This is a genomic window from Mesorhizobium carmichaelinearum (genome assembly GCF_900199455.1).
Lineage (GTDB): Bacteria > Pseudomonadota > Alphaproteobacteria > Rhizobiales > Rhizobiaceae > Mesorhizobium > Mesorhizobium carmichaelinearum.
The window spans coordinates 1-55,668 of record NZ_FZQR01000030.1 but is presented as its reverse complement, the minus strand read 5'-3'; the positions used below and the strand labels follow the sequence as shown (position 1 = coordinate 55,668).

Sequence of the window (55,668 nt, the reverse complement as noted above, 5' to 3'; positions counted from 1 at the left end):
GTCCGGCGCGAAGACGCGGCCAATCTGCGTGGGCTCGATGTCGACATGGATGAATTTCTTGCCCTTGGTGTAGACGTCGACCGAACCGGTGTGGCGGTTAGCCCAGCGGTTGCCGATGCCGAAGACGAAGTCGGCCTCCAGCATCGTCGCATTGCCATAGCGGTGCGAGGTCTGCAGCCCGCACATGCCGGCCATCAGCCGGTGGTCGTCAGGGATCGCGCCCCAGCCCATCAGCGTCGGAATGACCGGCACACCGGTGATTTCAGCGAATTCGATCAGCAGGTCGGATGCATCGGCATTGATGATGCCGCCACCGGCGACGATCAGGGGCTTGTCGGCCGCATTGAGCATCGCCAGGGCCTTTTCGGCCTGGGCGCGGGTCATCGCCGGCTTGAAAGGCGTCAACGGCTCATAGGCATCGATGTCGAACTCGATCTCAGCCAGTTGCACGTCGACCGGCAGGTCGATCAGCACCGGGCCGGGCCGCGACGAGCGCATGAGGTGAAACGCCTTCTGCAGCGCCATCGGGACGAGATAAGGTTCCATGACGGTGACCGCCCATTTGGCGACGGGTGCGGCGATGGCGGCGATGTCGACAGCCTGGAAATCCTCCTTGTTCAGCCGCGCGCGCGGTGCCTGGCCGGTGATGCAGAGGATCGGGATGGAATCGGCTGCCGCCGAGTAGAGCCCGGTGATCATGTCGGTTCCGGCCGGCCCAGACGTGCCGATGCACAGGCCGATATTGCCCGCTTTGGCCCTGGTATAGCCTTCGGCCATATGTGAGGCGCCCTCGACGTGGCGGGCCAGCACGTGGCGGATCGTGCCCCTCGCCTTTAGCGCCGAATAGAGCGGATTGATCGCCGCGCCCGGTACGCCGAAGGCGCAGGAGATACCTTCCTTTTCGAGAACAAGAACCGCGGCATCGACAGCGCGCATCCTGGCCATTTTCCGGCCCTCCACTGGGGTTGTCATTGTTGGATGGCCGATAATCTCAGCAAGCCGGCTATTTTTCAATTTTTTCAGAATATTTTTTCATTTCTAGAAAGCGGTGGTTTCTTGCTGATTTTATTGGGTTTTCCGTTTTCCAGGAATTTCTCGCGCTGCCAGAGTGAAAAACTTTTTCATTGCGTGTTTGGGGAAATCGGCGAAACTGGCGTCATGGAAACCACCGAAAAACGCCAACGCGGCCGGCCGCGCGCTTTCAACGGGCCTGCCGAAGCCAGTTCGGTGCAGTCGCTGGACAGAGCCTTGCGCATCCTGGCCATTGTCGCGGAGGGCAGCGGCCTGTCGCTGAGCGAGATATCGGCGCAGAGCGGCCTTGCCGCCTCTACAGCCTACCGCATGCTGACGACGCTCGAAAACCACGGCATGGTCGAGTTCGATACATCAGACCAACTGTGGTCGATCGGCGTCGAGACCTACCGCATGGGTGCTGCGTTCCTGCGCCGCCGCAAGCTGGTCGACCGCGCCCGCATTGTCATGCAGGAGCTGATGGAAAGAACCGGCGAGACCGCCAATCTCGGTGTCGCCGAGGACGATTGCGTGGTCTTCGTCAGCCAGGTCGAGACGCACCAGGCGATCCGCGCCTTCTTCCGGCCGGGCACGCGCAGTCCCTTCCATGCCTCCGGCATCGGCAAGGCGGTGCTGGCGCATCTTGAACCGGAGCGCGTCGGCACCATCTTGCGCAAGGCCGGCCTGCAGCGCTTCACCGACAAGACGCTGTCGGAGATCCCTGCCCTTGCCCATGATCTGGCTGTGATCAAGCAGCGCGGCTGGTCGGTCGATGACGAAGAACGGCACCCCGGCATGCGCTGCGTGGCCGCCGCCATCTTCAACGAATTCGGCGAGCCGATCGGCGGCGTCTCGGTGTCGGGGCCGACCGTGCGGGTGACGCCGGAGCGGCTGGCCGAGATCGGGCCGATGGTGCGCGGCGCCGCGGCCGAGGTGACAAGGATGATCGGCGGCGTGCAGACCGGCTGATCAACCTGCCCCGGGCAGCGCGCTCCTGGTCGCAGTCAGGTCTCCCCTCTGTTGGCGTGCGAATGGCAGACAGGACGTTCGCAAAATTGCTGGACACCGCCGGCGGCATGACGCCGCCTTGCGGCAGCGTTCGAATGCATGCGAAAGGGCACGGATGCGGAAAACGGTTCAGCTTTTGCTTGTCGCTTCACTTTGCGGATGCGTGGCGGCGGCACCTCGACCTGATTCCGGCGGCCAGCGCGTCGATCCCATTCCGATCCCGCTTGCCCTGGAGGAGATCATCACCACCGGCATCCGTCAACGCTTGCCGGATCCTGCTTCCGCCCGGTTCGGGAAGATGCTTGCCGGCGAGCGGACGCTGAACGGCCGCAAAGAGATCGTCGTCTGCGGCTTCGTCAACGGCAGGGATTCCTCCGGCAGCTATGGCGGCGACCAAGCCTTCATTGCCAAGGTCTACCCGGATTCAGGAAGCAGCTTCGAACTCGTCGCCATGGGCGGCGCTTCAGAAACGAGGCGTCTCGTCGACAGCAGCTGCGGCGCAGCCGGATTGACGATCTCCGTTTCCAGCCCGAAAACGCAACTGTAAGTACTTGTCATACAACGGAAAAAGGGGCTCGTGCGAACCCCCTTTCCGTTGCTGAAACAGTCCTCCTCTTAGAGCCGGCAGTAGTGGCGATAGCCGTCGTAGCCGATGTAGGTGTCGGAGTCCGGATCGTAGCTCGAGTAGCGATCGAAGCAGCGACGGACGTGCCAGGAACCGCCATCTTCGTCGACATAGACGGTACGCGGCGGCTGCTGGGCAAGCAGGCTGCCAAGGACGAACCCGCCGACGCCGGCGGCGATGCCGATGCCGAGGTCGTGGTGATGCGAATGAGCCGCCGAAGGCTGAACGGTGCCGACCAGCGTGGTGGCGGCGACAGTGGTGGCGATGAGGCCGGAAACGAGTGTGCGCTTGAACATGATGATCTCCTTGCTTCGTTGACCGAGGCGATCCATCCGCCTCTTGATCATCTGTCGTTGCGGTAACGAAAAAGGTTCGAAGCTTTTTTGATCTTTTTTACGGAGATGCTGTCGGTTCCTGCCTGTGGGGCTACGAAAAATGCAAAAGGGCGGCCGAAGCCGCCCTTCGAACGCGACAGGCCTTGGCATCAAAAGATGATGACCACCCCGCCATGGTGATGATGATGATGATGGTGGTGATGGTGGTACCACCAGTAGTCGCCATAGTCGTCGTCGTAGTGATGATGGTGATGATGCATACCATGAGCCGACGACGTCTGAACCGTGGCGGCCAGTGCGCCCGTGGCGACGAAAACGGCTACGAGGGCGGAAGTGAGCATGCGCTTGAACATGATGATCTCCTGGATCCTTGACCGAGGCGACCACTCGCCTCTGGAGATCAGTCGGCGCGGCCGGTCAAAAGGTTCGAAAGGTCGAGGAGATTTCTCGCAGTGAGTAGTGAGTAGTGAGTAGTGAGTAGTGAAAGGCGGATCACACGGGATCTCGGCTCGCTACCGACTACTGACTATTCGCTACTCACTCCCATTCACCCCATGCCCGTGAGATGGCGCAGCCAGAAAGCCAGCGCGATGAAGCCGATGATCGTGGTTACGCCGGTCCAGTCGACATTGGCCTTCTTCACGTCGCTGACGAGCTTCACCAGAAGCATCCAGGCGATGACGACGATGGGGAGAATGATGACAAGCCTGATCATGCGACACTCCAGTCCGAAGCGATTGCACCTTCCCAATATGTAGGAAGCGCGCCAGTGGATTTCAGCATAGGCGTCCGCCGCGTCATCCACCGCTGGAGGTAACCGAAAACGGAGTTTTGTCTTTACTGGCGCACGAAATATGCTACCGGAGCGCCGTGCCCTTGTAGCTCAGCTGGTAGAGCAGCGGTTTTGTAAACCGAAGGTCGGCGGTTCGATCCCGTCCGGGGGCACCAGGTTTCTCCAGACATAAGCCACGCCGAGATAATCGATGTCCTAGTTCGGGCATTTCTCGAAAAAAGCTGACCGTTGGATTTCCGGCAGGCCTTCGAACTGGACTCGAACCACCTCGATCCTTGCTCCAACCTTTTGAAAGACAAGATGCATATTGTCGTAGTCGTGCTGGGATGTTTTGCCGTCTGATCGGGTGACCGTTACGGGGTGGAGGCCGATCCCGATTTCATCGCCGGCAATGAGTGCCGATTCAGTGACTTGATCGACAGTGGTCACCAGCACGCCGCCGTGCTTGTCGAGGATGGTCGCCGTCGCCCCTCCGCCAGACGGTGCCGCGAACGTAACCCTATCCATCTTCGGCTGAGAAGATTCCCTGCTGCAATCCGACGACCACGCTCCGATGAGGCCAAATTGCTTCATAGGCCCGCCGATGTCAGCGCCAAAGGCTGGAGCGGAAACCATACCGGATGCCAAGAGAACCCCGAAAAAGCTGCGCATTGCCCCTCCTACACACGATTCCATGCCGCATGCGTAAGCTGGGCACTGAACTTAGGCACCTCTATGACCGGCTCTCGAGTGGCTTCGTACAGGCTGCGCCAAAGACACACCCACACCGCTCAGCCGATTGGGCCCATCGCTAGCCGCAATCCCGTCACACCCCGATTGCCGCCACCAATATCCGGTTCTGCCGGCGTATTGCCGCGCGCAGTTCCGGTATCCTGGCCTCGTCGCGCTTCACGAATTCGATGAACATCATGTTCATGTTGTTGAAGATCAGTTCGCCGAGCGCTGCCCCGTCTATGTCCTGCCGTACCAGGCCAATCTCCTGCAGCCGGGCGATCAGCGCGCGGATCTGTTCGGTGAGTGAGCGGTCGAGCGCGGTGTAGGCCTGGCCGAACGGGCTGTCGGGCAATTGCGTCGAGATCGCCATCGCCTGCCGCCACATCTCCTTGCTGAGATAGTGCAGCGAATGCTCGATATAGATGCCGATCAGCGTGTCCAGCGCATCGCCGACATTGGCCGGCGGCCTGGCGACCACGCCGCGCCCGGCATTGAGCACCTCGTTGACCTCCAGCGAGACGATGGCGCCGAGGATGTCGCCCTTGTTCTCATAGTAATTGTAGATCGTGCCGATCGACACTTCCGCCTGGCTGGCGATGGTTTCGATCTTGGCGCCCTCATAGCCGGCCTCGCGGAAAAGTGCTGCCGCCGCGTCGATGATGCGCCTGTGCCGGTCCGCCTTTTGCCTTGCCCGCAATCCGCTCATAGCAGCCTCTTGCCACAAAAACAGAATTGACTCAATTTTAGAATTGGTTCAACTTTTTGCAAGAAGCCACAAAGGCAAGGGAGAACACTCGATGTCCGTCAAATCCGCATCCGGGAATCCGCTTTCCGTCTTGAAGCGTCATCTGCACGCCGCCTGCGCCGCCACGGCCCTGCTGCTCGGCGCTGGCAGCCTCGCCGAGGCCGCCGATCTCAACGCGCTGATCTGGTGCGACCATTCCGATCCGGCGCTTCTGCAGCCCTTCGAGGAGGCCAACAACGTCAAGGTCAACGTCAAGGAGTTCGAAGGCACGGGTGCCGGCCTCGCCATCGTCGAGCAATCGCAGCCAGGCGACTGGGACGTGATGGTGATCGACTCGATCGACGTGCCGCGCGGCGTCGAAAAGGGCCTGTTCGAGCCGCTGCCGGAAGACAAGCTGCCCTTCGCCGACCTGTTTCCGCAGGTGAAGATGGACGGTTCCACCGTCGTCGGCGGCAAGCGCTACGGCATCACCGAAAAGTTCGGCTACAACACGATCGGCTTCAACAAGACCAAGGTCGATCCGGCCGACATGCAGTCCCTGGCGTCGCTGACCAGCGACAAGTACAAGGGCAAGGTCGCCATCTACGACTATTATCTGCCGGTCATCGGCATGGCGGCCCTTGCCATCGGCAAGAAGACGGCGGATCTGACCGAAGCCGACCTGCCTGCCCTCAAGGACGAGCTGCTCAAGATGAAGGCCAATGCCAAGCTGGTCGGCGAAGTCACCGCCAGCCAGACCGCGCTTGCCACCGGCGAGGTCGACATTCTGGTCGGCGGCGGCGAGTGGGTGACGGCGGGGTTGGCCAAGGAAAACCCGGCGCTGGACTTCTCCATCCCCAAGGAAGGCGCGGTGCTGTGGTCGCAGTCGCTGGCCATGTTCAAGGATTCCAAGAACAAGGATTTGGCGCTGAAATTCATCCAGTACATTATGAGCCCTGAAGGCCAGGCGCGGCTTGCCACCTCGTCCTGCTACTGGGGCATGCCGGCCAACACCAAGGCGGCACTGACCGACGACCAGAAGAAGGTCCTGCGTTTCGACGAGCAGCCGGGCTTCCTCGCTCGTGCGCAAGCCTATCCGGCGCCGAACGCCGATCTCGACAAGAAGATGCAGGACATGTGGACCGAAATGCTGCAGGCGAAGTGATCGGCTGTCGCTCGTGAGCTCAACCGCAAACAGCGGGCGGGCGGGCCGCGCCCTGCCCTGGGCGCTGGTCACGCCGGCGCTCGGCTGGACGTTGCTGTTCTTCGTCCTGCCGTTCATCGCCATGGGGTTTTCGAGCCTCACGGCGCATGAGGGCGGCGGCTTCACGCTGACCAACTACAGTCAGTTCTTCACCAACCCCTCCTATTGGCAGGCGATGGTGAATTCGCTGCAGGTGACGGCAATCGTGACCGTGGTTTCGGTGCTGCTCGCCTATCCCTTCGCCTGGATCCTCGCCGAACAAGTGCCGGAACGCTGGCAGCGGCTGGCGCTGATGCTGGCCGTGCTGCCGTTCTGGACGTCCTATGTCGTGCGCTCCTATTCCTGGCTGCTGGTGCTGGCGCAGAACGGCGTCATCAACCGCGCGTTGACCGGTTCAGGCCTGATCGCCGAGCCGCTGCAGCTCGCCAACACGCGCCTGGCCACGGTCACCGGCTTCGTGCATTTCTTCGTCATGCTGCTGACGCTGACGATTTTCGCCAATTTGAAGCAGCTCAGTCCGAGCTACCGCAAGGCGGCCGCCGATCTCGGCGCCGGGCCGGTGCGCACCTTCCTGCATGTCGTCCTGCCGCTGACCTTGCCGGGCATCATGGTCGGCGCCTTCCTCACCTTCGTTCTGTGCATCGGCGACTACATCACGCCGCAGATCCTGGGCGGCAACAACGAGCTCTTGATGCCGCAGCTGGTGATGATGCAGATCGGCCGGCGCGGCGATTTTCCACTGGCCTCGGCACTGTCGATCATCCTGATGGCGGTCGTCACAATCGCCTACCTCGCCTGCGCCCGCTGGCTGAAGATCGAGCGGGCCTGAGATGCGCAGGATTGTCCGCGTCGCGTCCTGGGTCTATGCGCTTGCCGTCTACGGCTTCATCTTCCTGCCGGTGGTGGTGCTGGTGCTGTTCTCGCTGCAGGCGACCTCGTTCCCGATCCCGCCCTTCACCGGGCCGTCGCTGCGCTGGTACGACGCGGTTCTCAGCGACACGCGGCTGACTTCGGCGCTGGTCAACTCGCTGCTAGTGGCGTCGATCTCCTCCGCCACCGCCGTCACGCTCGGCTTCCTCTCCGCCTGGGGCTTTGCGCGCTTCGTGCTGCCGGGCTCGGGCCTGCTGCGCGGGCTGATCACGCTGCCGCTGACGGTCAGCTATCTCATCATCGGCATGGGATTGCTGGTGCTGTTCAACTGGGCCGGGGTGCCGAAATCACTGCTTGCTGCCGGCATTGGCCATGTCGTGATCAACCTGCCGCTGTGCTTCGCCATCATCTACAGCCAGATGGGCGACCATCAGATCAACATCGAGCGCGCCGCGCGCGATCTCGGCGCGCCGGAATGGAAGGTGCTATTGCTGATCACCGTGCCGGTCATGGCGCCCGCCATCTTCGCCGGCTTCTTCCTTTCGATGACCTTCTCCTGGGACGAATTCGTGATCTCCTTCCTGCTGACCCGCTTCGACACCACGCTGCCTGTGGAGATCTGGAACCTGCTGCGCTCCGGCCTCAACCCGAAAACCAACGCGGTCGGTTCGCTGGTCTTCGCCGTCTCCATCGTGCTGGTCGTGCTGTTCGAACTGACATTGCTGCGCCGGAGAAAAGCATGACCGCGCCCCTGGTCGACATCCGCGCTGTCTCGCACCGTTTCGGGCAGCTGGCGGTGCTGAAAGACGTCTCGCTGCGGATCGAGCCGGGCAGCTACACGATCCTGCTTGGGCCATCGGGTTCCGGCAAGACGACGCTCCTGTCCATCCTGGGCGGCTTCGTCACGCCCAGTGAAGGCAAGGTGTTCATTCGCGGCGAGGACTGCACCGCGGTGCCGCCGGCCAGGCGGCCGACGACGACCGTGTTCCAGGACTATGCGCTGTTCCCGCATATGAGTGTTGGCGGCAATGTCGGCTTTGGGCTGCGCATGCAAGGCGTCGACGGCACAACACGGGCCGCCCGGGCGCGCGAGGCGCTGGCGCTGGTTGGCCTCGCCTCCGCCTTCGACAAGAAGCCGCACCAGCTCTCCGGCGGCCAGCGGCAGCGCGTGGCGCTGGCGCGTGCGCTGGTCATCGAGCCGGCGGTGCTTCTGCTCGACGAGCCGCTCGGCGCGCTGGACCTCAAATTGCGCCGGCAGATGCAGGATGAATTGAAGGCGATCCAGAAGCGCGTCGGCACCGCCTTCATCCATGTCACGCACGATCAGGAAGAAGCGATGGCATTGGCCGATCATTGCGTGGTGATGAATGACGGCCGCATCGAGGACGAAGGCCCGCCCGAGCGCGTCTATGCCAGGCCGGCGACACGCTTTTCGGCGACCTTCATGGGCGAAAGCACGATCCTGGCCGGCACGGTCGCGGAGGCCAGGGACAGGACAAGTACTGTCACGACGCCGGCCGGACCGGTTCTGGTGCGCAGCGCCTTGCCTGTGGGTTCGGCTATTGCACTGGCTGTACGGCCGGAGCATCTCCTCCTCGGTGGGGCTGCGGGCACCGCAAGTCTCGGCATGGCGAGAGTGAGCGACGTCGTCTTCCAGGGCAGTTTCAAGCGCGTGCTCGCGATTTCCATCGAAGACCCCTCGCTGCAGTTCATCGCCAAGCTGCCCGCTTCAGCCACCGTCCAGCCCGGCGACACGGTTGCCGTTTCGTGCGATACCGACCAGATCATCGTTTTGACGGACTGAAATGGCATCCCTTCCGGTCATCGGCGCAGCAGACTGGTACGAGACCATCCGCATGGCCGATGGCGTCACGCTGATCCACGAGCCGTGGATCAAACCCTTCTTCCGCTGCAACATCTGGCATGTGCGCGGCCGCGACCGCGACCTTCTGTTCGACACCGGCCTCGGCCATTTCAGCCTGCGCACACACGTGCCCTTGGTCAGCGAGCGCAAGCTGACCTGCGTCGCCAGCCACACGCATTTCGATCATATCGGCTGCCATCACGAATTTCCCGACCGCTGCGTGCACCGGGCCGAAGCAAAAATCCTCGCCGATCCGCGCAACGAATGGACGGTGGCCGATCGCTATGCGACCGACGATATGTTCGATCGATTGCCGCAAGGCTGGGAGTCCTCCCGCTACCGGATCCTGCCTGCCCCGGCCGGCCGCCTGCTCGACCATGGCGATATCGTCGATCTTGGCGACCGCGCCTTCGAGGTGATCCACACGCCTGGCCATTCACCGGGCGGCATCGCGCTCTACGAGAGAAAGACCGGCATCCTGCTGTCCGGCGACATCATCTATGACGGCCCGCTGATCGACGACGTCTACCATTCGGATATGTCGGCCTATATCGAGACGCTGCTCGCCATGCGCGATCTCGACGTCTCGGTCGTGCATGGCGGCCATTTTCCGAGCTTCGGCAAGGTGCGCTACCGCCAGCTGATCGATGAGTACCTGGCGCAGAGACGGCAGGCCGGCTGCCATTTGAGCCAGCGCCCCTGAGAAACAGCTACGGCATCAATTCGAAGTGCCGTGGAAATGCCTGATGCAGCAGGAGCAACATGGTCTTGCGCAACACATTGGTGTCACGGCTCGAAGGGTTGAGATGGTCCCAATACCAGGCGCCGTGAACCAGATAGTTCAGGCTCTCCGACAAGGTGTCGATGTCGACGCCGGTATAGCCGCCGCCGCGCGAAATCTCGACCAGCAGCTCGCGCGCTTCGGCGGTGTAGGCGAGATCGCTCGGCAGGCCGATTTCATTGTAGATCTGCATGCTCTTGCGGTCGCTGGAGAACACGACAAAGACTGACACCCATTGCGGATGCTGCCGGGCGAAACGCTGTGCACAATCGACGGCACCCAGCAGCCTTTCGACCGGCGACAGGCCGGGCGCCCGCACCAGGGTGATCCACAGCGCGTCATACTGATCGCTGAGATATTGCAGCACGGCCCGGAACAAATTTTCCTTGCTGCGGAAATGAAAGACCACCAGCGCGTTGGACGAGCCGACATGTTCAGCAATGCGCTGCATGGTGAGGCTCGCCAGGCCTTCCTCGGCGATGAGCTCGATGGTGGCGTCGATGATGCGCTGGACGCTGGCTTCGCCGCGCTCGCGCCGGCGGTCCTTGGGCGGCGCGGCATCGTTTGCCGCACCCTTCGTCGTCGCGACCTTGCGTTTCTCCGGCTTTGCGGTGGCCTTGCGTTGCGCCATTTTCGTCAGGACTTTCGGACCCGCGGCGGACATATCCCGCCGCATAAGCTATTTCATGGCACGCGCCTCATCCGGAAACCGATCAGAGCGACGGACGTGTGCCGGTGTTTCCATACCATTGCCCCCGAGCCGTTTCATAGGCCAGCCCGGCCCGGAAGACATCGGCATCGCTATAGGTGCGGCCGACGATCTGGATGCCTGTCGGCACGCCGCTGGCCGCACGACCCGACGGGATGGACAAAACCGGGCAACGGCTCAGCATGTTGAACGGCGTCGTCATCACCCAGCCCAGCGAGGGGTTCACCTCCCTGCCGTTGATCTCGACCTTATCCCTGGTCTGGTCGAACTCCGCCGGCACCGCGGGCAGCGCGTTTGTCGGGCAGATCAGCACATCATGGGTTTCCAGCAGCGGACCGAGCGTCTGATACATCCTGGCCGCCACATCGAGCGTCGCGACAAAGTCGGTGGCTTTGGACCTTTGCCCGTCCTCGGCAAACCGCCTGGCATAGCTGGTCATGTCGCTGCTGTGCTCCGCAAGCAGTTGCGACAGCGACGCGCCGAAAAGGTGCTCGAGATAGGCCATTCCGGCCTTGAGCACTCCGTCATCCCAGCCAAGTTCGACTTCCTCAACCGTGGCGCCAAGCGAACGAAACACATCGCAGGCGGCGAGCGTGTTCTTCCGCACGTCGGGGTCGACCTCGAACGAACCGAGATCCATGGAAAAGGCTACTCTCCAGCCCTTGATCGGCTTGTAATCGAGCGGCAGGCGCAGTTTGGGACGCAGCGTGGCGATGTCGAGCGGGCTCGGCCCCGCCATGACATTCTGCAGCAGGATCGCGTCCCTGACGTTTCGCGCCAGCGGTCCGGTGTGGCAATAGAAGTCGAGGTTGAAGGGCGGCTCGTCGGGATTGCGGCCGTAAGGCGGCTTGAAGCCGACAAGACCGCAGGCCGAAGCGGGAATGCGGATCGATCCGGCAATGTCCGAACCGGTGGCGATCGATGATGTTCCGGAAGCGAGCGTTGCCGCCGCACCGCCCGACGAACCGCCCGGCGTGAAATCCGGATTCCAGGGATTGCGGGTGACGCCCCACCGCTTCGACCAGGTGTAGCCGGCGCAGCTGAACTCAGGCGTCGCCGTGCGGGCATGCACAATGCCGCCGGCCTTCATGATGCGCTCGTTCATCGTCGAAGTGTGGCCGCCTATGGCATCCCTGGACAGCAGCGAGCCATGCGAGGTCGGCTTGCCCTTGATGTAGCTCTCATCCTTGATGCCGATCGGCAGCCCTTCGAGCGCGCCGGTCCTGGCGCCCCTGGCGTATTTCGCCTCGGCCTTGGCGGCCAGCCTCATCGCCTCTTCGAAATGCGTGAAGGTGAAGCAGTTGATCGCCGATCTGGTGGCTTCGGCGCGGCGAATGGTGGCCTGCATCAATTCGACGGGCGAGAGTTTCTTCGCCTTGAACAGCCGCAACGCCTCATGAGCCGGCATGTAGCAAAGGTCGAGATCGGACATCGGAAATCTCCTGCGATCGCGAGATCGCATCTGGCATGAAGGGTTGCCGGACCGCGCGTCGCGGTCCGGATGCTGTTCGTTGGGTTCGAACGGCATCGCTATTTCTGGAGGTCGGTCCAGATTTTCGTGTAGAGCGCCTGCACATCCGACGGACAGGCCGGCATGAACTGGCCCTTGGCGGCGAATTCCGCCGGTACCACCACCTCGGGCGCGGTCTTCATGTCGTCCGGCAGGAAAGCCTCGGAGCCCTTGATGCCGTTGGCGTAGCGGGCGAAAGCCGAGATCAACGCGGCGTTCTTGGGATCCATGATGAAATTCTGAAACAGCTTGGCGTTCTCGACATTCTTGGCGTCCTTGAGGACGGCGACATTATCCATCCAGATCGGAAACCCTTCCTTGGGATAGCCGTAGACGATCTTGTCGTTCACAAGCCGCTCGCGCAGCGATATGCCGTTCCAGTTGACGCCGGCGGCAATGTCGCCCCTGCCCAGGCCGTCGACAGCCGCGTAGTCGAGCGAGAGCCATTTCGCCTTCGCCTCGACCAGCTTATCGTGCACCTTCTTCAGCACCTGCATGTCGTTGGTGCAGTATTGGCCGCCCTCATAGGCGATGGCGAGGAACATGATGTCACCCATTTCGGGGACGACATTGATCTTGCCGACAAGCTCCGGCGGCGGGTCGAGGAAAAGCGCTGAGGTGTTCGGGTCGCCGGCATAGACCGACTTGTTCACGGAGATACCCGTCGTGCCCCACTGCCACGGGACGGTGTATTTGCGGCCCGGGTCGAAGGGAACATCGACCCATTTCGGATCGACATTCTTGAAATTCTCCATCTTGTTGGGATCGGTCTCCAGGAGCAGACCTTCGCTGATCCAAATCGGCACGACACTGGCCGACGGTACGACGATGTCATAACCGGACGCGCCCTGGCGGACCTTGGCCAGAGCAGTGTCGTTGGAATCGTAGTCGGTGACGGTGACCTTGACCTTGTAGGTCTCCTCGAACTTCTTGATGAGGTCCGGACTGGTGTAGTTGCCCCAATTGTAGATGTTGAGTTCCCCATCGGCGCGGGCAACGCCTGTCACGGCGAACAGCGACAGCCCGACGGCAGCCGCGGTCAGTTTCCAGTTCATGCTAGTGCTCCCATTGTTGGGACCGGCTGCATCGCAGCCTCTGTCCATCTCCTGCTGATCAAGCCTGGCGGCGCCCTTCCCCGATGACGGGCTGGACGACTGTCAAGGCATTCCCCACTCGCGGCCATTCACCGGCACATGCCGGCTGGCCAACTCGGTTATGACAGAGGCTAGATTATAACTAACTATATAGTCAATATCTTTTCGCAAGCATGCGTTTCGGAGGCTCTATCAAGTGCCCCGCAGCCTCCTAAACAGGAATCGTGGACGCTATAGCGATCGGCCCGTGACCTCAGTCACCGCCGCCGGCGGAAGCGAAATCCGATAGTCCGGCCCGCGATTCCTTGGCTTTCGCCACGGCCTCAGACGATCCTTCAGTCTCGTTCGGACAACCGGCTTCTCGTAAAGCGGAGCCGGCAGGCCGGCGAGTGCATAGTAGTCGTCAAGGATGCTGGTCTGCAGCAGACGCTGCTCCTGTGGGTAGAAGCTGAAATGCGCGGCGACCAGATCGCCGAAAACCCTGCCTGGCCGATCGAGCTTTGCCGGCAAGGTCGCTGACAGCCATTCCTCTTCATCATTCCCCGGCGGGTAGAAAGGTTCGCCGATCTCCAGGACATCCGACCCGAAAAACCCGATCGCGTTGATCGAGAAGCGCCCCAGCCTGACGTCTCGGTCAGGCACACGGAAATCACCCAGCCGGTTCGTCCGCACAGCCTCGATGAAGACCGGGTGAAGCGCCTCGGGAAAGCTGGCATGTGCCCAGGAAAAGGGGCACATCGCCTGGCAGGTAAGCGGCCCTTCGATCAGAACCCTGGAAAGATTCTTGATCAGGCTGTTGCAGACCGCGTTGTTGATGATGAGCGGCGCATACCAGAGGGCCGCCCCCTTTTCCGCCATGGCCCGCGCCTTGAATCTGGGGAGGAAGCCCTCCTCCAGAAAAACCACGTCGTCGTCGAGGCGCAGATAGAGAGCGTCGGCGTCGTCACAGAAGCGAAAGAACCTGCCGATGACATCGATGGTGCCGTTGGCGTTTGGAAGCGTCTTTATCTTGCAGCGCGGATCGCTGGCTGCCAATCGCCGGAGATAGGCGCGGTCGGCTTCGTTGCGGCAATTGTCCCACAAATGCCACTCGTGCACCTCGGGACTTTTCAGAACGTGGTGGCTGAGCAGGCGCAGGTACTTTTCGCGGCCTGCCGGGGTCACAACAATCAACTTCATGAGTTCGCCCCGCAATGGTCGCGTGTTTTGGCTAGGCTGCGGCCTGCGGCGAGCCTATCGCCGATCATTCAGCGATTCCAGATTCGCGGTGTGTTGCAAAGCACCGCGCAAGACATCGGCCTGACAATGCCAGACAAAAGGCACCCTCCCGTTGGTGGCCCTTCGCATTCATCCGGCTTTGGTGTAGGGGCTCGCTGTAACAGCCCTGAACCGCAGGGCTTTTCGCCAGGTGCATAAGTGGAAGAGGCGACTTTGGCATCTGCCGCGCAGGCAATGGTCCAAGCCGATGACCTGGCTCAGATCATACTCGAACCATAAGGGCGTCGGATCCGCGAATGGACAAGAACCTGCTCAGCAAAGCCGACATTCTCATCGTCGGCGCCGGCTTTTATGGCGCGACGCTCGCCGAGCGCATCGCCACGCAACTCGGCCGGCGCGTGCTGGTGATCGACCGGCGCCAGCACATTGGCGGCAATGCCTATACCGAACAAGATCCCGCCACCGGCGTCGAGATCCATCGCTACGGGCCGCATCTGTTCCACACGTCCAACGAGGAGGTCTGGAACTATCTGCGCGCCTTCACCGGCTTCACGACCTATCGCCATCGGGCGTTCTCGACCTATCGCGACAAGGTCTATCCGCTGCCGATCAACCTCGCCACGATCTGCCAGTTCTTCGGCAAGCGGTTGAGCCCGGACGAGGCTCGCGGCATGATCACCGGACAGGCAGCCGAGCTTGGAGATCGTCCACCGGCCAATCTCGAGGAGAAGGCGATCTCCCTCGTCGGCCGTCCGCTCTACGAGGCTTTCATCAAGGGCTACACCGCCAAGCAATGGCAAACGGACCCGCGCGAACTGCCAGCGCAGATCATCGCGCGCCTGCCGGTCCGCTACACATTCGAGGACGGCTACTTCAATGACCGCTTCCAGGGCCAGCCTGTGTATGGCTATACGGCGATCTTCGAAAAGATGCTCGCGCACGAGCTCATCGAAACACGGCTTGGTGTCGACTTCTTCGATATCAAACCCTCGCTGCCGCAAGGCCTGCCGGTCGTCTACACCGGTCCGATCGACCGCTATTTCGACCACTCAGAGGGCGAACTCGGCTGGCGGACCATCGACATCGATCTCGAGGTCATGAACACGCCGGATCATCAGGGCACCGCGATCATGAACTATGCCGACGAAGCCGTGCCTTACACCCGCGTCGTCGAATTCCGGCATTTCAATCCGGAACGCCAGCACAAGAGCGACAAGACCCTTATCGGCCGCGAGTATTCGCGTTTTGCCGGCCGCACCGACGAGCCCTACTATCCGATCGACACGCGCCGGGATCAGGCAGTGTACCGTCGCTATCTCGAACGGGCGGCCGCCGAGAAAAACCTGCATCTCGGCGGACGGCTGGGCACCTACCGGTATCTCGACATGCATCAGGCGATCGGCGCCGCCTTGAAGGCCTTCGAAACCGTGCTTGAGCCCTATTTCACCGGCAGGCTCGATTCGGTTTCACGGTCGCTATGACGCGTCGGGGCTCTTAGGCCGACGCCGCCGATCTGCCGTCAGTCACAATCTGTCGGCGGAACCATTCGAAGGTACGCCGGATCCCTTCCTGGTAGCTGGTCTTTGCCTCCCATCCGGGAAGAACCTGTCTTACCAGGGTCAAGTCCGGGCACCGGTTCGTCGGATCCTGCGGGACAGGCGCATGGTGTTCGATGCGGCTGCCCGGAACGAGCGAGCTGACGTATTTCGCGGTCTCGAGAACCGAGACCTCGCGATTGTTGCCGATGTTCAAGGGGCCTCGGTGCGAGATGCTGTCACGCCAGAAGAAACGCTCCAAGCCATCGACGATATCGTCGACGTAGCCCCAGCTGCGCGATTGCGAGCCGTCGCCATAGACGGTCAGGATTCCCGTGGTCAGGGCCTGGCTGACAAAATTCGAAACGGCGCGGCCGTCATCGATGCGCGTTCGCGGCCCATAGGTGTTGAACAACCTGACGACGCGGACATCGAGCCCGCTGACGCGTTGCTGCTCAAACAGCAGCGCCTCGGTGCAGCGCTTGCTCTCATCATAGGAAGCCCTTGGCCCGGTGCAGTCCACCGAGCCCCGGTAGCTCTCCGGTTGCGGCGACACCAGGGGATCGCCATAGACTTCCGAGGTCGAGGCGAAGCAGAAGCGGCCGCCGGGCCTGAGCAGCGACAGAAGATTGAGTGCGCCGCCTATGTTGGCCCTGATCGTGCGCACCGGCTCACGCATGTACCATACGGGCGACGCCGGTGATGCCAGATGGATGATCTCATCGAAATGCCGGCTGGCCGTAAAGCTTTCGGCATCGGCAATCTTCAGGCTGAACCGCGGATCCGCGACATGGGCAATGTTGTCGCGCAACCCGGTCCACAGATTGTCGACGACGACAAGCGTTTCCAGATCATCGCGCCGCAGCAGGCGATCGACAAGATGGGAACCAATGAAGCCACAGCCACCAGAAACCAACACACTGCGTGGCATGCGCACTCCCTTCCAGAAACGTGGCCGGTCAACGCGCCGCAGGGCTTGTTTTCCGGGGACGATGGGAACGGTGTCCTATCCAGATCCGAAAGTCTTCTACCAGTGCTTTCATCGATGCCGCAATTGCAACGATGAAACTTGTCTTGCGCCAGCCGATGACCAGTCCCCCGGGGATGAAACCGTGACCGGGATATAGGATGCGGATGGGTGCGCGGATTTGGCGACCTACAGTGCCCTTTGCGGGCAAGGCATTCCCGTGGCATCGCCACAGCGTGACGCCGTAGGCAACGGTCTGCTGCTCATTTCTTCCGACTGGCGCACAATCTCGGCGAAAACCAGCGCGAAGCCACCCAACATGACAAAGACGATAATCAGGCGTGCTACCGGCAATATGTCGGCCTCGTTTGGTTGGTGCGTGCCCCCGAACATCAAGATCGTTCCGGGAATCAAGCGCACAAATCAAAAGTGCCACAGCGTCCTTTTGCCGTCCCGAAGGATAAGGCGGTGCTGCGGGCGCCCCCACGCCATCCATGCCGGCTAACATGATCGATCCGCCTTTACGAGACTTTAAGCCCCGCCTTAACCATCACATTCGCGCGTGTCCCTGTCATGAAGCGCGACCTGCCGGTCGGGACGATGCTGTCGCGGCATGGCTTTGCCCCGTGGCGCAACGGCTCTCTTTGCAGACCTGCCCGCACCATGCTACCCCGGCGCTGGCGCGCGGCCAGACCCGCCGCAATCGGTCGCGATCGGGGAGCCATGAGCACAGCCGCCAACAGCATCGCCTTCGTCTCGTCCGACACAGCAGACGCCAAGGCGGCGCTGGAAAGCCTGTCGGCGCGTTATGGCCAGTGTTCGATCGCGGATGCCGCCGTTGTGGTGGCCCTTGGCGGCGACGGCTTCCTGCTGCAGACCTTGCGCGACACGATGGGAACGGGAAAGAAGGTCTACGGCATGAACCGTGGCACCATCGGGTTCCTGATGAACGAGTACCGTTCCGGGGGGCTTACCGAGCGGATCGCGGCCGCGGTCGCCGAAACCATCCGCCCGCTGGAAATGCTGGCTGTCACCTCGGAAGGCGAAACCGTTTCGGCGCTGGCGATCAACGAAGTTGCGCTTTGGCGCCAATCCTATCAGACGGCCAAAATCCGCATCAGCGTCGACGAGCAGATACGGCTCGAGGAACTCAGCTGCGATGGTGTCATGATCGCAACGCCGGCCGGATCCACCGCCTACAATCTTTCCGCGCACGGCCCGATTCTGCCGCTCGACGCGCCGCTGCTGGCACTGACACCGGTCAGCCCGTTTCGCCCGCGCCGCTGGCGTGGTGCATTGCTCTCCAACAAGGCGACGGTGCGCTTCGACATTCTGGAGCCGGAAAAGCGGCCGGTAAATGCCGCCGCCGACCACACCGAGGTCAAGGCGGTGACCTCGGTAACCGTGCGGGAATCGCCGACAGCGACGGCGACCTTGCTGTTTGATCCCAATCACTCCTGGAATGAGCGCATCCTGGCCGAACAGTTCCGGTACTGAGCCGGCACAAAGACAAGCGGGCGGATTAAGCATCGCGATTAAGGTTACGACTTCACAATCGTGCCAATCCCGCCCGTTTCTGTTGACAAATCGCGGACTTGCGCCTAATCGCAATGCCAATCTTGCAAGCGCGCGGCGCTTGCCGCGACAAAAGCCGTTGCGCTTCCCCGAACCAGCCAAAGACAACAACACTTGTCCTCAGACACCACGATCGCTCAAGAAGCGTTGACCTTTTCAGACCTCGGCCTGTCGCCGAAGGTGCTTTCCGCAGTTACCGATGCCGGCTACACGCAGCCGACTCCGATCCAGGCCGGTGCCATCCCGCACGCCTTGCTCGGCAAGGACGTGCTGGGCATAGCCCAGACCGGCACCGGCAAGACCGCCTCCTTCGTGCTGCCGATGCTGACCCGGCTGGAAAAGGGCCGTGCCCGCGCCCGGATGCCGCGCACGCTGATCCTGGAGCCGACGCGTGAGCTTGCCGCGCAGGTCGAAGAAAACTTCGTCAAATACGGCAAGAACCACAAGCTCAACATCGCGCTTTTGATCGGCGGCGTGTCGTTCGACGAGCAGGACAAGAAGCTGGAGCGCGGCGCCGACGTGCTGATCGCGACGCCTGGCCGTCTGCTCGACCACCGCGAGCGCGGGAAGTTGCTGCTCAACGGCGTCGAGATCCTGGTCATCGACGAGGCCGACCGGATGCTCGACATGGGCTTCATTCCCGATATCGAGCGCATCTGCGAGATGATCCCGTTCACCCGGCAGACGCTGTTCTTCTCGGCGACGATGCCGCCGGAAATCACCAAGCTGACGGAAAAATTCCTGCACGCGCCTGTGCGCGTGGAAGTTTCGAAGGCCGCGTCGGCCGCCACCAACATCATCCAGCGGCTGGTCAAATCCGGCTCGAAGCCCTGGGACAAGCGCGAGACGTTGCGCAATCTCATCAAGGCCGAAGACGCGGAGTTGAAGAACGCGATCATCTTCTGCAACCGCAAGGTCGAAGTGTCGGAACTGTTCCGCTCGCTGCTGAAGTATGATTTCGATGCCGGCGCCTTGCATGGTGACATGGACCAGCGCGCGCGCATGCAGATGCTGGCCAATTTCCGTGACGGCAAGCTGCGCTACCTCGTGGCTTCGGACGTCGCCGCCCGCGGCCTCGACATCCCCGATGTCAGCCACGTCTTCAACTATGACGTACCGATCCATGCCGAGGACTATGTCCACCGCATCGGCCGCACCGGCCGCGCCGGGCGCTCCGGCAAGTCGTTCACCATCGCGACCAAGTCGGACACCAAATATATCGACGCGATCGAACGGCTGATCGGCAACAAGATCGAGTGGCATGACGGTGACCTGTCGACGGTTGTGGTCAGCGAAGGCGGTGAGGACGATGCGCCGCGCCGGGGCAAAGGCGCGCCGCGTCGCGCCGGCCGCAAGGACGACGATCGCAAGGACAGGAGCGAGCGCAAAAAGGGCGGCGAACGTCGCGCCAGACACTCGGAGGAAGATGCCTCTCCGGTCGTCGCACAGCAGGAACAGCCCGATGTGGCCGAGACGGCCGTCGCCGACATCGGTGAACGGCGCGCGCGCAAGGAAGCGATCCGTTCGGACAACACGGAGCGCAAATCCTCCGATCGCAACGAACAGCGTGCACCGGAACGGGGTGACACCAGGCCGCAGCGCGACAGCAACCGCCCTGCCCGTCACCGCCACCAGGAAGACAACGACACCACTGTCGGCTTCGGCGACGACATGCCGGCCTTCATGCGGATCGTCGCCAAGGTCTGATTCCTACAACCTTTGAGAGAGCGGCAAGCCAACCGGCTTGCCCCTTTTCGGCAAGCGCTCAAGGCGCGTCGCGTTCGAGCGGATTCAGCCGGCACGCTTCACGCATGTCGTGTTCTCGAAACCCAGAGCCACCCCTGGACGACATGCGTTGGCCTGGCCCGGAATTACATCGGCCCAGGCATCATCTTGGTCGGTTTCTCCAGCATCGGAAACTCGGCCTTGTTGCATTTCACGTTGGGGTTCGTCGGACTGAACATGCCGTTAGGATTGTCCCTGAACAGCCAGGCGTGAAGGTCGTAGTGGACGAACTCCCTCGGGATGAGCGGATAGTGTCCCTCCATCGGACCCATGAAGGTTTGGCCAAACAGCTTCGGCGGCGCTTTGATGTCCGGCGTCAGCGGCACCAGCCATTCCGCGCCGACCAACTTCAGGCCTTTCTTGGTCGGTTCGTAGATCAGGACGTTGGGCTTCATCGGGTCGAGCTTCTGGCCGACACTTGGGACGTTGACGAAATGGATGCCCATGGCGCCTTTCGGATAGAACATCGCGCCGGATATCTTTTCGCCGCTGTAATAGACGCAGCCGACGGTCGACAGATAGAGGTCGCGGACGGCCACAGTGTAGTCTTCATACTTGGCCAACGACTTCTTCAAGGCTTCGATATCGGCCTTGTTGGCGTCCTCGGCCCGAGCCGTGGCTAGTCCCAACCATACGCCTACAATACCGGTCAAAGCGAGGACGCCGCAGCGTCCAAGGCTGGCTGTTCTTGTCATGCATTCCTCCCAGATATTTCATCTGGCCGTGCAGACCGAGGCGAGAAAATGCTTGTCGCGCGGCCAGTTGTACCGCCTCATCCCCTCTGGAACAGCGACGACGCTATTCCTTTCCATGACGGTGGGGAAGATGTTATTTAGAACTAGCTAATACTCATGCACGGCAATCTGGAGAGCGCCGATGCCCGCGCAAACAGAAACGGCCCCGCAAGGGGGCCGTTCGCATTCGATTGCCGGTCAGATCAAGTGAGCGGCGACAGCTGGATCTCGACGCGACGGTTCTGCTCGCGGCCGGCGGCCGTCGCATTGGAGGCGATCGGCCGCGTCTTGCCGAAGCCGGTGACAGCGAAGCGGCGCTGATCGACGCCCTGACCGGACAGATAGTTGGCGACCGCCAGCGCGCGGCGCTGCGACAGATCGAAATTGTGCTGGTCGCCGCCGGTCGAATCGGTGTGGCCGAACACGTCGACCGTGGTCTGCTTGAATTTCTTCAGCACCAGCGCAACCGAGTTCAGCACTGGATAAAAGCCGGGCTTGACCGCATCCTGATCGACATTGAAGGTGATGTCCGACGGCATGTTGAGGATGATCTGGTCGCCACTGCGGGTGACGCTGACACCAGTGCCCTCGAGCTGCCGGCGCAGTTCAGCTTCGTTCTGATCCATGGTGGCGCCGATGGCGCCGCCGGCCAGTGCACCGATACCAGCGCCGATCAGCGCGTTGCGGCGGTCATTGCCACCGGCAAGCAGACCAAGGCTCGCACCTGCCAGGGCACCAAGACCGGCACCCGCGGCCGTGTTGGAAATCTTCTGGTCACCCGTATACGGATCGGTGGTTGTGCAGGCGCTCACGAGCAAAGCCGTCGCCACGACGACGAGCACGGTTTTCTTCATAGATGGTCCCTCTCCAAGTCGCGCCTTTTCGACGGCGCCAAATCAGCCCTTCCCGCGACTTGTACCATGAATTGCGGCGAAAAGCGGAACGGGAAAAGCGCTGGGGACGGCTTTTCCCGGGGCCAATTACATGACGACCGCCTTGGCCGACTACCAGAGATTCTTGCCGTCAATGACCACCACTTCCACCTTGTCGAGATCGAAATCATCGAACAACCGCGAGTTGACGCTGATCTTCGGATTGTCGAAATCCGGCTCGCCGGTCGACCAATCCGGTGTTTCGGTGAAAGTGCCGCAGCCGCAGGTCGCGCAAAACCCGTGCTTCACGGTTTTCGACCCCCACTGATAGACAGAAACGTTTTTCGGCGGACTGGTCAGCTTGAACTGCGACGGGACGTAGTAAGCCCAAAGCGAGCCGCGTTTGGAGCAGAACGAACAGGTGCATTGCGTCACCGTCTGCGGTGCCTCTGAAACCTCGAATGTCGTCGCCTTGCAGTGGCAGCTTGCCTTGATGGTCATCAACATCACCTCTCCGTTGTCCGCCGCCCATGCGGCAGGGCACCATAAAGAAGCGATCATGACAACTGCCTGTCAGCAGGCTCTACGGCTGAACAGCAAACAGCAAACTCAGTAGGACGAGGGCGGCACGAACAGGCAGATGGTCTTGCCGGCATCGAGGCCGGCCTCATGCGCGCACCAATGGAATTCACCGTCGGGCGAATCCTTGATGCGTCTGTCGCTGTAGGCCAGCACCTCGCCGGTGTCCTTGATGACATAACCTTCCGGGCGCTCGCTGATCGAGGTCTGCGACACCTCGTGGCAGTCGTAGTTCGCGCAGCAGGCAAACGGATAGCTCCAGCCTTGCGGCTTGGCCGCGGTCGGCTTGGCGTCATGCGCCAGGGCCGGCGCCGACAGCAGCGCGATCACACACGCCGCGCAAAGGGGAATGACAAGCTGGCCAACCGATGGAGCGGCGATGGCCGATCTGGAATTGGCGGCAAACATGGGAACGTTCCTTTCAAACGAGGTTCAAGCGTTGCGCTTGCCCGTTCCCGGAACGTGTCTTCCCAGCGGCCAATCGTCAGCAGATATGCCGCGACCGGCCATAAATGCTTTTGTCTCCTCCTGCCGCAAATGGTGGGCCGAAATGTGAGTCGGCGCAAGAAATTGCTGCGTGGCCGGCCCGCACCCGTCGCCGGGCCGCTTGGGGCAGCAACAAGGTGCTCCCCACAACTACGGCAGGTTGTCGTCGGTGATGGTGAACCCGCCCGCTTCGTCCCACGAAGATGCGAGCGGTGGCAAATCCGGGTTTGGTGGCGGACGGAGCTAGTCCAGATCCGCCACGGCCTCACCAGCACCACCCTCGATGCGTTGCGACAGCGAGGCTTCCATGAAATCGTCAAGGTCGCCGTCGAGCACGCTCGACGGGCTGGTGCTTTCTACGCCGGTGCGCAGATCCTTCACCAGCTGATAGGGCTGCAGCACGTAGGAACGGATCTGGTGACCCCAGCCGATGTCGCTCTTCGACGCCTCGGTGGCATTGGCGACGGCTTCGCGCTTCTTCAGCTCTTCCTCGTAGAGGCGCGAGCGCAGCATTTCCCAGGCCTTCGCCTTGTTCTTGTGCTGCGAACGCTCAGCCTGGCAGGCAACCGCGATGCCGGTGGCGATATGGGTGATGCGCACGGCCGAATCGGTGGTGTTGACATGCTGGCCGCCCGAACCGGACGAGCGATAGGTGTCGATGCGTACATCCGATTCCGAAACATCGATCTCGATCCTGTCATCGACGACTGGGTAGACCCAGATGCTGGAGAAGGACGTATGGCGACGCGCATTGCTGTCATAGGGCGAAATGCGCACCAGGCGGTGGACGCCCGATTCCGTCTTCAGCCAGCCATAGGCATTGTGGCCCTTGATCAAGAGCGTAGCGGATTTGATGCCGGCTTCTTCGCCGTCATGCACTTCCAGCACCTCGACCTTGAAGCGGCGGCGTTCGGCCCAGCGCGTGTACATGCGCAACAGCATCGAGGCCCAGTCCTGGCTCTCGGTGCCGCCGGCGCCGGCGTGGATTTCGAGATAGGTGTCGTTGGCGTCGGCTTCACCCGACAGCAGCGTTTCGACCTGGCGGGCCTTCGCCTCGCCCTGCATCGAGCGGATCGACGCTTCGGCCTCGGCGATAACGCCTTCGTCGCCTTCTTCCTCGCCGAGCTCGATCAGGCCGATATTGTCTTCCAGCGCCTGGGTGATGCCCTTGACCGCCGCAATGCCTTCTTCGAGGCCCTGGCGTTCGCGCATCAGCTTCTGCGCTTCCAGCGGTTCGTTCCAGAGGCTGGCGTCCTCGGCGCGCACATTCAGGTATTCAAGCCGCTTTATGGCCTGATCCCAGTCAAAGATGCCTCCTCAGCAGGGTTATCGCCTGCCTGATCTCGTCGACAATATTCTGCGTTTCCGCGCGCATGGCCTGGTATTTTGTCCTGTTGCTGAAGTGACACTTCGGTCGGCGCGATACATAGGGACGGCGCCGCCATGTGTAAAGCGAAATGGGCCGGCCCAGGCCAGCCCAGCGGTCGGCATCCGGACCCGTCAGTAGAGGCCGCCGCCGCCGTCCTGGATGGCCTGGTTGGCTTGCGGCGACAATGCGCCGCCCGAGGCGTTGGAGCCATCGGCGCCCATGCCGATCACCCAATAGCTGTCGGCGGGACCGGTGCCCGGCTTGAAGGCCTCGATGATGGTGCCCGGATCGCCCGACGCGGCACGCATGCCGGTCTTGCGGTTGATGGCGATCAGGTTCATGCCGTCAGGAACCTTGAAGTCGACATTGGGCGTGCCGTCCAGCGCCACGCGCATGAAATCCTTGAAGATCGGGGCGGCCAGACCGCCGCCGGTGGCGCCATGGCCAAGGCCGCGCGGCGTGTCGTAACCCATATAGAGACCGACGACGAGGTTGGGCGTAAAACCGATGAACCAGGCGTCCTTCTCGTCGTTGGTGGTGCCGGTCTTGCCGGCGATGTGGCGGCCAAGCTCGCCGATGGTGGCACCGGTGCCGCGTTGCACCACGCCTTCCATCATGGAAGTGATCTGGTAGGCGGTCATCGGATCGAGCACCTGCTCGGAATTGTCGACCAGTTCCGGCTCCGGCTGGTTCTTCCATTCAGGCGCGTTGCAGCCTTCGCAGCCACGCTCGTCCTGTTTGAACACGGTCTTGCCGTAGCGGTCCTGGATGCGGTCGATCAGCGATGGCTTGATCGACTTGCCGCCATTGGCCATGATCGAATAGGCCGAAACCATGCGCATGACGGTCGTCTCGCCGGAGCCCAGCGCCATCGGCAGATAAGGCGCCAGGTGGTCGTAGACGCCGAAGCGCTCCGCGTATTCGACAACCAGCTTCATGCCCATGTCGTTGGCAAGCCGCACCGTCATCAGGTTGCGTGACTTCTCGATGCCGGAGCGCAGGGTTGCCGGCCCGGCAACGGTGCCGTCATAGTTCTTCGGCGTCCAGGTGGTGTTGCCGCTCTGGATGGTGATCGGTCCGTCCATGATCACCGAGGCAGGCGTATAGCCGTTGTCGAGCGCGGCCGAATAGACGATCGGCTTGAACGAGGAGCCCGGCTGGCGCATCGCCTGGGTGGCGCGGTTGAACTCCGACTGCGAATAGGAGAAGCCGCCGACCATGGCCAGCACGCGGCCGGTGTGCGGATCCATGGCGATCAGACCACCTTCCACCTCAGGAACCTGACGCAAGCTGTAAGTGTTGTCGGAACCTTCGTTCTTCTGCACGAAGATGACATCGCCCGGCTTCAGCACGTCGGCCGGCGACTTGGCCTTGACCGTCTTGCCGTCGACCACATGGCGCATGGCAAAGCCCATGTCGTCCTTGCTGACGGTGCCTTCGACACGCTCCTTGACGATGTCGCCCGACGCCTGGCGTGCGGGCTGCAGGCCGATCGAGAGGCCGGATGCCGAGGAGTCGAGCACGACGGCGAGCGACCATTCGGGAACGTCTTCCAGTCCCTTGACGGCGCCCAGTGGAGGTCCCCAGTCGCCGGACACGTCAATCGACGTCACCGGGCCGCGATAGCCGCGCAGCGTGTCGTATTTCATCAAACCGTTCTGCATCGCCTTGCGGGCAATGAGCTGAACCTTCGGGTCAAGGGTCGTGCGGATGGAAAGGCCGCCCTCATAGAGCGCGTTCTCGCCATAGCGGGCGATGATCTGCCGACGAACCTCTTCGGTGAAATATTCGCCCGCGAACAAATAGGAGCCGGTGCGGCGCGGGGCGACACCAAGCGGCTCGGCCTTCGCCTTCGCACCCTCTTCGGGGGTCACGTAACCGTTCTCGACCATCTGGCCGATGACCCAGTTTCGCCGCTCGATCGCGCGATCGGCATGCTTGAAGGGATTGTAGTTGGCCGGACCTTTCGGGAGCGATGCCAGATAAGCGGCCTCGGCCACGGTCAGTTCGTTCACCGATTTATCGAAATAGGTCAGTGCGGCGCCGGCGACACCATAGGCGTTGAAGCCAAAGAATATCTCATTGAGATAGAGCTCAAGGATACGATCCTTGGAATAGGCCTGCTCGATGCGGAACGAAAGGATGGCCTCCTTGACCTTGCGCTCCAAGGAGCGCTCGTTGGTGAGAAGGAAGTTCTTGGCAACCTGCTGGGTGATCGTCGAACCACCCTGCATCGGTCCACCCGAAACGTAAGTGAGCACCGCTCTGCCCAACCCCGTTATGTCAACACCGGGATGGCTGTAGAAGTTCTTGTCCTCGGCGGACAGGAAGGCCGCCTTGACGCGATCCGGGATCGCCTGAATCGGCAAATACAGGCGCCGTTCGCGCGCATACTCCGCCATCAGAGAGCCATCCGAGGCATGGATGCGGGTGGTCACCGGCGGTTCGTACTTGGCCAGCACTTCGTAATCGGGCAGATCCTTTGCTACATGGCCGATGTAAAGCGCAACGCCCGCCGCGGCCAGAAGGGCCAGCGTCGTGCCGATGCCGAAGAAATAGCCAATGAGACGAATCATACCCGCTCCAGTCCTTGGTTCGGGAATTTCCTAAACGAAGCCGCCTTCCACGCAAGCTTTCGAGCCGGTCCCAATCCGTAATCGAAAACCCATGTCGCCACCATGTGGACAAAATACGGCAAGGCCTGATTTCGTGACCGCGCACCGGAAATAAAAGGCACCGGGTGTTGTCATCCAGCAACGCTGCCTCAGGTTGCAGGCGCCGCCAGCCATGTCAACCTCCGGTCACCGTTCCGGCCCGGGCGGAGGCAAACAGCGCAACGGCGTTGGTGATGCTTTGTGCGGCCTTGCCGCGCCATTCGGCGTCGAGCAGCTGCGCCTCGTCCTTGGCATTCGAGAGATAGCCGAGTTCGACCAGAACGGATGGCACGTCCGGCGCCTTCAGCACCTTGAAGCCTGCGGAACGCTGCGGATTGTTGATGAGGCCGACGCTGGTCGACAGCTGGCCGACCAATGTGTGGGCGAAACTCATCGAAAATGTGTGCGTCTCGCGGCGGATCAGGTCGATCAGGATGTCGGTCACTTCCTTGTTATCGTCCTTGATGACCATGCCGGCGAACTGGTCGGAGAGGTTTTCGCGGTCGGCAAGCGCCTGCGCCTCGGGATCCGACGCCTTGTCGGAGACGGTGTAGACGGTGGCGCCGCGGATGCCCTTGACGCTGATTGTATCGGCATGGATCGAAATCAGCAGATCGGCCTCATGCTGGCGGGCAATGCGCACGCGGTCGTCCAGACGCAGATATTCGTCGGTGTCGCGGGTCATGAAGACATCATATTTGCCGACGGCCGCGAGCTTGTCGCGCAGCTCCGTGGCGAAGGCCAGCGTGATATTCTTCTCGATCGTGCCGTTCAGACCCTCGGCGCCGCCGTCGACGCCGCCATGGCCGGGGTCGATAACGACCGTGAAGCGGTGACCCGGATTGGAGACCGGCCCGGTGCCGACCCGCCCGCCCTTGTCGGTCGAAACCGTCGAGCCGGTGGTCAGCGCCTGGTTGGCAAGGGCGGCGTCGAATTCCCGCTCCGATGCCGCCGACATGTCGATGGCGATGCGGTAGCCGGTTCCGTCCTCATTCTTGAGCACATCCAGCTTGTCGACGGCGAACGGCCCCTTGCCGGTGAGGATCAGCCGCGAAACGCCTTCGCCGAGCGCGCCCAGGCGCACGCCCTTGACCAGGCCGCGCGGCTTCAAATCCTTGGCGTCGATGGCCAGCTTGGTATTCGCCAGGTCGATGACCAGACGATTGGGGCCGCGCAACAGGAACCATTTGATGTCAGGTTCCCGATCGAAATCCATGACGATGCGCATCTTGGTGGCATCGCCCGCCATCTTGTAGCCTTTTGCCACCAGCGGCGCGTCGGCGGCATTGGCAACCGAGGAAAAGGTCTGTGAAATCACCACCAGCAGCAGAAGGCATAGGGCGCCCAGAATCCGGCCGCCGACACGACATCCCTTGCCTGTGAAGCCTGCCAGTCCCATCTCTCTTCCAGTCGCTCCCGGTTTGGCGCCAGGCGCCCGCTCGTTTCGTCGAAGTGCCGGTTAGGCGCGAACTCGATTAACGATTGGTATCCAGAGAAGGTTAACCAAGCCTTTTCACACAAGGATCAGAACCCAAGCTTACGTTACGGAACTGCTTTTTGCCGGCATCGGAAATCGGGGTTGCCTTCCAACCCGCCAAATCATAAAAGCGATAGTGGATCACTGCAATCCTGGAACCGCCCTCCTCCGCAGCTTCCTGCTACAGGGTCAGATGAAAGGCGGCTCCTTTCGCTTCACGCGAAAAGGCTTCAGGTGATTGCGACGAATTTCGCAGGTGTGCTCCCGTGGCGGGGGAATCACCTGCGTGAGGAAAACGGCCGGGTCTGTTCCCGTGCCGGCTCTGTATGAGCAAACAAGCTGGTCCGGTTTCCGGGCTTTGGTTCAAAAGGTTCTGCTGGTGACGATGGCTTCAAGCGCAATCATGGAAAGGTCCGCATCAAACCGCGCCAGTATGGCTGCGGGCGGCACCGCCATGACGCGCAGGCACCGTCCGGCGGACATTCAATTATCCGGCACCCACTCTCCAGACACACAGCAGCGGGCTTTACCCCGCCAGCTGTGGCTGACGGCTGCCGGGGGGAAACGAAATAATGCCCAACAAGATGCTGATAGACGCCTCCCACCCGGAGGAAACACGAGTTGTCGTCGTACGCGGTAACCGTATCGAAGAATTCGACTTTGAATCCCAGGACAAGAAGCAGCTCAAAGGAAATATCTACCTCGCCCGCGTAACGCGCGTCGAACCCTCCCTTCAGGCAGCCTTTGTCGAATATGGCGGCAACCGTCACGGTTTTCTCGCCTTCAGTGAAATACACCCCGACTACTACCAGATCCCGGTCGCCGACCGTCAGGCACTGCTGCGCGCCGAAGCGCAGGAGGCCGAAGACGAGGAGGACGAGGACGGTGACGGCGATGACCGCCAGAGCCGCGATCGCGGACGGCGCGGGCGCCGGCGTGGCGGCAAGAGCCGCGACCGCGGCGAGCACAAGCGCGATGCGGGCGAGGCAGGCGAAGGCTCCGGCGAGCCAAGCGAAGGCAACGACAATGGCGACATCGTTGTCGAGGAGATCTCCCACACCTCCGAGATCATCGAACACGCAGCCGATACATCCGAACATTCAGACACCTCGGGGCATGCCGATACATCAGGCCATGATGAAGGTTCCGCCGAACAGGACGAAACCGAAACCCGCGAGGGCGGCCCGACATCGATCGCCGCCTCTGTCGAAGGCGATGTGATTTCCGAGCCCGTGCCGCAGGCGGAACAGGGCAGCGAAGCCACCTCCAGCGACAATGATCGAGGCATGCTGGAGGAAGTACAGTCCTCGCATCCCGATGATCACGAGGTCGAATCGGTCGGCGCCGAGGACGCGCTGGAAGAAGTGCGCAACCGCCGCAAGCCGGTGCGCCGCCAGTACAAGATCCAGGAAGTGATCAAGCGCCGGCAGATCCTTTTGGTGCAGGTCGTCAAGGAAGAGCGCGGCAACAAGGGCGCGGCACTCACCACCTATCTGTCGCTTGCCGGCCGCTATTCGGTGCTGATGCCGAACACGGCGCGCGGCGGCGGCATTTCGCGCAAGATCACCAGCGCGGTCGACCGCAAGCGCCTCAAGGAGGTGGTCGCCGATCTCGAAGTGCCGCAAGGCATGGGCGTCATCCTGCGCACCGCCGGCGAGAGCCGCACCAAGGCCGAGATCAAGCGCGACTACGAATATTTGATGCGGCTTTGGGAAAATGTCCGCAATCTCACGCTCCAGTCCACCGCCCCTGCCCTCGTCTATGAGGAAGGCAGCCTGATCAAGCGTTCGGTGCGCGACCTCTACAACAAGGATATCGACGAGATTCTCGTCTCCGGCGAGGAAGGCTATCGCGAAGCCAAGGACTTCATGCGCATGCTGATGCCGAGCCACGCCAAGGTGGTTCAGCCGTTCCGCGACACGACGCCGATCTTCGTGCGCAACGGCATCGAGGCGCAGCTCGACCGCATGCTGCAGCCGCAAGTGACGCTGAAGAGCGGCGGCTACATCATCATCAACCAGACCGAGGCGCTGGTTGCCATCGACGTCAATTCGGGTCGCTCCACCAAGGAGCATTCGATTGAGGACACGGCACTCCACACCAATCTGGAAGCGGCCGAGGAAGTCGCGCGTCAGCTCAGGCTGCGCGATCTGGCCGGCCTGATCGTCATCGACTTCATCGACATGGAGGAGAACCGCAACAACCGCTCCGTCGAAAAGCGGCTGAAGGATCACCTCAAGAACGACCGCGCCCGTATCCAGGTCGGCCGTATCTCGCATTTCGGCCTGATGGAGATGTCACGCCAGCGCATCCGCGCCAGTGTGCTGGAATCGACCATGAAGCCCTGCCCGCATTGCGGCGGCACCGGCCATGTCAGGTCCGATTCGTCGGTCGCGCTGATGGTGGTGCGGGCGATCGAGGAATTCCTGCTCAAGGATTCGCGCAGCCACATCACGGTGCGCACGCCGGCCGCGACCGCGCTCTACGTGCTCAACCACAAGCGCGGCACACTGGTGGAACTCGAAAGCCGCTTCGGCCTGACCATCACCATCGAGGCCGACGATACGGTTGGCGCGCAGCACTATGCGATCTTCCGCGGCGCCCTGGCCGAAAAGCCCGAGGGCTTTGTCGAGGCGCGCAGTCTGCCGGCCTATGTCGAGCCGGAGGAGCCCGAGGACGAGATTGTCGTCGTCGAGGAAGACGAGGAGGTCGTGGTTCAGGCTGAGCAGCCACGCCAGCAGCCACAGCAGAACCAGCAGCCGCGGCCTGCCGGCGGCGAGGATGGCGAAGGCCGTGATCGCAAGCGTCGCAAGCGCCGCAGACGGCGCGGCGGCAGGGATCGCGACCGCGAGCATGGCGCCCCGGCGGACGGCTCATCCGTCTCCGCTCCGGCCGGCGATTTCGCCGGATCGGCAAACGCGGCGGACAATGACGACACCGAAACGGACGATGCCGCTCCGATCGCTGCGGGCGCCTCTGACGAGGCGGCGCAGGCTGCGGATGACAGCCAGGGCAAGAAGCGCCGGCGCGGCAAGCGCGGCGGTAAGCGCAACCGTCGCGAAGACGGCGAAGGCGAGACCGAGGCAAGCGCCGGCGAAACGACCGAGGCTTCGGAGGCCGATGCTTCCGAAAGCGAGCCTGTGTCGATCGAGCCAGTCGCTGCCGTTGATGAGCCGGTGGCTGCGGTGAGCGAAGAGGTGCCGAGCACCGAGAAGCCCAAGAAGCCGCGTCGGGCAGCCAAGCCGAAGAAGGCAGCCGCCGAGGCCGTCGCCGAAACGACTGTTGTCGAAGCGGCACCGGAAACGCCGGTCGAGGCTTCGGTTTCGGTCGTTGAAGAAACGGTGGTCGCGGCCGTCGCGGAAGAGCCTGCAAAGGCCCGGCCGTCACGGCGCAAGCCGGCAGCCATCGATGCGCCAGTGGTGCCGGTGGTTTCTTCGACCGTCGCCGATGAACCGGAGGCCAAGACTGAAGAAAAGCCGAAGCGTGCCGGCTGGTGGCAGCGGAAGGGCTTTTTCTAAGCCTTTCAACTGGTTGAAGTGATTTTTTGATAAGAGAATCCCGCGCCGATCGAAAGACGACGCGGGATTTTTCATTTCTCCAACGTACATGAGAGGCTAAGGCGCGAAGATCGACCAGTTCATCATCCTGGCCAGCTTCTCCAGCGCGATCGAACCGAGCTTGGAATTGCCGTTGGCGTTGAGACCGGGCGACCAGACGGCGAGCGAGGCGACGCCTGGCACGATGCCCAATATGCCGCCGCCGACGCCGCTTTTTCCTGGAATGCCGACTCGGAAGGCGAAGTCGCCGGAGCCGTCATAGTGGCCGCAGGTCAGCATCATGGCGCCGATGCGCCGCGCCCGCTCCGCCGACACCACCTGATATCCGGTGGCCGGGTTCTTGCCGCCATTGGCGAGGAAACGGCCGGCCATCGCCAGTTGTCGGCAACTCATGGCGATCGCGCAATGGTGGAAATAGACGCCGAGCGCCAGTTCCGGCGCATGGTGAAGATTGCCAAAGGATTTCATGTAGTTGGCCAGCGCGAAGTTGCGATAGCCGGTGGCGCGTTCGGAGGCCGCGACCTCACGATCGATGATGATGGTCTCGTCGTCGGCAAGGAACTGGATGAAGCGCAGGATCTCGCCAATCGCCTCGCGCGGCTGGTGGCCGGCAAGCAGGATATCGGAAATAACGATGGCGCCGGCATTGATGAACGGATTGCGCGGAATGCCGTTCTCGTGCTCGAGTTGGACGATCGAGTTGAACGGATTGCCCGACGGCTCGCGCCCGACCCGTTTCCACAGCGCATCGCCGACATTGCCGAGCGCCAGCGTCAAGGTGAACACCTTGGAGATGCTCTGGATCGAAAATGCCTGATCGGCATCGCCCGCCATCAGCACACGGCCGTCATTGGTGACGGCGGCAATGCCGAATTTTTTCGGATCGACCTTACCCAGTTGAGGAATGTAAGTCGCGACATCGCCGCGATCGGTGCGCTCGGTCATTTCGGCGGCGACTTCGGCCAATGCTTGATCAAGTTTGGGGGCCTGTTCGAGTTCCGGCATGGTTCTACCTCAACCAGCGTTCGATGCGCGCCATCGCCTCGACCATGTCGTCGTGGCTGCCGGCATAGGAAAACCGCATCGTTCGGTGCCCCGCCTGGGTGTCGAAGTCGCGGCCGGGCGTCGCCGCCACATGCGCCTCGGCCAGCATCTTGCGCGCAAAAGCCATGCTGTCATTGGTGTGTCGGGTGACATCGCAAAAGGCATAGAAGGCGCCGTCCATGGGTGCGGCCAGCGGAAAGCCGAGTTCCGGCAGGCGTGTCATCAGCAGTTCGCGGTTCCAGGCGTAGCGGCCCTTGACCGCTTCCAGCTCATCGGTCGCGGCAAAGGCCTCGATCGCGGCGATCTGCGACAGTTCCGGCGGCGAGATGTAGAGGCTCTGGGCAATGCGCTCGACCGGCCGCACCAGCTCTTCCGGCAACACCATCCAGCCAATGCGCCAGCCGGTCATGCAGTAGTATTTCGAGAAGGAATTGATCACCGTCACGCTGTTGCCGAAGGCAAGTGCCGTGGTGTCAGGGGCGCCATAGGCCAACCTATGGTAGATCTCATCGGAAATGACGGCGATGCCCAGTGTCTCCGCTGTATTGACCAGCGCCGACAGTTCATCGGCCGGTATGACGGCACCGGTCGGGTTGGCGGGGCTCGCGAACAGAACGCCCTTCAGCGGCTTCTCGCGATGCGCGGCCTCCAGATGACCGGCATGCAGGTAGGCCGCGTCGCCAAGCTCGATCTCGACCACTTCGATGCCGAGCGCCGCCATGATGTTGCGATAGGCAGGGTAGCCGGGTGCTGCGATGGCAACGCGGTCGCCCGGATCGAACATCGCCAGGAAGGCAAGATTGAAGGCCGCCGACGAACCTGTGGTCACCGCAATCCGGCCAGGCTCGACTTCAAGCCGATAGTGATCCGCGTAATGCTCGGCGATCGCCTTGCGCAGACCGGCCAGCCCCAGCGTGTCGGTGTAGCCGATGCGGCCGTGCTGCAAAGCCTTGGCCGCGGCGGCGCGAACCCGAGCGGGCGCCGGATCGGACGGCTGGCCCACCGCCATGGAGATCACCGGCACGCCCTGGGCCCTCAGCCTGTTCGCTTCCGCCAGCACATCCATGGCGTGGAATGGCTCGACATTGCCACGACGTGAGAGCGAAACGACCATTTTATCCCTATCCCGACGGTTGGGCACGCCATGCCCTCGAATATATGCGCCGCACAAATGCCCGATTGATGTGAGGATCACAAGTTGAGGAAGTTTTTCCGGTGCCGACTTTTCATCTTTCGCCCGCTCGTCTACCAGTGGACACGTCATGTTGAGCCGACCCAGATCGACGATTGCCAAGATCGCGCGTGTTTTCGCGACGCTTTCGCTTGGCGTCGCCGTTGCCGTGGCGAGTTCGGTCACCGCCTTCGCCCAAAGCGTGCCGGTGGTACGCGATGCCGAGATCGAGGCCCTGGTGCGTGACTACGCGCGGCCGATCTTCAAGGCGGCGGGGCTGGCGAATGACGGCATCGATATCGTGCTGGTCAACGATTCCAGCTTCAACGCTTTCGTGACCGGGCGTCGGCTGTTCATCAACACCGGCGCGCTGATGACGGCCGAAACGCCGAACGAAATCATCGGCGTCATCGCGCACGAGGCCGGCCATATCGCCGGCGGCCACCAGCAGAAACTGCGTGACCAGCTCGAGCGCGCCAAGACGATGGCCATCATCGCCACCTTGCTTGGCGCCGGTGCGATCGTCGCTGGCGCCACCACCAACAGCCGCGGCCTTGCCGGCGCCGGCATGGGTGTTGCCGCCGGCGGCGGCGAGATGGCACAGCGCAGCATCCTCGCCTACCAGCGCACCGAAGAGATAACGGCCGACCGCTCCGCCATCACCTATCTCAACGCCACCGGCCAGTCCGGCATGGGCATGCTGAAGACGTTCCGCCGCTTCCAGACCGCGCTGTCCCTGTCGGGTGCGCAGATCGATCCCTACCGGATCAGCCACCCGATGCCGCAGGAGCGCATCGCCAATCTCGAAGTGCTGGTGAAGCAGAGCCCGAATGTCGACAAGCCTGATCCGCCGGCGCTGCAGCAGCGCCACGACATGATGCGCGTGAAGATCGCCGTCTATATGGAAGGCAAGGCCACCGCAGGCAGGCTGATGCAAAAGATGCGGGGCAGCCTCGCGGCACTCTACGGCGATGCCCAGTCGACCTACCTTTACGGTGACATCGCCGGCGCACTCGCCAAGACCAATGCCCTGATCAAGGCGCAGCCCAAGAACGCCTATTTCCAGGAATTGCGCGGCGATATCCTGATGAAGGCGAACAAGCCCAAGGAAGCAGCCGAAGCCTACGCCAAGGCGGTCAGCCTCGATCCCGCGCGGTCCGGCTTGCTGCCCGTCTCGCTTGGCCAGGCGCTGATGGCGGTCGGCACGCCTGACGCGCTGAAGAAAGCCGTCGTGCAGATCAACAATGGTCTCGGTCGCGACAAGGAGAATTCCGAGGGGTATCGTTACCTGGCGCAGGCTTACGGCGAGTTGGGTGACATACCGGGCGCCGAGCTGGCGACGGCCGAGGGTCATTTCTATTCCGGTAACTACAAGGATGCGAAGATCTTCGCCATGCGCGCGCAACAGCAGATGAAGCGCGGCGAGCCGCGTTGGATACGCGCCCAGGATATCATAAACTACAAATCGACAAGCAAGATCTAGTGAACCTTCCGGTCACGCGCTGCGACACAGCCGGACCGGGAAACAGGCAAAAGGAACGAGAACGATGAAAAAGGCACTGCTGCTGGGCACCACGGGGATCGCTGTGGCCCTCACCATGCTGGCTTTCGGTTTCGTCGCCGGCAGCCCGCAGATTGCTAAGGCCGGTACAGCGCAGCCTGTCCAGGCGACTCAGCCTGTCCAGACGGCAGGGGCCGACACCAAGGCGGCCGATACCAAGATCGACCGCACCGAGGTCGAGGGCATAATCCGCGACTACCTCCTGAAGAACCCGGAAGTGCTGCTCGAAGTGCAGGACGCGCTCGAGGCCAAGCAGAAGGAAGAACAACGGATCGCCGCGCTCGGCGTCATCAAGAACGCCAAGGAGCAGATCTTCAACTCCAGCTTCGACGGCATCGTCGGCAACCCGAATGGCAAGGTGACCATCGTCGAGTTCTACGACTACAATTGCGGCTTCTGCAAACGCGCCATCGAGGACATGCGAGCACTGACCAAGTCCGATCCGGATCTGCGCTTCGTGCTCAAGGAATTCCCGATCCTCGGCCCGGATTCGCAAAAAGCCAGCGTCGTCTCGATGGCCTTCCACCTGATGAAGCCGGAAAAATACGGCGAGTTCCACAATGCGCTGCTCGGCGGCCAGGGACGCGCCACCGAAGCAGCCGCGATCAAGATCGCGCTTTCGCTCGGCGCCGACGAGGCGACGCTGCGCGAGAAGATGAAGGATCCGTCGATCACCGAGGCCTTCTCCAAGACCTACGATCTTGCCAACAAGCTGTCGATCACCGGAACGCCGTCCTATGTCGTCGGCAACGAGGTCGTGTTCGGCGCTCTCGGGCAGGAAGTGCTGGCGCAAAAGATCGAGGCGGCGAAGGCCGCGCTTTGATCAGCCGGGGGTTTTCTTCACGGGCGCATTTCGACCTGTTGTGGACAGTGAAAGAACGCACTTGCGCTCTTTTCGCGGACGGCTATGCCCGGTATAGAGGCCCAGCGCGCCGGTTTGCCACCGGCGCCGGAAAAGGTCGGCTTTTTTGAAAACGGTTTTCGTCCTGAACGGTCCCAATCTCAACGCGCTCGGCAAGCGCGAGCCGGGCATCTATGGCGGCAAGACGCTTGCCGCGATCGCCGACGACTGCAAGCAGGCCGGCGCGTCGCTCGGGCTCGAGATCGATTTCCGCCAGTCGAACCACGAAGGTGACCTTGTCGACTGGATCCAGGAAGCCGGCGACAAGGCCGCCGGCATCGTCATCAATCCAGGCGCCTACAGCCATACCTCGATCGCGATCCATGATGCCATCCGTTCGGTCGCGCCGCTGCCGGTCGCCGAAGTTCACCTTTCCAACATCCATGCGCGGGAATCATTCCGCCACGTCTCCATGATCGCGCCGGTCGCCGTCGGCATGATCTGTGGCTTTGGGCCGCTTGGCTACACGCTGGCGCTGCAGGCGCTGGCCGCACGCCTATGACCGGCCAACAAACAGAAGGCTCGAAAATGTCGATAAAGAAGACCGGTGTTGACCAGCAGTTGATCCGCGATCTGGCGGGCATACTGAATGACACCAACCTGACCGAGATCGAGGTCGAACTGGGTGACCTGAAGGTGCGCGTGTCACGGCAGGCACCTGCAGTCCACGCGATTGCAGCCCCCCCGCCCAGCTATGCGCCTTCGGCAGCAGTTCAGCCCGCTGCCGCGGCCGCCCCGGCAGCGGTCGACGTATCGAAGAACGCGGTCACCTCGCCGATGGTCGGCACCGCCTATCTGGCACCGTCGCCCGACGCCAAGGCGTTCATCGAGGTCGGCCAGAAGGTCAAGGAAGGCCAGACGCTGCTGATCATCGAGGCGATGAAGACGATGAACCAGATCCCCTCGCCGCGCGCCGGCACGGTGACGGCGATCCTGTTCGAGGATGCGACGCCGGTCGAATACGGCATGCCGCTCGTCGTGATCGAGTAGAGCGGGCCGGATGTTCCAGAAGATCCTCATCGCCAATCGCGGCGAAATCGCGCTTCGGGTGCTGCGCGCCTGCAAGGAACTCGGCATCCAGACGGTGGTGGTGCATTCGACCGCCGACGCTGACGCCATGCATGTCAGGCTCGCCGACGAAAGCGTGTGCATTGGCCCGCCGCCATCGCGCGACAGCTATCTCAACATCCATCAGATCGTCGCGGCCTGCGAGATCACCGGCGCCGACGCCGTGCATCCGGGCTACGGCTTCCTGTCGGAGAACGCCAAGTTCGCCGACATCCTGGCCGCGCACAACATCACCTTCATCGGTCCGTCCGGCGACCATATCCGTATCATGGGCGACAAGATCGAGGCCAAGCGCACCGCCAAGCGCCTCGGCATTCCGGTGGTGCCCGGTTCCGACGGCGCGGTGACCGACGAGAAGGAAGCCAAGCGCATCGCCGGCGAAATCGGCTATCCCGTGATCATCAAGGCCTCGGCCGGCGGTGGCGGGCGCGGCATGAAGGTTGCGCTCACCGAGGAGGACCTCGAGATCGCCTTGCAGACGGCGCGCTCCGAAGCGGGTGCCGCCTTCGGCGACGACGCGGTCTATATCGAAAAGTACCTGCAGAAGCCGCGCCATATCGAAGTGCAGGTGTTCGGCGACGGCTTTGGCCGCGGCGTGCATTTCGGCGAACGCGACTGTTCGCTGCAACGGCGTCACCAGAAAGTCTGGGAAGAGGCCAATTCGCCGGCGCTCAACGCCGAGGAGCGGTCCCGCATCGGCGGCATCTGCGCCAGGGCCATCGCCGATCTCGGCTATTCAGGCGCCGGCACGATCGAGTTCCTCTACGAGAATGGCGAGTTCTATTTCATCGAGATGAACACGCGCCTGCAGGTCGAGCATCCGGTGACGGAAGCGATCACCGGCATCGATCTCGTGCATGAGCAGATCCGCGTCGCTTCCGGTGGCGGTCTTTCGGTCAAGCAGGAAGACATCAAGTTCAATGGCCACGCCATCGAATGCCGCATCAATGCCGAGGATCCGCGCACCTTCACCCCCTCGCCCGGCACCATCACGCATTTCCACACGCCGGGCGGTCTCGGCATCCGCGTCGATTCCGGCGTCTATTCCGGCTACAAGATCCCGCCCTATTACGACAGCCTGATCGGCAAGCTGATCGTGCATGGGCGCAACCGCGTCGAGTGCATGATGCGGCTGCGGCGGGCGCTGGATGAATTCGTCGTCGATGGCATCAAGACAACCTTGCCGCTGTTTCGCGATCTGGTCGGCAATGCCGATATCGCCAATGGCGACTATGACATCCATTGGCTGGAAAAATATCTGGCCAAGGAAGAGTAGTCCGGGGACGCGATGACCCGTCCCTACGCGCCCGGCTATCGCATCCCCACCGACCTCTTGCTCAAGGCCTATGCCTCGGGCGTCTTTCCGATGGCCGAAAGCGCCAACGACCCGGAAGTGTTCTGGGTGCGGCCGGAGACGCGCGGCATCATCCCGCTCGACGGGTTCCACACGCCCAAAAGCCTGAAGAAGGCGATCCGCAAAAGCCCGTTCGACATCCGTTTCGACTTCGATTTCGAAGCGACGATCGACGGCTGTGCCGAAAAGCGTGAGGAGCGGCGCTCGACCTGGATCAACGCGCCGATCCGCGAGGCCTATGTGCAGTTGCACCGCATGGGCCACTGTCATTCGGTCGAGGCCTGGCATGAGGACCAGTTGGTCGGCGGCCTCTACGGCGTGTCGCTCGGACGGGTGTTCTTCGGCGAAAGCATGTTTTCCAAGGAGACCGATGCATCGAAGATCTGCCTGGTGCATCTCGTCGAACGCTTGAAGGTACGCGGCTTCGCTCTACTTGATACGCAATTCACCACTGAGCATCTCAAGCGCTTTGGCGCGGTCGATGTCCCGCGCGGCAAGTATGAGAAGATGCTGGCCGAAGCACTGAAGGGCGAGGCGATCTTTTTTCCCTAGGGATCGAGCCCTACTTCCCGGCCGCTACTTCCAGCGGTGTCTGCGAGTGGAACATCATCTTCCAGCCATTGACGCGGTGGACATAGCCGGTGCTGACCAGCGCCGCGTAGGGGTCGCCATTCTCCCGCGTCGCATGCGCCTCGTAGGTCAGCATGACGATGTCGCTGCCGGGTTCAATAATTCCCTTGAGCTCGATATCGAGGTCGCGCCAGCGGTTGGGCTTGGTCGCGGTCTTGGCCAGGTCGGCATTGTCCATCGCCTTTGCCATTTGCGGAAAGGCCACCAGGCATTCCGTGTCGGCATTGGCCGCGTAGTAGGCCTCGTCGCCTGTCCAGAATCCTTTTTCGAGTTCGAGCAACTCTTTCTTGCTCGCCGTGATCCGCTTGCTGTCTGACATCGAAATATCCTCCGGGCGCATCGATGCGCGGTCGTCAGCATTCCAACGCATGATGGACGTGACGGTTCCGGGGATCAGTTGGCGTCGGTGGCGTCCGGTTCCACGGGATCGGGCTGTTCCACATCCGGGCTCGCCGCAGGCTTCGGCTTGGCGGCGGCTGGTTTGGTCGCGGCCGGCTTCGAAGTGTCGGCCTTGGTGGCGTCAGCCTTGGCGGCATCGGGCGCCGGCACATCCGACTTCTGCTTGCATTCCTTCAGCCAGACGTCATAGACGGCATGTTCGACGGCGTTGAGCCCGGGGCTTTCGGCGAACATCCAGCCGGTAAAGATGCGGCGGATCTTGCGGTCGAGCGTGATCTCGTCGACCTCGACGAAGGAATCGGTCCTCGGCTCTTCGGTCTGCGGCCTGGAGTAGCAGACGCGCGGCGTCACCTGCAGAGCACCGAACTGCACCGTCTCGTCGATATAGACGTCGAAGGTAATGATGCGGCCGGTGATCTTGTCGATGCCGGCGAACTCGGCAACCGGGTTGGTGATGCGATCCGATCCCGCGGGCGCCGCCGGGGCGGGCGCGGCGGGTGCGGCCGGTGTGGGCGAAGCCGCAAAGGCCGCAGTGCTGACGGCGAGGCTGGCGGCTAGCGTCAGACCGCCCGTCGATATCAGATTGAAAAAGCTCATATAGGGGTACCGGTGGTTCGCGCCCGGGTGATTCCGTCGATCGCCAAGGCTAGTCGCCGTTTTCTGATCAGCAAGCAGCTAAACACCAATTGTGGCGATAAAGGACCGGCCTGCACTTCGTGCTGTGACAAGTCGAGGCGCCGTTACCAGCCGGGTCGTTACGAGCCGGGCGTCCACGCGTCGTAGTCACCGGTGACCTGCGGGCGATGCTGATTGGTCAGCACCGAGCCCTTCGGCCGATAGGCCGCCGGCGTGCCGGTCAGATTGGGCTGATGCGGCTTCTGCCATTCGCGCGGCTTGTAGTCTTCGCTCGGCGGCGCGACGTCGACACGGTGATGCATCCAACCGTGCCAGCCAGGCGGAATGGCCGAAGCTTCGGAATAGTTGCGGTAGATGACCCAGCGGCGCGTGCGGCCTTCCGAATCGATACCGCCTTCGTAGTAGACATTGCCGACCTCGTCCTGGCCGACCCTCTTGCCGTACCGCCAGGTGTGCAGGCGCGTTCCCAGCGTCTGGCTGTTCCACCAAGTGAAAAACTGCGTCAGGAAAGTCTTCATCTCAGAACCCTTTGCGCTGGCGGCGCCTGTTTCCTGCTTATGGCGTCAGGCCTTCGGGAAGGCAAGGGTTTTGCCGCGGGGGGTGCGCAAATGGCGCGCCGGGGATCCGACACAAGCCTGTGATCCCACAAGGCGGCAGGATGCGCGCTTGCCAAGCCTTTGCGCTCTTTCTAAAGCTCAGCGCGCCCATGCGGATATCCAATCCGGCCATGGGCCAAGGGAGGTGACGATTGGCCACGGAATTGCCGACCACCGACATTCGCATCGGCGCCGAGTTGATTCGCCGCCGCAAGGGCGGCACACCACTGGTCTGCCTGACGGCCTACACCTATCCCGTCGCTCGCCTGCTCGATCCCCATGTCGACCTGCTCCTGGTCGGCGACAGCGTCGCCATGGTCCTGCATGGCCATGCGACGACGCTGGGCGCGTCGCTGGAGATGATGATCGCGCATGGGCAAGCCGTGATGCGCGGTTCGGCCAGGGCCTGCGTCGTCGTCGACATGCCGGCGGGCAGTTACGAGGATTCCACGGCGCAGGCGGTGGCGTCGGCGCGGCGCATCGTCGACGAGACCGGCTGCCAGGCGGTGAAGCTTGAAGGCGGCGTCGACATGGCCGGTCAGATCGCGGCAATCGTGGCCGCCGGCATTCCGGTCATGGGCCATATCGGCCTGCTGCCGCAATCGGTAGAGAAGGATGGCGGCTACAAGATTAAGGGCCGCACGGACGAGACTATCGCAGCGTTGATGGCCGACGCGCTCGCCGTCGAAAAGGCCGGCGCGTTCTCCGTGGTTATCGAAGGCACGATCGAGGCGGTCGCCGCCAACATCACCCGCCGTATCGCCATTCCGACCATCGGCATCGGCGCCAGCGGCGACTGCGATGGCCAAATCCTGGTCATCGACGACATGGTCGGGCTGACCGTCGACCGCGTGCCGAAATTCGTCAAGGAATACGCCGATCTGCGCAGCGTCATCGCGCACGCCGCCGAGCGTTACGCAGCGGAGGTGCGGGACCGGACATTCCCTGGCCCAACCCATGTTTTTTCGGGCTCAAAGGCCTTTTCCAGTTCGAATACCATTTCGAACGCAAATGGCGGGGATGAATCATGAGCCGTCCCGAGGTCGTCGATAGCGTTGCCGCACTTCGCGCGCGGATTCAGGAGTGGCGGCGCGATGGCCTGCGCGTCGCCATGGTGCCAACCATGGGCGCGTTGCATGAGGGGCATCTCTCCCTGATCAGGATCGCCAAGGAAAAGGCCGAGCGATGCGTGGTGTCGATCTTCGTCAACCCGACGCAGTTCGCGCCGAGCGAGGATCTCGACAAATATCCGCGCCAGCTCGCCCGTGACCTCGACCTGCTGACGACGGTCAAGGCCGATCTTGCCTTCACGCCGACGGTCGGCGCAATGTATCCCGCCGGCTTCGCCACCAGGATCTCGGTCGGCGGCCCGTCCGCCGGGCTCGAATCGGACTTTCGCCCGACCTTTTTCGAAGGCGTCGCCACCGTTGTGGCCAAGCTTTTCCTCCAGGCAACGCCCGACTATGCGGTCTTTGGCGAGAAGGATTACCAGCAGCTTTGCGTCGTCAGGCAACTCTGCCGCGACCTCGACCTGCCCGTCGAGATCATCGGCGCCCCGACCATACGCGACACGCATGGCCTCGCCATGTCGTCACGCAACGCCTATCTCAGCGAGGCCGAACTTGCTGTCGCCCGCCAGCTCAACGCCATCCTGCACAAGGCGGCAGCAGCATTGGCGAGCGGCGCACATCAAGATGAAGCGACCGGTGAAGCCCGCCGCGCCCTGATCGCCGCCGGCTTCCAGAAAGTCGACTATGTCGAGGCCCGCGAAAGCCTGACACTGGCGCCGTGGCGCCGCGACCGCGTCGGGCGCCTGCTCGCCGCTGCCTGGCTTGGCAAGACACGACTCATCGACAATGTGGACGTTGCCGTTGCCTGAGCGGATTGGGCTACGCCACGCTTTGTCCCCTGGCGCGTCACCCATCCGAGATTTCCGGCACGCGCTACTCCTCCGTCGGCATATGCAGATACATCGACTGGATGCCGACGCGGCCCGGACCGGTGAAGCGGTTGACGATGAAATTCATGTTGGCGCCGAAGAAGCCGCTCGACAGGCGGTCGATCTTGGTTTCCATCCTGACCGAGGTATCCTTGAACAGCCAGCCGCCCGGCTCGATGTCGATGGTCTCGCCGGCGGCAAGCGTCTTCTCGAAGACATTGCCGTAGCCGTGCAGCCAGACGATGCCGTCGCCGCTGTCGCCGCGAAAGCGGTCGATGAAGAAGCCGCTCTGGCCAAACAGCATCGTCGCCAGGCCGCGCACCCGCTCGAATGTGTAGTCGACATTTCCGGTGGCGGCGAGAAACTGGTGTTCGCGCACCTGGATCTCCTCGCCGCGCCTGAGATGGATCGGCACGATGTGGCCGGGCCCGTCGCGGCTGAAGGCGATGATGCCCGCTCCCGATGCCTCGGTGACGAAGATCTGCATGCCGGCCATCATGCGCTTCAGAGCACCCTTCAGCGATTTCAGGCCGATGGTGATGGTGGAGTTCTTCCACAACAGGATGTGATGCTCGAAATAGACGGGCATTTGCGTCACATCGACAGACAGCACGGGCACCAGCTCGCCCGCTATGTGATAGGTGACGCCACCAAAGGTTTCGTCCGACACCTGTGTCGGCATCAGTTCCGGCAAGCTTGGCATGGTTTCCCCCTCGCGCCTTGCGCGCCAGCCCATTCCGGCTTCCGCACGGTCAGCTGCCCGCAGCTTGGTGTGTGACCCTCAGGCCGTCAAATGAAAACGGACCCTTGCCGCACCGTTCGCGCGAAGGTGATCCAAATAGCTATGCGCCAAGGGGATCAGCCGGCAAGGGGCCGGCGATAGACCAGCGTCGGCTCGCCAGAGACACCTGTGTGCTCGCCGGCATCGCCGGATCGCACGAAGCCGTTTGCTTCATAGAAGGCGATGGCGCGCGTGTTCCGCGCCTCCACTTCCAGACGAATGGCGCGAGCTTCAGGGAAACTCTCGATGATCTCGTCGAGCAGCATGCCGCCAATGCCCCTGCCCTGCAGGCCGGGCAGCACGTAGAGCTGTTTCAGGACAACCTGTTCTCCGCCATCGACGCCTTCGGCAAAAGCCACGCCACCAATGCGCTTGCCGTCATCGGCGACGAGGAACTCGCTGTTCGGCTTGGTCAGCCGCGCCCTCAGCGAGGCAGTCGAGTGCCACTCATCGGTGATTTCGGTGACCTTGGCGGCGCCATAGATGGCATCGTAGGTGGCGTGCCAGGTTTCAACCAGCAGCGCCCGGATGGCGGCGAGGTCGCGTTCCCCGGCGGTGCGGACGAACATCGCTTTCTCTCCCGCCTATGCCGCGACGCGATCGCGTCTGAAATCGATCGCCGCAAGCAGCACGACCCAGACCAGAAGCACCATGCTGCCCGGCATGTTGGCCGCCATGGCAAGGCCGGAGAAACCGGTTGCCGCGGTGGCCAAGCCGCCGAACAGGACGCCCACGGCGGCGGCGCCGCCGAGCAGCGACAGCCATAACGGACAGCGCCTGGCCTGATGGAGGGCGACAGTGGCGAGCAGAACCGTCAAGCCGAGCAGCATGGCGCTGATCGCGGCAAATCCGACTTCCACCTGGCGCACGGCGAAGGCCGCGCTGAACAGCGACGGTTTTGCCGCGGCATCGGCTGCGGCCCAGGCATTGACCACCGCTTTCAGCGCAATGCCGTCGACGGCCTGCAAGGCGGCAGCCGCTGCCAGCGATGCCGCGCCGAACACGATCGTCAGCAGGGTCGAGCCACGGGCCGGGCCGTCGGACAGGCGGCCAAGGACCAGCAGCAGCCCCGCAACCATCGCGAAGACGCCGGCAAGCTGTGCCATGTGGCTGTAGAGCCAGATATGGTCGGCGGCATATTCACCGAAGGCGGCAAGCGCGTCGTTCGGATCTTCATGCATCGGATGCAGCGACGTGCCGACAAAAAGCAGCACGGCGCCGATAATCAACAGGGCCGACGAGACGCCTGTCGGGTTGCCCGACTTTGCGCCTGTGCTCATTGATCCGATATGCCGAGCTTGGCCTTGACGAGGTCGTTGACCGCTTGCGGATTGGCCTTGCCGCCCGTCGCCTTCATCACCTGACCGACGAACCAGCCGGCCATGGTCGGCTTGGCGCGCGCCTGTTCGACCTTGTCGGGATTGGCCGCGATCACCTCGTCGACCGCCTTCTCGATGGCGCCGGTGTCTGTGACCTGCTTCAAGCCACGGCTTTCGACCAGCTGGCGCGGATCGCCGCCTTCATTCCAGACGATCTCGAACAGGTCCTTGGCGATCTTGCCGGAGATGGTGCCATCCTTGATCAGGTCGATGACCGCGCCGAGCTGATCGGGCGAAACCGGAGCATTTTCAATATCCTTGCCGGCCTTGTTCAACTGGCCGAGCAGATCGTTGATGACCCAGTTGGCGGCGAGCTTGCCGTCGCGGCCGGAGGCCACCTTCTCGAAATAGTCGGCGATCGACTTTTCCGACACGAGGATCGAAGCGTCGTAGGTCGACAGACCCAGCGAGATGATGAGCCGCGCCTTCTTGTCGTCGGGCAGTTCCGGCAGTCCTTCGGCCAAAGTGTCGACATAGGCCTGGTCGAATTCCAGCGGCAGAAGATCGGGATCGGGGAAATAGCGGTAATCGTGCGCCTCTTCCTTCGAGCGCATGGAGCGCGTCTCGCCCTTGACGGCATCGTACAGCCGCGTCTCCTGGTCGATCTTGCCGCCGTCCTCCAGGATGGCGATCTGGCGGCGCGCCTCATAGTCGATGGCCTGGCCAATGAAGCGGATCGAGTTCATGTTCTTGATCTCGCAGCGCGTGCCGAACTCGCCGCCGGGCCGGCGTACCGAGACGTTGACGTCGGCGCGCAGCGAGCCTTCATCCATGTTGCCGTCGCAGGTGCCGAGATAGCGCATGATGGTGCGCAGCTTGGTGACATAGGCCTTGGCCTCATCGCCGGAACGCAGGTCAGGCTTGGAGACGATCTCCATCAGCGCCACGCCGGAGCGGTTGAGGTCGACATAGGACATGGTCGGATGCTGGTCGTGCATCGACTTGCCGGCATCCTGTTCCAGATGCAGGCGCTCGATGCCGACCTCGATGTCCTCGAACTCGCCCTGGCGGTCCGGTCCGACCGACACGATCACCGTGCCCTCGCCGACGATCGGCTGCTTGAACTGCGAGATCTGGTAGCCCTGCGGCAGGTCGGGATAAAAATAATTCTTCCGGTCGAAAACCGACTTGTGGTTGATCTGCGCCTTCAGACCGAGGCCGGTGCGGATCGCCTGCTTGACGCATTCCTCGTTGATGACCGGCAGCATGCCCGGCATGGCCGCATCGACCAGGCTGACATTGCCGTTGGGAGCAGCACCGAAAGCGGTCGAAGCGCCGGAAAACAATTTGGCTTCCGAGATGACCTGCGCATGCACTTCGAGACCAATGATGATTTCCCAGTCGCCGGTGGCGCCGGAGATCAGGCGCTTTGCGTCGGGTGTGCGGGTATCGATAAGTGTCATGGTAGCCTGCGCTTCTAGCTCGCGAATATTGCGATTTTCGCGAATTTGGGTGTTGGCCTTCGCTAGTGCAAACCGCTTCGCGAGACAAGCGCAAAGCCACCGGCTGGCCTTTTCAGCCGCTTTTGCCTATAGGACATCAATCCCAATGGAGAGTGGATGTCCACTTACGCTCAGTCCCGGTAGGGCCCTGACCTCGTAGCGAGGCAGGGCAGAAAACCTGAAACCCCGTGCCGCGAAGCTTCGCGGCGGCGGCATTTTCTGTTTTCCCGGAAACTCTCCATATGGATATTTCGCGCACTGAACAGCGCATCCTGCACCTGCTTGCGCAGGGCGGACGCATTGAAATCGAAAAGAACGAGAAAAAGCGGATCGCCTCCGTCAAATGCCTGACCCGTGACGGCTGGCATTATCCGGGCGTCGATCTCGGCCTGTTTCGAAAGCTGAAGCGGAAAAAGGCAGTTTCGTCGTCGGGTGGCGGTCCCTACCGCATCACTAGGCGCGGGCTCGAACTCGTCCGTTCCGAACTCGACAACAGATAGAAATAGGTCCGCCGGCCGGGTCTCCGGCCGGCGGGCTCCGTTCACCGCTCAGGCGGTGGCGATGTAGGCCCTAATCTCGTCGGCCTCGCGCTCGACATCCTCGATGCGGCGCTTGACCACGTCGCCGATGGAGACGATGCCATCGAGCAGGCCGTCCTTTTCCACCGGCAGATGGCGGAAACGGCCCCTGGTCATGATCTCCATCACCTCGTTGACCGTGTGGTTCTCGTTGCAGATCTTCACCTTCGGCGTCATCGCCGAACGCACGGCAATATCAAGCGCGGCGGCACCCTCCTTGGCGACGACACGCACGATATCGCGCTCAGAAAGAATGCCGACGATCTTGCGATCGCCGTTGGTGATGACCAGCGCACCGATCTTGTGGTCAGCGAGCATGCGGATGGCCACGCTAAGTTTTTCATTCGGCCCGAGCGTCAACACGTCGTGGCCTTTTCTCTCTAGAATTGCCTTAACCGTCATGGCGTCCTCCTCTGCTTTTGCCTGCCGGTTCCTGCCTGACCGGCTTTCACGTAAGAGTGAACATCGTGCGCCGTGATCGGCTGCATTTCAAGTGCGGCGGTCGGTGGTTTCCCACTCAGGCGGCTGCCATCGCCTGTCGAACCACCGCAGGCCGAAGAAGCCGGCGACGAAGCCGCCAATATGGGCCTCCCAGGCGATCTGACCGTCTATTCCAGGCGCAAAGCCGAGAAGGCCAGTGGCGAGGTTGATGATCATCCACACGGCGAGGAAGATCACGACGCCACGCAAACGCAACACGATGCCGATCGGCAGCACCGGGCCGGCGAAGGCTGCCTTGCCGGCCGAACGGTCGGTGCGGAAACCGAACCGCGCGGCGGCGCCCATCATGCCGGAAATTGCGCCGGAGGCGCCGACCAATGGTGCCTCTCCGTACGGATGCATGGCCCAGAACAGCGCGACGGAAGCCAGTCCGGTGGCAGCGAAGAACAAGGCGAACCTGAGCCCGCCAAGGCGATTGGCCAGCGGCGAGCCAAAGGCGGCGAGGTAGACCATGTTAATGGCGATATGGGCAAAACCGCCATGCATGAAGGCATAGGTGAAGGGCCGCGTGAACAGGAACCAGTCGAAGCCGTATTGTCCGGTGTAGAGGATGGGGATGAAGGCCCCATCGTACAACAGCGTCATCTGCTGCTCGTCGTTCAGCACATATTGCTGCAGCAGATAGACGGCCGCGCAAATGCCGATCACCACCAGCACTAGGGGCGGCAGATTGAACACCGGCTCGCGCCGGGGCTCCGGCGTCGGTTCGGTGGGTTCGGCTTCCGAAGGGCTTACCGGTTCACTCATACGCGTCTTGGTCCTGGGATTCGATGCGCGAGCTTTAGAGCAAGGATACCCGACTTGGAACAATTCTGTTTCTCGAACGGCGAACACGACGTACGGCGTCGCCCTCATTTGCTATGAAACGAAAGGAAACGAAGCGGAATTGCTCCGGGATTTGAAAAACTCGCAACGCGCGTTCTCGGAGGCGACAGGCCCCCTCCCTAGAATGCGGCGCCATAACGGGTGAGAACGACGGCCAAAACTCGCCGCCCCAAGCGCAATGCCATAACCCGAAGCTCACGCATCTTGCCCCCAGCACCCTCAGCTATCGCCGTCTCCGTCAACGGGATCGAGAAATCCTTCGGGCCGACACGCGCGCTCGCCGGCGCCGATCTTGCCGTCGCGCCCGGTGAGGTCGTGGCGCTGATGGGCGCCAACGGCGCCGGCAAATCGACCTTGGTGAAGATCCTTTCGGGGTCGTACACGCCCGACGCGGGCACGATCACGCTGGGTGGCAACATTGTCACCTTCGCCTCGCCCAGCGCCGCCAAGGCGGCCGGCATTGCGACGGTGCATCAGGCGACCGACCAGGCGGGTGCCGCCGGATTGACGGTTGCCGAAAACCTCCTGCTTGACGAGCTTTGCGGCCGCAGCGGACACTTTCTCGTCTCGGCGGCATCGATCCGCCGGCGGGCGCGCGCGGTCGCGGCGCTGATCGACCTCGATCTGCCGCTCGATCGCGACTTCATCGATCTGCGCCCGGCGGAACGCCAATTGATCGCCATCGCCCGCGCCGTCGCGGCCAAGGCCTCGGTGCTCATCCTCGACGAGCCGACGTCAAGCCTGTCGACCACCGAAGCCGAGCGGCTGTTCGCCATCATCCGCCGGCTGCGCGCCGGCGGCATGGCAATCCTCTATATCTCGCACCGGCTTGGCGACCTTGCGGCCATCGCCGATCGCGCCGTCGTGATGCGCGGCGGCCGAATCGTCGGTGCCTTTACCAGGCCGATCGATTTCCCCGCCGCGGTCGCGGCCATGATCGGCCGGACATTGGAAGCCGCCACGCATGACAGCAAGGCATCAACCGCGCCGATCATCGCCTCCATCAGGCGCGCGCGGCTGGTTGCCGGGGCGGAGCCTTTCGATCTCGACCTGCGCTCCGGCGAGGTCGTCGCCATCACCGGCACGCTCGGATCGGGCAAGAGCAGGCTGCTGCGCGCGCTTTTCGGACTGGAAACGCTGGCGCAAGGCGGCTTCGTGCTCGACGGAAAGCCATGGCTGTCGAGCGGGCCGGCGCAGTCGATCGAAAGCGGTGTGTTCATGGTCGCCGAGGATCGCTGGCAATCGTCCTTGCTGCCGCCCGAAGTTCCCGGCGCCTCGATCGCCGGCACGATCGCCCTGCCGCATCTCAAGCGCTGGTTTCCAAGCGGCCTGCTGCGCACAGCCCGGGAACGCAAGGTCGCGGCCGATGCGATCTCGCGGCTCGGCATCAAGGCGCGCGGACCCGACGACACGCTCGACGAGCTTTCAGGCGGCAACCAGCAGAAGGTCGTGCTCGCGCGATGGCAGGCGGCACCTTGCCGGCTGCTGCTGCTCGACGAGCCGTTCCAGGGCGTCGACGTCGGCGCACGCGCCGATCTGATCGCCGCCATCCGCAACAGCCAGAGCGGTTCCGCCACGCTGATCGCGACCAGCGACACCGAAGAGGCGCTGGAGGCTGCAGACCGCATCCTCGTCATGCGCAACCACACACTTTATGAGGCCGGAGACGGCCATGGCTCACTGACCGACCAGATCGGCAAGGTCGAGAGCGACAAGGCCGGAGACAACAGATGACCTATCCGACGACGACGCAGCCGTCCGCCTCGCGCACATCGCTTTTCCGCGAAACGCGCCGCTACGCCCTCTTCGTGCTGCTGGCGCTGATGGTGGTGGGGTTCTGGTACGCGCAGCCCGCCTTCATCCGCTCGACCAATCTGTTCTCGATCCTGCAGGCGGTTTCGGTGGTGGCGATCCTCGGCGTCGGGGTGTCGATCACCATGGCGGCCGACGGCTTCGATCTGTCGGTCGGCAGCATCGCGGCTTCGTCGGTGATGGCGGCGAGCTATGCCATGGTCGTGTGGCAGCTGGACGCGGCCCAGACCATAGTGCTGGTCTTGCTGATGGGTGCCTTCATCGGCCTCGTCAACGGGCTGCTGATCGTCCGCGTCGGCGTACCCGATCTTCTCGCCACGCTGGCGACCATGTTCCTGCTCGCCGGCCTGCAGCTGATCCCGACCGGCGGCCGCTCGATCACCGCCGGCATGGTGCTTCCCGACGGCTCTTCGGTTCCCGGCGCCTACGATCCGGCGTTCCTGATCCTCGGCCGGTCCCGGCTCTTCGACACGATTCCGCTGTCTGTCGTGGTCATGGCTATCGTCGCCGTGCTGGCCTGGTTCCTGATGGAACGCACGCGCTGGGGCCGCGTCTTCTATGCCATCGGCGGCAATGAAACGGCCGCGCATCTCGCCGGTGCGGCGACCAAGAGATACCGGCTCTGGGCCTACATACTGTCAGGCACGCTTGCTTCGCTGGGCGGGCTGATCGTGGCCTCGCGCGTCGGCCGTGGCGACGTTTCGGCGGGCAATTCGCTGCTGCTCGATGCCGTGGCGGCCTCGTTGATCGGCTATGCCGTGCTCGACAAGCGTCGCCCGCATGTGATCGGCACGGTGGTCGGCGCCATCTTCGTCGGTGTGCTGCTCAACGGCCTCACCATGCTGAACGCGCCCTACTACACGCAGGACTTCGTCAAGGGCGTCGTGCTGGTCGGTGCGCTGGCACTGACCTTCGGCCTGGGAAAGAAGCGCTAACCCAATCGATTTCTCCTCTCCCTCGCTGGCGAGCGAGGGAGAGGAGAAAAAGGATCAGTTGGACGGGATCCAGCTGGCCGCCGCCGCGTCGCTCTGGCCGAAGGCGGGAAGCTTGGCGTCGAGATCCTCGACTGTCTTGATGCCGTTCTTGCGCAGCTCTTCCTGTGTCAGCAGCACCGGCTTGACGACGATGCTGTGACCAGGATCCTCGCCGGCGATCAGCTTGGCCGCCGCCCGCACCGAAACCGCGCCGACGACGGCCGGATTGGTGGCCGCGGTGGCGACCCACGGGCTTCCTTCGGCAGTGATTTCGGTGATATCGGCGGTGGACACGTCGGCCGAATAGATCTTCACCTTGTTCGAGATGCCGAGTTCGTCGGTGGCGAGTTTCACGCCGCGCGCGAACTCGTCATAGGGAGCAAAGACGACTGAGATATCGGGGTTGGCCTGGAACGCCGCCTTGGTCTGGTCGGCTGTCGATACCGCGGTCGTGTCGTTGACCGTCCCCCAGCGCGCCTTCTCGACAATGCCGGGATTGGCCTTCTTGGTCTCGTCCCAGATTTCGTTGCGGCGGTCGAGCGGCGCGAAGCCGGCGACATAGACATAACCGGCTTGGAACGAGGTGCCGTTGTCCTTGAGCGCCTGGCCGAGCGACGCCTTGGCAAGCTCGTGATCGGACTGTTCGACCTGCGGGATCTTCGGGTTGTCGAGATTGACGTCGAAGGCGACGACCTTGATGCCGGCATCGAGCGCTTTCTGCGCGACGTCCTTCAGCGCTTCGGGCTGGCCATGGTCAATGATGATGGCCTGGACGCCGAGATTGATCGCCTGGTCGATCTGGTCACGTTGCGCGGCCGCATCCTGCCGGCCGGAAAAGATCTGCAGGTCGATGTCGAGCGCCTTCGCCTGTTTCGTCGCGCCGGCCTGATAGGCCTGAAAGAAATCGCCGGCCGAGATGAAGGTGACGAGCGCCACTTTCACGCCACCGTTGTCGAAAGGAGCGGGAGCACCCGCGATTCCGGCTGCGTGAACGGTGCCGAGCGGAATGGCGCTGGCCAGCAGGCCGGCCGTGATCAGTCCAAGGATAGAAGTCTTCATGAAGGTTTCCCCAGAGAATTACGCTGACGAGGCACGTCTCCGGACCGCGGGATCGCCGCCGTCGCGCCTCAAGGAGCGAATTCACGAAGGGTACAGCGGCAACAGAACCGCTCGGAACGCAGATTTTTCTCTTTCGCGGCGCGTGATTGGCAAATGTTGCTTGCTGCCTGTCGCACAGCGCGGGGATCAGGCTATCCCGGCGTCATCGATCATCGGACCGCCGCAGGTGTCGCGATGAGCGAGAAATCATGCCCGCCGTTAACCGCGAATCACAGGGCGCGAATCAAAAAAGAAGCCGTCCAAGGTTTCCCTTGAACGGCCGGTCGAGCCCCCTGCTCCCCTAAAACCCTTGACTGAAGTGCTGCCGATCGTCGCGAAACGACCGCTTCTGGAGTGGTTTTGGTGTGCCATAGGGCCTGCCCGGGCGCAACGTAAACCAGTTGTTAACCTTAACGGCCCCGACCCGTGAACAAGTGTTAACGACGCTGGCACGCTTCCTGCTCCGCAACGCATGTAGGTCATCGGAGGGCGCCCTTCTGTTCACCGATGGGACATCAGACGACAGAATGCGCGGAGCAGCATACCATGAACCAAAACGGATCGATCACGCTGTTCCATTATTGGAACCGCCTGCGTGACGGACGCCCTGCTCCGAAGCGTTCGGAAGTTGAGCCCGCCGATATCAAGTCGCTGCTGGCCGATACGTTCATCCTGGAAAAGGACACACGCGGGCAACCCGTGTTCCGCCTGGCCGGCACCAGGCTCTGCGCCTGCTATGGCCGCGAACTCAAGGGGTTCTCCTTCCCGTCCTTGTGGCGCGAGAAGGATCAGCGTCTGGTCTCACGGCTGATTCATGGGGTTTTCGACCAGAAATCGGTGGTGCTGATCATGTTCGAGGGCTTCAGCCGCAACGGCCGCTCCAACAAGTTCGAATTGCTTGCCTTGCCGCTTGACGGCGGCATCGAAAATCCGCGCTGTCTCGGCGTGATCAGTGCCGCGGAGAAGCCGTTCTGGCTGGGCGCCGACCCGATCACGGACGCCATGATCGATTCGATCCGTGTCATCGATCCGGAGAAAGAGCTGCTCAACAACCGTCCGGCGATCGACGTTCCCTCGCTTGTTCCAGCCGAACTCGAGGCGCCTGACACGATCTCGGCGCTTGGCCGGGCGCGCCGCATCCGCCATCTCGTCGTCTTCGACGGCGGGCGCGAGGAATAGTTGATGATCGCACAGTCTTGCAGGCTCGTTTTTTCCCTTTGTTAACCCGCTTTGTTGTACTTCTTTGATGAAGTCCCTCGCATTGGCGCGCGGGGATGCCAAACGGGGTGTAGGCAGTCATGAGGTCAGCGGCGGTCGACTACGCGCCGTCCCAAGCTGAAAGGCGTAACTTTCAGCGCGTCCGGGTCAAAATATACGGACGATTCATGCTGGAAGACCGCACCGAGCATCCTTGCCAGGTTGTCGACATGTCGCCCGGCAACGTCGCGCTCCGCACCGACCGCATCGGCATGCCCGGCGAAAAAGTCATCGCCTATATCGACCATATCGGCCGCATCGAAGGTGTCGTCACGCGCACGCTGCAGGACGGCTTCGCCATGACGGTGATTGCGTCCGACCGCAAGAAGGACAAGCTGGCGGCGCAGCTGACCTGGCTTGCCAACAAGCACGAACTCGACCTGCCGGAAGACCGCCGCCACGAACGCGTCGCGCCGCGCAACCCGACCAGCGTGCTGCAGCTCACCGACGGCCGCCAATATCAGTGCCGGATCATCGACCTGTCACTGTCCGGTGCGGCGATCGAGATCGACGTCAAGCCGGCGATCGGCGTCCAGGTCATGCTCGGCACCATGCGCGGCCAGATCGTTCGCCATTTCGAGGATGGCGTCGCCATCGAATTCGCCGTCATCCAGCGCCCCGAAACGCTCGATTCAGAATTCAACACGCCACGCGCCTGACCAGATCCGTCGGGACGCCCCAGTCAGACCGGCCGTTAGCGGCCGGTTTTTTGTTTCTGGGCAACAGCGATTGATATCCGTTCTGACAGCCGAGGCTGCGACCTGTAACGCTCAGCGTAAGCGTCACGCATACCGCAAGCCCAGTCCTGGCAATCCAAACAATTCAATACTCAAATGATTCAAATTTTATGTTTATTCTACCGGCGTTTTACTTAAAGTCTACTTCGCGCCTTTGCGTCAAATAAATCCAGCTGTGGCAATGTCTCCTTCGAACGGGGAGACTAAAAATGAAAGCAAAGAGGGGCAAGCTGTTGCTGTTGGCAATGGCGATGCAGCTTTCCGCTTGGGGATCAGCATATGCCGCGGGACCGGCCTATATGCACACCGGCGGTCGGACCACGCAGCCTGTTGGCCATTATGAATTCTGCCAGCGCATCCCTAGCGAATGCAACGAGAAGACGCCCAAAGGCGCGCCGGTCGACCTGACCCGCAAGCTCTGGGCGACGATCGTCAACATCAACAATTCGGTCAACACCCGCGTCAAGCCGCGCACCGACATGGAGAACTACGGTGTCGAGGAGTACTGGGCCTATCCCGACAATGGCTATGGCGATTGCGAAGACTATGCGCTGGAGAAGCGCCGCGAGCTGATGAATGCCGGCGTGCCGGCGGGTGATCTGTTGATGACGGTCGCGCGCCAGCCGAATGGCGACGGCCACGCCGTGCTGACCGTGCGCACCAGCCTCGGCGAGTTCATCCTCGACAATCTGGAAACCAAGGTGCTGTCCTGGACGGACACCGACTACACCTATCTCAAGCGTCAATCGACGGAGAATTCCGGCGTTTGGGTGACGATCAACGACGGCCGCTCCGACGCGGTCGCCAGCGTCCGCTAGGACGCCAATGCATGTCGCCCAGAGGGGCAATGGTTTGCGACATGCATGGAACAGAGGTTAAGCGCGTCGCACTGACGCGAGGCGCTTGAGGAGAAACCCGGTCGAGTCCCCACCCTC

General features: G+C 62.4%; 55 protein-coding genes and 1 tRNA gene (1 of these 56 only partly in view). 26 read left to right on the top strand and 30 right to left on the bottom strand.

Going from position 1 to position 55,668, the window contains the following annotated elements; translation table 11 throughout:
- Window positions 1–945: the 5' portion of a glyoxylate carboligase gene (gene gcl / locus CKW40_RS35705; RefSeq protein ID WP_095204418.1), read on the bottom strand. The gene continues 837 nt to the left of window position 1, outside the view; only the first 945 of its 1,782 coding nucleotides appear in the window; it begins with the start codon at window positions 943–945; its stop codon lies beyond the left edge, outside the window.
- Window positions 946–1,158: 213 nt separating this feature from the next.
- Between gcl and bhcR the strand changes: the two genes are divergently transcribed.
- Together bhcR and CKW40_RS35695 are read left to right on the top strand one after the other, a co-directional pair.
- Window positions 1,159–1,980 carry an HTH-type transcriptional regulator BhcR gene (gene bhcR / locus CKW40_RS35700; protein ID WP_095204417.1) on the top strand — a complete coding sequence of 274 codons (822 nt, stop codon included), beginning with the start codon at window positions 1,159–1,161 and terminating at the stop codon, window positions 1,978–1,980.
- 154 nt (window positions 1,981–2,134) lie between these two features.
- Complete coding sequence (locus CKW40_RS35695) at window positions 2,135–2,566, top strand: hypothetical protein (protein WP_095204403.1); 432 nt, start codon at window positions 2,135–2,137, stop codon at window positions 2,564–2,566.
- 68 nt (window positions 2,567–2,634) lie between these two features.
- On the opposite strand, the gene CKW40_RS35690 is transcribed toward CKW40_RS35695, so the two are convergent.
- The 3 genes from CKW40_RS35690 to CKW40_RS35680 form a co-directional block, all read right to left on the bottom strand.
- Window positions 2,635–2,940 carry a BA14K family protein gene (locus CKW40_RS35690; protein WP_095204416.1) on the bottom strand — a complete coding sequence of 102 codons (306 nt, stop codon included), beginning with the start codon at window positions 2,938–2,940 and terminating at the stop codon, window positions 2,635–2,637.
- A 188-nt stretch (window positions 2,941–3,128) separates the two neighbouring features.
- Complete coding sequence (locus tag CKW40_RS35685) at window positions 3,129–3,332, bottom strand: hypothetical protein (RefSeq protein ID WP_095204402.1); 204 nt, start codon at window positions 3,330–3,332, stop codon at window positions 3,129–3,131.
- Between the two features lie 194 nt (window positions 3,333–3,526).
- Complete coding sequence (locus tag CKW40_RS35680; protein ID WP_095204401.1) at window positions 3,527–3,694, bottom strand: hypothetical protein; 168 nt, start codon at window positions 3,692–3,694, stop codon at window positions 3,527–3,529.
- 157 nt (window positions 3,695–3,851) lie between these two features.
- Between CKW40_RS35680 and CKW40_RS35675 the strand changes: the two genes are divergently transcribed.
- Window positions 3,852–3,927: transfer RNA gene (locus CKW40_RS35675), tRNA-Thr, on the top strand.
- A gap of 40 nt (window positions 3,928–3,967) precedes the next feature.
- On the opposite strand, the gene CKW40_RS35670 is transcribed toward CKW40_RS35675, so the two are convergent.
- Both CKW40_RS35670 and CKW40_RS35665 read right to left on the bottom strand, forming a co-directional pair.
- Complete coding sequence (locus tag CKW40_RS35670) at window positions 3,968–4,423, bottom strand: hypothetical protein (protein ID WP_143748437.1); 456 nt, start codon at window positions 4,421–4,423, stop codon at window positions 3,968–3,970.
- Window positions 4,424–4,577: 154 nt separating this feature from the next.
- On the bottom strand, window positions 4,578–5,192 hold the full coding sequence (locus CKW40_RS35665; protein ID WP_095204399.1) for a TetR/AcrR family transcriptional regulator: 615 nt from the start codon (window positions 5,190–5,192) through the stop codon (window positions 4,578–4,580).
- Between the two features lie 91 nt (window positions 5,193–5,283).
- On the opposite strand from CKW40_RS35665, the gene CKW40_RS35660 reads away from it, so the two are divergent.
- From CKW40_RS35660 to CKW40_RS35640, 5 genes are read left to right on the top strand one after another with little or no spacing between them, the layout of a single operon-like run.
- Window positions 5,284–6,375: a polyamine ABC transporter substrate-binding protein gene (locus tag CKW40_RS35660; protein ID WP_095204398.1), complete on the top strand. Its 1,092-nt coding sequence runs from the start codon at window positions 5,284–5,286 to the stop codon at window positions 6,373–6,375.
- Window positions 6,376–6,388: 13 nt separating this feature from the next.
- On the top strand, window positions 6,389–7,243 hold the full coding sequence (locus tag CKW40_RS35655) for an ABC transporter permease (RefSeq protein WP_095204397.1): 855 nt from the start codon (window positions 6,389–6,391) through the stop codon (window positions 7,241–7,243).
- Window position 7,244: 1 nt separating this feature from the next.
- Window positions 7,245–8,027, top strand: a complete 783-nt coding sequence (locus tag CKW40_RS35650; protein ID WP_095204396.1) for an ABC transporter permease — start codon at window positions 7,245–7,247, stop codon at window positions 8,025–8,027.
- Window positions 8,024–9,088, top strand: coding sequence for an ABC transporter ATP-binding protein (locus tag CKW40_RS35645; RefSeq protein WP_095204395.1), 1,065 nt, complete (start codon window positions 8,024–8,026; stop codon window positions 9,086–9,088). Before CKW40_RS35650 ends, CKW40_RS35645 begins: the two co-directional genes overlap by 4 nt.
- A gap of 1 nt (window position 9,089) precedes the next feature.
- On the top strand, window positions 9,090–9,851 hold the full coding sequence (locus CKW40_RS35640; protein WP_095204394.1) for an MBL fold metallo-hydrolase: 762 nt from the start codon (window positions 9,090–9,092) through the stop codon (window positions 9,849–9,851).
- A gap of 7 nt (window positions 9,852–9,858) precedes the next feature.
- Here the strand turns inward: CKW40_RS35640 and CKW40_RS35635 are convergent, their stop codons facing one another.
- The 4 genes from CKW40_RS35635 to CKW40_RS35620 form a co-directional block, all read right to left on the bottom strand.
- Window positions 9,859–10,560 (bottom strand): TetR/AcrR family transcriptional regulator, encoded by a 702-nt coding sequence (locus CKW40_RS35635; RefSeq protein ID WP_095204415.1) that lies wholly within the window; start codon window positions 10,558–10,560, stop codon window positions 9,859–9,861.
- 82 nt (window positions 10,561–10,642) lie between these two features.
- Window positions 10,643–12,070: an amidase gene (locus CKW40_RS35630; RefSeq protein WP_095204393.1), complete on the bottom strand. Its 1,428-nt coding sequence runs from the start codon at window positions 12,068–12,070 to the stop codon at window positions 10,643–10,645.
- A gap of 98 nt (window positions 12,071–12,168) precedes the next feature.
- The gene (locus CKW40_RS35625) at window positions 12,169–13,203 is read right to left on the bottom strand and encodes an extracellular solute-binding protein (RefSeq protein ID WP_095204392.1); all 1,035 of its coding nucleotides are present in this window, start codon (window positions 13,201–13,203) and stop codon (window positions 12,169–12,171) included.
- Window positions 13,204–13,473: 270 nt separating this feature from the next.
- Window positions 13,474–14,421 carry a hypothetical protein gene (locus CKW40_RS35620; protein ID WP_095204391.1) on the bottom strand — a complete coding sequence of 316 codons (948 nt, stop codon included), beginning with the start codon at window positions 14,419–14,421 and terminating at the stop codon, window positions 13,474–13,476.
- Window positions 14,422–14,756: 335 nt separating this feature from the next.
- On the opposite strand from CKW40_RS35620, the gene glf reads away from it, so the two are divergent.
- A complete protein-coding gene (glf, locus tag CKW40_RS35615) occupies window positions 14,757–15,941 on the top strand; it encodes a UDP-galactopyranose mutase (RefSeq protein WP_095204390.1) in 1,185 nt (394 codons plus the stop codon).
- 13 nt (window positions 15,942–15,954) lie between these two features.
- Here glf and CKW40_RS35610 read toward each other — a convergent pair whose 3' ends face one another.
- A complete protein-coding gene (locus tag CKW40_RS35610) occupies window positions 15,955–16,926 on the bottom strand; it encodes an NAD-dependent epimerase/dehydratase family protein (RefSeq protein ID WP_095204389.1) in 972 nt (323 codons plus the stop codon).
- A 759-nt stretch (window positions 16,927–17,685) separates the two neighbouring features.
- Between CKW40_RS35610 and CKW40_RS35600 the strand changes: the two genes are divergently transcribed.
- Window positions 17,686–18,459: an NAD kinase gene (locus CKW40_RS35600; RefSeq protein ID WP_095204414.1), complete on the top strand. Its 774-nt coding sequence runs from the start codon at window positions 17,686–17,688 to the stop codon at window positions 18,457–18,459.
- Window positions 18,460–18,651: 192 nt separating this feature from the next.
- Window positions 18,652–20,244: a DEAD/DEAH box helicase gene (locus CKW40_RS35595; RefSeq protein ID WP_179298232.1), complete on the top strand. Its 1,593-nt coding sequence runs from the start codon at window positions 18,652–18,654 to the stop codon at window positions 20,242–20,244.
- 164 nt (window positions 20,245–20,408) lie between these two features.
- Here the strand turns inward: CKW40_RS35595 and CKW40_RS35590 are convergent, their stop codons facing one another.
- The 7 genes from CKW40_RS35590 to CKW40_RS35560 form a co-directional block, all read right to left on the bottom strand.
- Window positions 20,409–21,017 carry a hypothetical protein gene (locus CKW40_RS35590; RefSeq protein ID WP_095204386.1) on the bottom strand — a complete coding sequence of 203 codons (609 nt, stop codon included), beginning with the start codon at window positions 21,015–21,017 and terminating at the stop codon, window positions 20,409–20,411.
- A 242-nt stretch (window positions 21,018–21,259) separates the two neighbouring features.
- Window positions 21,260–21,910, bottom strand: a complete 651-nt coding sequence (locus CKW40_RS35585; protein WP_095204385.1) for a YiaD family glycine zipper/OmpA-like lipoprotein — start codon at window positions 21,908–21,910, stop codon at window positions 21,260–21,262.
- A 150-nt stretch (window positions 21,911–22,060) separates the two neighbouring features.
- Window positions 22,061–22,429 (bottom strand): GFA family protein, encoded by a 369-nt coding sequence (locus CKW40_RS35580; RefSeq protein WP_095204384.1) that lies wholly within the window; start codon window positions 22,427–22,429, stop codon window positions 22,061–22,063.
- Between the two features lie 108 nt (window positions 22,430–22,537).
- Window positions 22,538–22,915 carry a hypothetical protein gene (locus CKW40_RS35575; RefSeq protein WP_095204383.1) on the bottom strand — a complete coding sequence of 126 codons (378 nt, stop codon included), beginning with the start codon at window positions 22,913–22,915 and terminating at the stop codon, window positions 22,538–22,540.
- Window positions 22,916–23,236: 321 nt separating this feature from the next.
- Window positions 23,237–24,368, bottom strand: a protein-coding gene (gene prfB / locus CKW40_RS35570; RefSeq protein WP_143748436.1) for a peptide chain release factor 2 whose coding sequence is annotated in 2 segments (ribosomal slippage) — window positions 23,237–24,301 and window positions 24,303–24,368 — 1,131 coding nt in all. Because the reading frame shifts where the segments join, the coding sequence is not laid out codon by codon here.
- A 125-nt stretch (window positions 24,369–24,493) separates the two neighbouring features.
- The gene (locus tag CKW40_RS35565; RefSeq protein ID WP_095204381.1) at window positions 24,494–26,938 is read right to left on the bottom strand and encodes a penicillin-binding protein 1A; all 2,445 of its coding nucleotides are present in this window, start codon (window positions 26,936–26,938) and stop codon (window positions 24,494–24,496) included.
- Window positions 26,939–27,152: 214 nt separating this feature from the next.
- Window positions 27,153–28,415, bottom strand: coding sequence for an N-acetylmuramoyl-L-alanine amidase (locus tag CKW40_RS35560; RefSeq protein WP_095204380.1), 1,263 nt, complete (start codon window positions 28,413–28,415; stop codon window positions 27,153–27,155).
- A 650-nt stretch (window positions 28,416–29,065) separates the two neighbouring features.
- On the opposite strand from CKW40_RS35560, the gene CKW40_RS35555 reads away from it, so the two are divergent.
- Window positions 29,066–32,011, top strand: a complete 2,946-nt coding sequence (locus tag CKW40_RS35555) for an Rne/Rng family ribonuclease (protein ID WP_095204379.1) — start codon at window positions 29,066–29,068, stop codon at window positions 32,009–32,011.
- A gap of 96 nt (window positions 32,012–32,107) precedes the next feature.
- Here the strand turns inward: CKW40_RS35555 and CKW40_RS35550 are convergent, their stop codons facing one another.
- Together CKW40_RS35550 and CKW40_RS35545 are read right to left on the bottom strand one after the other, a co-directional pair.
- Window positions 32,108–33,055 (bottom strand): glutaminase, encoded by a 948-nt coding sequence (locus CKW40_RS35550; RefSeq protein WP_095204378.1) that lies wholly within the window; start codon window positions 33,053–33,055, stop codon window positions 32,108–32,110.
- A 4-nt stretch (window positions 33,056–33,059) separates the two neighbouring features.
- Window positions 33,060–34,208 carry a pyridoxal phosphate-dependent aminotransferase gene (locus CKW40_RS35545; RefSeq protein ID WP_095204377.1) on the bottom strand — a complete coding sequence of 383 codons (1,149 nt, stop codon included), beginning with the start codon at window positions 34,206–34,208 and terminating at the stop codon, window positions 33,060–33,062.
- 148 nt (window positions 34,209–34,356) lie between these two features.
- Between CKW40_RS35545 and CKW40_RS35540 the strand changes: the two genes are divergently transcribed.
- The 6 genes from CKW40_RS35540 (at window position 34,357) to aat (ending at window position 39,701) form a co-directional block, all read left to right on the top strand.
- A complete protein-coding gene (locus CKW40_RS35540) occupies window positions 34,357–35,748 on the top strand; it encodes a tetratricopeptide repeat protein (RefSeq protein WP_095204376.1) in 1,392 nt (463 codons plus the stop codon).
- A 64-nt stretch (window positions 35,749–35,812) separates the two neighbouring features.
- Entirely contained in the window at window positions 35,813–36,649 is an 837-nt protein-coding gene (locus CKW40_RS35535; RefSeq protein WP_095204375.1) for a DsbA family protein, read from the top strand.
- A 145-nt stretch (window positions 36,650–36,794) separates the two neighbouring features.
- A complete protein-coding gene (gene aroQ, locus CKW40_RS35530) occupies window positions 36,795–37,229 on the top strand; it encodes a type II 3-dehydroquinate dehydratase (protein ID WP_095204374.1) in 435 nt (144 codons plus the stop codon).
- Between the two features lie 26 nt (window positions 37,230–37,255).
- Window positions 37,256–37,717, top strand: coding sequence for an acetyl-CoA carboxylase biotin carboxyl carrier protein (accB, locus tag CKW40_RS35525; protein WP_095204413.1), 462 nt, complete (start codon window positions 37,256–37,258; stop codon window positions 37,715–37,717).
- 10 nt (window positions 37,718–37,727) lie between these two features.
- Window positions 37,728–39,071 carry an acetyl-CoA carboxylase biotin carboxylase subunit gene (accC, locus tag CKW40_RS35520; RefSeq protein ID WP_095204373.1) on the top strand — a complete coding sequence of 448 codons (1,344 nt, stop codon included), beginning with the start codon at window positions 37,728–37,730 and terminating at the stop codon, window positions 39,069–39,071.
- Window positions 39,072–39,083: 12 nt separating this feature from the next.
- Window positions 39,084–39,701 carry a leucyl/phenylalanyl-tRNA--protein transferase gene (aat, locus tag CKW40_RS35515; protein ID WP_095204372.1) on the top strand — a complete coding sequence of 206 codons (618 nt, stop codon included), beginning with the start codon at window positions 39,084–39,086 and terminating at the stop codon, window positions 39,699–39,701.
- 10 nt (window positions 39,702–39,711) lie between these two features.
- Here aat and CKW40_RS35510 read toward each other — a convergent pair whose 3' ends face one another.
- From CKW40_RS35510 to CKW40_RS35500, 3 genes are all read right to left on the bottom strand, one after another.
- Entirely contained in the window at window positions 39,712–40,098 is a 387-nt protein-coding gene (locus tag CKW40_RS35510) for a hypothetical protein (RefSeq protein WP_095204412.1), read from the bottom strand.
- Window positions 40,099–40,172: 74 nt separating this feature from the next.
- Complete coding sequence (locus CKW40_RS35505; protein ID WP_095204371.1) at window positions 40,173–40,775, bottom strand: DUF2155 domain-containing protein; 603 nt, start codon at window positions 40,773–40,775, stop codon at window positions 40,173–40,175.
- A gap of 158 nt (window positions 40,776–40,933) precedes the next feature.
- Entirely contained in the window at window positions 40,934–41,332 is a 399-nt protein-coding gene (locus CKW40_RS35500) for an NADH:ubiquinone oxidoreductase subunit NDUFA12 (RefSeq protein ID WP_095204370.1), read from the bottom strand.
- 230 nt (window positions 41,333–41,562) lie between these two features.
- Between CKW40_RS35500 and panB the strand changes: the two genes are divergently transcribed.
- Window positions 41,563–42,441, top strand: a complete 879-nt coding sequence (panB, locus tag CKW40_RS35495; protein ID WP_095204369.1) for a 3-methyl-2-oxobutanoate hydroxymethyltransferase — start codon at window positions 41,563–41,565, stop codon at window positions 42,439–42,441.
- Window positions 42,438–43,289 carry a pantoate--beta-alanine ligase gene (gene panC / locus CKW40_RS35490; RefSeq protein ID WP_095204368.1) on the top strand — a complete coding sequence of 284 codons (852 nt, stop codon included), beginning with the start codon at window positions 42,438–42,440 and terminating at the stop codon, window positions 43,287–43,289. Before panB ends, panC begins: the two co-directional genes overlap by 4 nt.
- Window positions 43,290–43,353: 64 nt before the next feature.
- Here panC and CKW40_RS35485 read toward each other — a convergent pair whose 3' ends face one another.
- From CKW40_RS35485 to gatB, 4 genes are all read right to left on the bottom strand, one after another.
- Window positions 43,354–44,052 carry an AIM24 family protein gene (locus CKW40_RS35485; protein ID WP_095204411.1) on the bottom strand — a complete coding sequence of 233 codons (699 nt, stop codon included), beginning with the start codon at window positions 44,050–44,052 and terminating at the stop codon, window positions 43,354–43,356.
- Window positions 44,053–44,207: 155 nt separating this feature from the next.
- A complete protein-coding gene (locus CKW40_RS35480; RefSeq protein WP_095204367.1) occupies window positions 44,208–44,699 on the bottom strand; it encodes a GNAT family N-acetyltransferase in 492 nt (163 codons plus the stop codon).
- A gap of 15 nt (window positions 44,700–44,714) precedes the next feature.
- On the bottom strand, window positions 44,715–45,410 hold the full coding sequence (locus CKW40_RS35475; RefSeq protein WP_095204366.1) for a hypothetical protein: 696 nt from the start codon (window positions 45,408–45,410) through the stop codon (window positions 44,715–44,717).
- The gene (gatB, locus tag CKW40_RS35470; protein ID WP_095204365.1) at window positions 45,407–46,912 is read right to left on the bottom strand and encodes an Asp-tRNA(Asn)/Glu-tRNA(Gln) amidotransferase subunit GatB; all 1,506 of its coding nucleotides are present in this window, start codon (window positions 46,910–46,912) and stop codon (window positions 45,407–45,409) included. The genes CKW40_RS35475 and gatB overlap by 4 nt, the downstream gene beginning before the upstream one ends.
- A 281-nt stretch (window positions 46,913–47,193) precedes the next feature.
- Between gatB and CKW40_RS35465 the strand changes: the two genes are divergently transcribed.
- Window positions 47,194–47,451, top strand: a complete 258-nt coding sequence (locus CKW40_RS35465; protein ID WP_095204364.1) for a YjhX family toxin — start codon at window positions 47,194–47,196, stop codon at window positions 47,449–47,451.
- 48 nt (window positions 47,452–47,499) lie between these two features.
- On the opposite strand, the gene CKW40_RS35460 is transcribed toward CKW40_RS35465, so the two are convergent.
- A complete protein-coding gene (locus CKW40_RS35460) occupies window positions 47,500–47,931 on the bottom strand; it encodes a CBS domain-containing protein (RefSeq protein WP_095204363.1) in 432 nt (143 codons plus the stop codon).
- An 87-nt stretch (window positions 47,932–48,018) separates the two neighbouring features.
- Window positions 48,019–48,777, bottom strand: a complete 759-nt coding sequence (locus tag CKW40_RS35455; RefSeq protein WP_095204362.1) for a rhomboid family intramembrane serine protease — start codon at window positions 48,775–48,777, stop codon at window positions 48,019–48,021.
- A 282-nt stretch (window positions 48,778–49,059) separates the two neighbouring features.
- On the opposite strand from CKW40_RS35455, the gene CKW40_RS35450 reads away from it, so the two are divergent.
- Both CKW40_RS35450 and CKW40_RS35445 read left to right on the top strand, forming a co-directional pair.
- Window positions 49,060–50,589, top strand: coding sequence for a sugar ABC transporter ATP-binding protein (locus CKW40_RS35450; protein ID WP_095204361.1), 1,530 nt, complete (start codon window positions 49,060–49,062; stop codon window positions 50,587–50,589).
- On the top strand, window positions 50,586–51,602 hold the full coding sequence (locus tag CKW40_RS35445; protein ID WP_095204360.1) for an ABC transporter permease: 1,017 nt from the start codon (window positions 50,586–50,588) through the stop codon (window positions 51,600–51,602). Before CKW40_RS35450 ends, CKW40_RS35445 begins: the two co-directional genes overlap by 4 nt.
- A gap of 54 nt (window positions 51,603–51,656) precedes the next feature.
- On the opposite strand, the gene CKW40_RS35440 is transcribed toward CKW40_RS35445, so the two are convergent.
- Window positions 51,657–52,688 carry a substrate-binding domain-containing protein gene (locus tag CKW40_RS35440; RefSeq protein ID WP_439331027.1) on the bottom strand — a complete coding sequence of 344 codons (1,032 nt, stop codon included), beginning with the start codon at window positions 52,686–52,688 and terminating at the stop codon, window positions 51,657–51,659.
- 597 nt (window positions 52,689–53,285) lie between these two features.
- Here CKW40_RS35440 and CKW40_RS35435 point away from each other — a divergent pair.
- From CKW40_RS35435 to CKW40_RS35425, 3 genes are all read left to right on the top strand, one after another.
- Window positions 53,286–53,918 carry a PAS domain-containing protein gene (locus CKW40_RS35435; RefSeq protein WP_095204358.1) on the top strand — a complete coding sequence of 211 codons (633 nt, stop codon included), beginning with the start codon at window positions 53,286–53,288 and terminating at the stop codon, window positions 53,916–53,918.
- 119 nt (window positions 53,919–54,037) lie between these two features.
- Window positions 54,038–54,655 (top strand): PilZ domain-containing protein, encoded by a 618-nt coding sequence (locus CKW40_RS35430; protein ID WP_095204357.1) that lies wholly within the window; start codon window positions 54,038–54,040, stop codon window positions 54,653–54,655.
- Window positions 54,656–54,942: 287 nt separating this feature from the next.
- Window positions 54,943–55,551, top strand: coding sequence for a transglutaminase-like cysteine peptidase (locus CKW40_RS35425; RefSeq protein ID WP_095204356.1), 609 nt, complete (start codon window positions 54,943–54,945; stop codon window positions 55,549–55,551).
- Window positions 55,552–55,668: the final 117 nt, after the last annotated feature.

Bases quoted from the DNA above. Each gene is read 5' to 3' on its own strand.
- bhcR (WP_095204417.1), top strand. From the start codon at position 1,159: ATGGAAACCACCGAAAAACGCCAACGCGGCCGGCCGCGCGCTTTCAAC.
- CKW40_RS35695 (WP_095204403.1), top strand. From the start codon at position 2,135: ATGCGGAAAACGGTTCAGCTTTTGCTTGTCGCTTCACTTTGCGGATGC.
- CKW40_RS35690 (WP_095204416.1), bottom strand. From the start codon at position 2,940: ATGTTCAAGCGCACACTCGTTTCCGGCCTCATCGCCACCACTGTCGCC.
- CKW40_RS35685 (WP_095204402.1), bottom strand. From the start codon at position 3,332: ATGTTCAAGCGCATGCTCACTTCCGCCCTCGTAGCCGTTTTCGTCGCC.
- CKW40_RS35680 (WP_095204401.1), bottom strand. From the start codon at position 3,694: ATGATCAGGCTTGTCATCATTCTCCCCATCGTCGTCATCGCCTGGATG.
- CKW40_RS35670 (WP_143748437.1), bottom strand. From the start codon at position 4,423: ATGCGCAGCTTTTTCGGGGTTCTCTTGGCATCCGGTATGGTTTCCGCT.
- CKW40_RS35665 (WP_095204399.1), bottom strand. From the start codon at position 5,192: ATGAGCGGATTGCGGGCAAGGCAAAAGGCGGACCGGCACAGGCGCATC.
- CKW40_RS35660 (WP_095204398.1), top strand. From the start codon at position 5,284: ATGTCCGTCAAATCCGCATCCGGGAATCCGCTTTCCGTCTTGAAGCGT.
- CKW40_RS35650 (WP_095204396.1), top strand. From the start codon at position 7,245: ATGCGCAGGATTGTCCGCGTCGCGTCCTGGGTCTATGCGCTTGCCGTC.
- CKW40_RS35645 (WP_095204395.1), top strand. From the start codon at position 8,024: ATGACCGCGCCCCTGGTCGACATCCGCGCTGTCTCGCACCGTTTCGGG.
- CKW40_RS35640 (WP_095204394.1), top strand. From the start codon at position 9,090: ATGGCATCCCTTCCGGTCATCGGCGCAGCAGACTGGTACGAGACCATC.
- CKW40_RS35635 (WP_095204415.1), bottom strand. From the start codon at position 10,560: ATGGCGCAACGCAAGGCCACCGCAAAGCCGGAGAAACGCAAGGTCGCG.
- CKW40_RS35630 (WP_095204393.1), bottom strand. From the start codon at position 12,070: ATGTCCGATCTCGACCTTTGCTACATGCCGGCTCATGAGGCGTTGCGG.
- CKW40_RS35625 (WP_095204392.1), bottom strand. From the start codon at position 13,203: ATGAACTGGAAACTGACCGCGGCTGCCGTCGGGCTGTCGCTGTTCGCC.
- CKW40_RS35620 (WP_095204391.1), bottom strand. From the start codon at position 14,421: ATGAAGTTGATTGTTGTGACCCCGGCAGGCCGCGAAAAGTACCTGCGC.
- glf (WP_095204390.1), top strand. From the start codon at position 14,757: ATGGACAAGAACCTGCTCAGCAAAGCCGACATTCTCATCGTCGGCGCC.
- CKW40_RS35610 (WP_095204389.1), bottom strand. From the start codon at position 16,926: ATGCCACGCAGTGTGTTGGTTTCTGGTGGCTGTGGCTTCATTGGTTCC.
- CKW40_RS35600 (WP_095204414.1), top strand. From the start codon at position 17,686: ATGAGCACAGCCGCCAACAGCATCGCCTTCGTCTCGTCCGACACAGCA.
- CKW40_RS35590 (WP_095204386.1), bottom strand. From the start codon at position 21,017: ATGACAAGAACAGCCAGCCTTGGACGCTGCGGCGTCCTCGCTTTGACC.
- CKW40_RS35585 (WP_095204385.1), bottom strand. From the start codon at position 21,910: ATGAAGAAAACCGTGCTCGTCGTCGTGGCGACGGCTTTGCTCGTGAGC.
- CKW40_RS35580 (WP_095204384.1), bottom strand. From the start codon at position 22,429: ATGACCATCAAGGCAAGCTGCCACTGCAAGGCGACGACATTCGAGGTT.
- CKW40_RS35575 (WP_095204383.1), bottom strand. From the start codon at position 22,915: ATGTTTGCCGCCAATTCCAGATCGGCCATCGCCGCTCCATCGGTTGGC.
- CKW40_RS35565 (WP_095204381.1), bottom strand. From the start codon at position 26,938: ATGATTCGTCTCATTGGCTATTTCTTCGGCATCGGCACGACGCTGGCC.
- CKW40_RS35560 (WP_095204380.1), bottom strand. From the start codon at position 28,415: ATGGGACTGGCAGGCTTCACAGGCAAGGGATGTCGTGTCGGCGGCCGG.
- CKW40_RS35555 (WP_095204379.1), top strand. From the start codon at position 29,066: ATGCCCAACAAGATGCTGATAGACGCCTCCCACCCGGAGGAAACACGA.
- CKW40_RS35550 (WP_095204378.1), bottom strand. From the start codon at position 33,055: ATGCCGGAACTCGAACAGGCCCCCAAACTTGATCAAGCATTGGCCGAA.
- CKW40_RS35545 (WP_095204377.1), bottom strand. From the start codon at position 34,208: ATGGTCGTTTCGCTCTCACGTCGTGGCAATGTCGAGCCATTCCACGCC.
- CKW40_RS35540 (WP_095204376.1), top strand. From the start codon at position 34,357: ATGTTGAGCCGACCCAGATCGACGATTGCCAAGATCGCGCGTGTTTTC.
- CKW40_RS35535 (WP_095204375.1), top strand. From the start codon at position 35,813: ATGAAAAAGGCACTGCTGCTGGGCACCACGGGGATCGCTGTGGCCCTC.
- accB (WP_095204413.1), top strand. From the start codon at position 37,256: ATGTCGATAAAGAAGACCGGTGTTGACCAGCAGTTGATCCGCGATCTG.
- accC (WP_095204373.1), top strand. From the start codon at position 37,728: ATGTTCCAGAAGATCCTCATCGCCAATCGCGGCGAAATCGCGCTTCGG.
- aat (WP_095204372.1), top strand. From the start codon at position 39,084: ATGACCCGTCCCTACGCGCCCGGCTATCGCATCCCCACCGACCTCTTG.
- CKW40_RS35510 (WP_095204412.1), bottom strand. From the start codon at position 40,098: ATGTCAGACAGCAAGCGGATCACGGCGAGCAAGAAAGAGTTGCTCGAA.
- CKW40_RS35505 (WP_095204371.1), bottom strand. From the start codon at position 40,775: ATGAGCTTTTTCAATCTGATATCGACGGGCGGTCTGACGCTAGCCGCC.
- CKW40_RS35500 (WP_095204370.1), bottom strand. From the start codon at position 41,332: ATGAAGACTTTCCTGACGCAGTTTTTCACTTGGTGGAACAGCCAGACG.
- panC (WP_095204368.1), top strand. From the start codon at position 42,438: ATGAGCCGTCCCGAGGTCGTCGATAGCGTTGCCGCACTTCGCGCGCGG.
- CKW40_RS35485 (WP_095204411.1), bottom strand. From the start codon at position 44,052: ATGCCAAGCTTGCCGGAACTGATGCCGACACAGGTGTCGGACGAAACC.
- CKW40_RS35480 (WP_095204367.1), bottom strand. From the start codon at position 44,699: ATGTTCGTCCGCACCGCCGGGGAACGCGACCTCGCCGCCATCCGGGCG.
- CKW40_RS35475 (WP_095204366.1), bottom strand. From the start codon at position 45,410: ATGAGCACAGGCGCAAAGTCGGGCAACCCGACAGGCGTCTCGTCGGCC.
- gatB (WP_095204365.1), bottom strand. From the start codon at position 46,912: ATGACACTTATCGATACCCGCACACCCGACGCAAAGCGCCTGATCTCC.
- CKW40_RS35465 (WP_095204364.1), top strand. From the start codon at position 47,194: ATGGATATTTCGCGCACTGAACAGCGCATCCTGCACCTGCTTGCGCAG.
- CKW40_RS35460 (WP_095204363.1), bottom strand. From the start codon at position 47,931: ATGACGGTTAAGGCAATTCTAGAGAGAAAAGGCCACGACGTGTTGACG.
- CKW40_RS35455 (WP_095204362.1), bottom strand. From the start codon at position 48,777: ATGAGTGAACCGGTAAGCCCTTCGGAAGCCGAACCCACCGAACCGACG.
- CKW40_RS35445 (WP_095204360.1), top strand. From the start codon at position 50,586: ATGACCTATCCGACGACGACGCAGCCGTCCGCCTCGCGCACATCGCTT.
- CKW40_RS35435 (WP_095204358.1), top strand. From the start codon at position 53,286: ATGAACCAAAACGGATCGATCACGCTGTTCCATTATTGGAACCGCCTG.
- CKW40_RS35430 (WP_095204357.1), top strand. From the start codon at position 54,038: ATGAGGTCAGCGGCGGTCGACTACGCGCCGTCCCAAGCTGAAAGGCGT.
- CKW40_RS35425 (WP_095204356.1), top strand. From the start codon at position 54,943: ATGAAAGCAAAGAGGGGCAAGCTGTTGCTGTTGGCAATGGCGATGCAG.